This window comes from Pantoea sp. FN0305 (assembly GCF_050113845.1).
In the GTDB taxonomy this organism is placed as follows: Bacteria; Pseudomonadota; Gammaproteobacteria; order Enterobacterales; family Enterobacteriaceae; genus Mixta; species Mixta alhagi.
The window spans coordinates 1-47,135 of sequence record NZ_JBNJSN010000013.1; the positions used below are offsets into that span (position 1 = coordinate 1).

47 protein-coding genes and 1 pseudogene are annotated in these 47,135 nt (G+C 54.2%); 13 read left to right on the top strand and 35 right to left on the bottom strand.

Translation table 11 applies throughout. From position 1 onward, the window contains the following. Positions 1-351: 351 nt before the first annotated feature. Genes hemG through pepQ form a run of 4 tightly spaced genes read right to left on the bottom strand, consistent with a single transcriptional unit; the run spans position 352 to position 4,329 of the window. Positions 352-888, bottom strand: a complete 537-nt coding sequence (gene hemG, locus ACQE3Y_RS19270) for a menaquinone-dependent protoporphyrinogen IX dehydrogenase (RefSeq protein WP_085069533.1) — start codon at positions 886-888, stop codon at positions 352-354. A gap of 16 nt (positions 889-904) precedes the next feature. Continuing rightward, a complete protein-coding gene (trkH, locus tag ACQE3Y_RS19275) occupies positions 905-2,356 on the bottom strand; it encodes a Trk system potassium transporter TrkH (protein WP_085069531.1) in 1,452 nt (483 codons plus the stop codon). A gap of 24 nt (positions 2,357-2,380) precedes the next feature. Next, positions 2,381-2,998, bottom strand: coding sequence for an IMPACT family protein (locus ACQE3Y_RS19280; RefSeq protein WP_085069529.1), 618 nt, complete (start codon positions 2,996-2,998; stop codon positions 2,381-2,383). After that, positions 2,998-4,329, bottom strand: a complete 1,332-nt coding sequence (gene pepQ / locus ACQE3Y_RS19285; RefSeq protein WP_426982312.1) for a Xaa-Pro dipeptidase — start codon at positions 4,327-4,329, stop codon at positions 2,998-3,000. The genes ACQE3Y_RS19280 and pepQ overlap by 1 nt, the downstream gene beginning before the upstream one ends. A 185-nt stretch (positions 4,330-4,514) precedes the next feature. On the opposite strand from pepQ, the gene fadB reads away from it, so the two are divergent. Then, a complete protein-coding gene (gene fadB, locus ACQE3Y_RS19290) occupies positions 4,515-6,701 on the top strand; it encodes a fatty acid oxidation complex subunit alpha FadB (protein WP_426982313.1) in 2,187 nt (728 codons plus the stop codon). An 11-nt stretch (positions 6,702-6,712) separates the two neighbouring features. After that, positions 6,713-7,876: an acetyl-CoA C-acyltransferase FadA gene (gene fadA / locus ACQE3Y_RS19295; RefSeq protein WP_426982314.1), complete on the top strand. Its 1,164-nt coding sequence runs from the start codon at positions 6,713-6,715 to the stop codon at positions 7,874-7,876. 77 nt (positions 7,877-7,953) lie between these two features. On the opposite strand, the gene fre is transcribed toward fadA, so the two are convergent. Together fre and ubiD are read right to left on the bottom strand one after the other, a co-directional pair. Beyond that, the gene (gene fre / locus ACQE3Y_RS19300; protein ID WP_250651110.1) at positions 7,954-8,655 is read right to left on the bottom strand and encodes an NAD(P)H-flavin reductase; all 702 of its coding nucleotides are present in this window, start codon (positions 8,653-8,655) and stop codon (positions 7,954-7,956) included. Positions 8,656-8,695: 40 nt separating this feature from the next. Beyond that, a complete protein-coding gene (gene ubiD / locus ACQE3Y_RS19305; protein ID WP_085072265.1) occupies positions 8,696-10,180 on the bottom strand; it encodes a 4-hydroxy-3-polyprenylbenzoate decarboxylase in 1,485 nt (494 codons plus the stop codon). Positions 10,181-10,535: 355 nt separating this feature from the next. Here ubiD and rfaH point away from each other — a divergent pair, with 355 nt between their 5' ends. After that, a complete protein-coding gene (rfaH, locus tag ACQE3Y_RS19310) occupies positions 10,536-11,024 on the top strand; it encodes a transcription/translation regulatory transformer protein RfaH (protein WP_085072264.1) in 489 nt (162 codons plus the stop codon). A gap of 24 nt (positions 11,025-11,048) precedes the next feature. Here rfaH and tatD read toward each other — a convergent pair whose 3' ends face one another. The 9 genes from tatD to udp form a co-directional block, all read right to left on the bottom strand. Beyond that, positions 11,049-11,828 carry a 3'-5' ssDNA/RNA exonuclease TatD gene (gene tatD, locus ACQE3Y_RS19315; RefSeq protein ID WP_085069519.1) on the bottom strand — a complete coding sequence of 260 codons (780 nt, stop codon included), beginning with the start codon at positions 11,826-11,828 and terminating at the stop codon, positions 11,049-11,051. Positions 11,829-11,909: 81 nt separating this feature from the next. Then, positions 11,910-12,668, bottom strand: coding sequence for a Sec-independent protein translocase subunit TatC (gene tatC / locus ACQE3Y_RS19320; RefSeq protein ID WP_426975119.1), 759 nt, complete (start codon positions 12,666-12,668; stop codon positions 11,910-11,912). Next, positions 12,658-13,281: a Sec-independent protein translocase protein TatB gene (gene tatB / locus ACQE3Y_RS19325; protein WP_426975118.1), complete on the bottom strand. Its 624-nt coding sequence runs from the start codon at positions 13,279-13,281 to the stop codon at positions 12,658-12,660. Before tatB ends, tatC begins: the two co-directional genes overlap by 11 nt. Before the next feature lie 2 nt (positions 13,282-13,283). Beyond that, a complete protein-coding gene (gene tatA / locus ACQE3Y_RS19330; RefSeq protein WP_426975117.1) occupies positions 13,284-13,535 on the bottom strand; it encodes a Sec-independent protein translocase subunit TatA in 252 nt (83 codons plus the stop codon). Positions 13,536-13,662: 127 nt separating this feature from the next. Beyond that, positions 13,663-15,300, bottom strand: a complete 1,638-nt coding sequence (gene ubiB, locus ACQE3Y_RS19335; RefSeq protein WP_426982315.1) for a ubiquinone biosynthesis regulatory protein kinase UbiB — start codon at positions 15,298-15,300, stop codon at positions 13,663-13,665. Beyond that, positions 15,297-15,902 carry a ubiquinone biosynthesis protein UbiJ gene (ubiJ, locus tag ACQE3Y_RS19340; RefSeq protein WP_426975116.1) on the bottom strand — a complete coding sequence of 202 codons (606 nt, stop codon included), beginning with the start codon at positions 15,900-15,902 and terminating at the stop codon, positions 15,297-15,299. The genes ubiB and ubiJ overlap by 4 nt, the downstream gene beginning before the upstream one ends. Positions 15,903-15,914: 12 nt before the next feature. Next, the gene (gene ubiE / locus ACQE3Y_RS19345; RefSeq protein ID WP_085069507.1) at positions 15,915-16,670 is read right to left on the bottom strand and encodes a bifunctional demethylmenaquinone methyltransferase/2-methoxy-6-polyprenyl-1,4-benzoquinol methylase UbiE; all 756 of its coding nucleotides are present in this window, start codon (positions 16,668-16,670) and stop codon (positions 15,915-15,917) included. Between the two features lie 79 nt (positions 16,671-16,749). Further along, on the bottom strand, positions 16,750-18,291 hold the full coding sequence (rmuC, locus tag ACQE3Y_RS19350) for a DNA recombination protein RmuC (RefSeq protein WP_426975115.1): 1,542 nt from the start codon (positions 18,289-18,291) through the stop codon (positions 16,750-16,752). 158 nt (positions 18,292-18,449) lie between these two features. Beyond that, positions 18,450-19,214, bottom strand: a complete 765-nt coding sequence (gene udp, locus ACQE3Y_RS19355) for a uridine phosphorylase (protein ID WP_426975114.1) — start codon at positions 19,212-19,214, stop codon at positions 18,450-18,452. 277 nt (positions 19,215-19,491) lie between these two features. Between udp and ACQE3Y_RS19360 the strand changes: the two genes are divergently transcribed. Further along, positions 19,492-20,331 (top strand): dienelactone hydrolase family protein, encoded by an 840-nt coding sequence (locus ACQE3Y_RS19360; protein ID WP_426975113.1) that lies wholly within the window; start codon positions 19,492-19,494, stop codon positions 20,329-20,331. Between the two features lie 50 nt (positions 20,332-20,381). Here the strand turns inward: ACQE3Y_RS19360 and metE are convergent, their stop codons facing one another. Next, a complete protein-coding gene (gene metE, locus ACQE3Y_RS19365) occupies positions 20,382-22,652 on the bottom strand; it encodes a 5-methyltetrahydropteroyltriglutamate--homocysteine S-methyltransferase (RefSeq protein ID WP_426975112.1) in 2,271 nt (756 codons plus the stop codon). A gap of 233 nt (positions 22,653-22,885) precedes the next feature. On the opposite strand from metE, the gene metR reads away from it, so the two are divergent. Next, the gene (gene metR / locus ACQE3Y_RS19370; protein ID WP_426975111.1) at positions 22,886-23,809 is read left to right on the top strand and encodes an HTH-type transcriptional regulator MetR; all 924 of its coding nucleotides are present in this window, start codon (positions 22,886-22,888) and stop codon (positions 23,807-23,809) included. Between the two features lie 174 nt (positions 23,810-23,983). After that, the gene (locus ACQE3Y_RS19375) at positions 23,984-24,238 is read left to right on the top strand and encodes a hypothetical protein (protein WP_426975110.1); all 255 of its coding nucleotides are present in this window, start codon (positions 23,984-23,986) and stop codon (positions 24,236-24,238) included. A 43-nt stretch (positions 24,239-24,281) separates the two neighbouring features. Here ACQE3Y_RS19375 and ACQE3Y_RS19380 read toward each other — a convergent pair whose 3' ends face one another. After that, positions 24,282-25,127, bottom strand: coding sequence for a carboxylate/amino acid/amine transporter (locus ACQE3Y_RS19380; protein WP_250651121.1), 846 nt, complete (start codon positions 25,125-25,127; stop codon positions 24,282-24,284). Positions 25,128-25,497: 370 nt separating this feature from the next. Here ACQE3Y_RS19380 and glpT point away from each other — a divergent pair, with 370 nt between their 5' ends. Further along, the gene (gene glpT / locus ACQE3Y_RS19385; protein WP_426975109.1) at positions 25,498-26,853 is read left to right on the top strand and encodes a glycerol-3-phosphate transporter; all 1,356 of its coding nucleotides are present in this window, start codon (positions 25,498-25,500) and stop codon (positions 26,851-26,853) included. After that, entirely contained in the window at positions 26,850-27,902 is a 1,053-nt protein-coding gene (gene glpQ, locus ACQE3Y_RS19390; protein ID WP_426975108.1) for a glycerophosphodiester phosphodiesterase, read from the top strand. The genes glpT and glpQ overlap by 4 nt, the downstream gene beginning before the upstream one ends. A gap of 57 nt (positions 27,903-27,959) precedes the next feature. On the opposite strand, the gene yigL is transcribed toward glpQ, so the two are convergent. After that, complete coding sequence (gene yigL, locus ACQE3Y_RS19395; protein ID WP_426975107.1) at positions 27,960-28,760, bottom strand: sugar/pyridoxal phosphate phosphatase YigL; 801 nt, start codon at positions 28,758-28,760, stop codon at positions 27,960-27,962. Positions 28,761-28,808: 48 nt separating this feature from the next. Next, positions 28,809-29,801 carry a lysophospholipase L2 gene (gene pldB / locus ACQE3Y_RS19400; RefSeq protein ID WP_426975106.1) on the bottom strand — a complete coding sequence of 331 codons (993 nt, stop codon included), beginning with the start codon at positions 29,799-29,801 and terminating at the stop codon, positions 28,809-28,811. 99 nt (positions 29,802-29,900) lie between these two features. Between pldB and rhtB the strand changes: the two genes are divergently transcribed. Next, on the top strand, positions 29,901-30,524 hold the full coding sequence (gene rhtB, locus ACQE3Y_RS19405) for a homoserine/homoserine lactone efflux protein (protein ID WP_426982316.1): 624 nt from the start codon (positions 29,901-29,903) through the stop codon (positions 30,522-30,524). Positions 30,525-30,903: 379 nt separating this feature from the next. Here the strand turns inward: rhtB and rhtC are convergent, their stop codons facing one another. The 3 genes from rhtC to pldA form a co-directional block, all read right to left on the bottom strand. Further along, positions 30,904-31,533, bottom strand: a complete 630-nt coding sequence (rhtC, locus tag ACQE3Y_RS19410; protein ID WP_426975104.1) for a threonine export protein RhtC — start codon at positions 31,531-31,533, stop codon at positions 30,904-30,906. Between the two features lie 136 nt (positions 31,534-31,669). Beyond that, positions 31,670-33,496, bottom strand: coding sequence for an ATP-dependent DNA helicase RecQ (gene recQ, locus ACQE3Y_RS19415; RefSeq protein WP_085069483.1), 1,827 nt, complete (start codon positions 33,494-33,496; stop codon positions 31,670-31,672). A 97-nt stretch (positions 33,497-33,593) separates the two neighbouring features. Beyond that, positions 33,594-34,472 carry a phospholipase A gene (pldA, locus tag ACQE3Y_RS19420; RefSeq protein WP_426975102.1) on the bottom strand — a complete coding sequence of 293 codons (879 nt, stop codon included), beginning with the start codon at positions 34,470-34,472 and terminating at the stop codon, positions 33,594-33,596. Positions 34,473-34,663: 191 nt separating this feature from the next. On the opposite strand from pldA, the gene ACQE3Y_RS19425 reads away from it, so the two are divergent. Then, the gene (locus ACQE3Y_RS19425; RefSeq protein ID WP_426982317.1) at positions 34,664-35,134 is read left to right on the top strand and encodes a thioesterase family protein; all 471 of its coding nucleotides are present in this window, start codon (positions 34,664-34,666) and stop codon (positions 35,132-35,134) included. Positions 35,135-35,193: 59 nt separating this feature from the next. Next, positions 35,194-36,093: an EamA family transporter RarD gene (gene rarD, locus ACQE3Y_RS19430; RefSeq protein WP_426975100.1), complete on the top strand. Its 900-nt coding sequence runs from the start codon at positions 35,194-35,196 to the stop codon at positions 36,091-36,093. Here rarD and ACQE3Y_RS19435 read toward each other — a convergent pair. The 9 genes from ACQE3Y_RS19435 to lptM all read right to left on the bottom strand — a co-directional run bounded on the left by ACQE3Y_RS19435 (position 36,073) and on the right by lptM (position 44,175). Next, positions 36,073-37,119 carry an AbrB family transcriptional regulator gene (locus ACQE3Y_RS19435; RefSeq protein WP_426982318.1) on the bottom strand — a complete coding sequence of 349 codons (1,047 nt, stop codon included), beginning with the start codon at positions 37,117-37,119 and terminating at the stop codon, positions 36,073-36,075. The two genes, rarD and ACQE3Y_RS19435, sit on opposite strands and share 21 nt — an antisense overlap. Before the next feature lie 101 nt (positions 37,120-37,220). After that, positions 37,221-38,174 carry a magnesium/cobalt transporter CorA gene (gene corA, locus ACQE3Y_RS19440; RefSeq protein ID WP_085069473.1) on the bottom strand — a complete coding sequence of 318 codons (954 nt, stop codon included), beginning with the start codon at positions 38,172-38,174 and terminating at the stop codon, positions 37,221-37,223. Between the two features lie 144 nt (positions 38,175-38,318). Continuing rightward, positions 38,319-38,375: a YsgD/CorL family protein gene (gene ysgD / locus ACQE3Y_RS19445; RefSeq protein ID WP_418304150.1), complete on the bottom strand. Its 57-nt coding sequence runs from the start codon at positions 38,373-38,375 to the stop codon at positions 38,319-38,321. A 181-nt stretch (positions 38,376-38,556) separates the two neighbouring features. Continuing rightward, a complete protein-coding gene (gene uvrD, locus ACQE3Y_RS19450; RefSeq protein ID WP_426975098.1) occupies positions 38,557-40,719 on the bottom strand; it encodes a DNA helicase II in 2,163 nt (720 codons plus the stop codon). A gap of 58 nt (positions 40,720-40,777) precedes the next feature. Continuing rightward, on the bottom strand, positions 40,778-41,494 hold the full coding sequence (gene yigB / locus ACQE3Y_RS19455) for a 5-amino-6-(5-phospho-D-ribitylamino)uracil phosphatase YigB (protein ID WP_426975097.1): 717 nt from the start codon (positions 41,492-41,494) through the stop codon (positions 40,778-40,780). Then, on the bottom strand, positions 41,494-42,402 hold the full coding sequence (gene xerC, locus ACQE3Y_RS19460) for a tyrosine recombinase XerC (protein ID WP_426982319.1): 909 nt from the start codon (positions 42,400-42,402) through the stop codon (positions 41,494-41,496). Before xerC ends, yigB begins: the two co-directional genes overlap by 1 nt. Further along, complete coding sequence (locus tag ACQE3Y_RS19465; protein WP_426975095.1) at positions 42,399-43,100, bottom strand: DUF484 domain-containing protein; 702 nt, start codon at positions 43,098-43,100, stop codon at positions 42,399-42,401. Before ACQE3Y_RS19465 ends, xerC begins: the two co-directional genes overlap by 4 nt. Beyond that, entirely contained in the window at positions 43,097-43,921 is an 825-nt protein-coding gene (gene dapF, locus ACQE3Y_RS19470) for a diaminopimelate epimerase (RefSeq protein WP_250652782.1), read from the bottom strand. The genes ACQE3Y_RS19465 and dapF overlap by 4 nt, the downstream gene beginning before the upstream one ends. A gap of 29 nt (positions 43,922-43,950) precedes the next feature. After that, the gene (lptM, locus tag ACQE3Y_RS19475) at positions 43,951-44,175 is read right to left on the bottom strand and encodes an LPS translocon maturation chaperone LptM (protein ID WP_250651134.1); all 225 of its coding nucleotides are present in this window, start codon (positions 44,173-44,175) and stop codon (positions 43,951-43,953) included. A 168-nt stretch (positions 44,176-44,343) separates the two neighbouring features. Between lptM and cyaY (ACQE3Y_RS19480) the strand changes: the two genes are divergently transcribed. Beyond that, positions 44,344-44,664, top strand: coding sequence for an iron donor protein CyaY (gene cyaY / locus ACQE3Y_RS19480; protein ID WP_426982320.1), 321 nt, complete (start codon positions 44,344-44,346; stop codon positions 44,662-44,664). 52 nt (positions 44,665-44,716) lie between these two features. On the opposite strand, the gene ACQE3Y_RS19485 is transcribed toward cyaY (ACQE3Y_RS19480), so the two are convergent. Together ACQE3Y_RS19485 and ACQE3Y_RS19490 are read right to left on the bottom strand one after the other, a co-directional pair. After that, complete coding sequence (locus ACQE3Y_RS19485; RefSeq protein WP_426982321.1) at positions 44,717-45,145, bottom strand: hypothetical protein; 429 nt, start codon at positions 45,143-45,145, stop codon at positions 44,717-44,719. Then, a complete protein-coding gene (locus ACQE3Y_RS19490; protein ID WP_426982322.1) occupies positions 45,142-45,834 on the bottom strand; it encodes a hypothetical protein in 693 nt (230 codons plus the stop codon). Before ACQE3Y_RS19490 ends, ACQE3Y_RS19485 begins: the two co-directional genes overlap by 4 nt. 147 nt (positions 45,835-45,981) lie before the next feature. Here ACQE3Y_RS19490 and cyaY (ACQE3Y_RS19495) point away from each other — a divergent pair, with 147 nt between their 5' ends. Beyond that, on the top strand, positions 45,982-46,263 hold the full coding sequence (gene cyaY / locus ACQE3Y_RS19495) for an iron donor protein CyaY (protein WP_426982324.1): 282 nt from the start codon (positions 45,982-45,984) through the stop codon (positions 46,261-46,263). A 60-nt stretch (positions 46,264-46,323) separates the two neighbouring features. On the opposite strand, the gene ACQE3Y_RS19500 is transcribed toward cyaY (ACQE3Y_RS19495), so the two are convergent. Both ACQE3Y_RS19500 and ACQE3Y_RS19505 read right to left on the bottom strand, forming a co-directional pair. Next, the gene (locus ACQE3Y_RS19500; protein WP_426982323.1) at positions 46,324-46,707 is read right to left on the bottom strand and encodes a hypothetical protein; all 384 of its coding nucleotides are present in this window, start codon (positions 46,705-46,707) and stop codon (positions 46,324-46,326) included. A 41-nt stretch (positions 46,708-46,748) separates the two neighbouring features. Continuing rightward, positions 46,749-47,135 (bottom strand): annotated as a pseudogene (locus tag ACQE3Y_RS19505) (hypothetical protein); the annotation flags it as partial.

Here is a 47,135-nt window from a genome sequence, read left to right on the forward strand (position 1 = left end):
CGTCGTAATGAATTACGTGTTCACTCTGAGACTTGATACTGCAATAGTTTTTGCGATATCCCGTCCGTGAGTGCCCACACAGATTGTCTGATAAATTGTTAAAGAGCGTTGCGACCGGCGCTTCGTGCCGTTGTCGCGAGGTGGCGTATATTACGCTTTCCTCTTTCAGAGTCAACCTCTTTTTCAGAAGTTTTTCTCCGGCGATTCATCTTACTGAACCGCTCAACACCGCGTGGCGTAAGCCGTTGTGCCGTGTCGATGGAGGCGCATTATAGGGAGTTCTCGACCCCTGACAAGTGTTTATTTCAAAAAAATGATCGTTAGGTTTATTTTTCAGCAAGCCGTGTTTTTTTAACGCGATTTGCTGCTCATTTGGGCAAATTCTTCAGCAAAACGCTCTACCTGCTGCCAGTCGGTGTATTCGACTTCTTTATGCGGATCGGTTTCGCCGCCTGTCATACGCATAATAAACTGGATCATTACCCGGTCAAACCAACCGTAACGCGGATAACGCAGCGCTCCGGCAAACACTGCACAGCTATCGGGTTGCCATGGCGACTGCAACAAAAACTTACGCGTATAGGCATTGGTTTGCGGTGTACGTTTTTCTGGCTTGCGTGCTGTCAGGTTAACGGAGAAGAAGCCGCTAACGCGCTGTTGCAGTTCGACCAGATGTTTCTTCACGAAACGCGCTACCACCGGCTGGAAATGCCCATAGCGGATCGATGCGCCTATCAACACCCGATCGTACTGCGCCCAGTCAACGTCTTGCGCATGCAGGATATTAATGACGTCGCACTCCTGATGCGCTTTCAAGGTGTTTGCTATATAAGAAGCGATTTCCCGCGTCTGTCCGTCACGGCTGGAAAACAGAATCAGCGCTTTCATTGTTCTCTCCTTGGGTTTATTCACGCCAGAAGGTAGGCGTGAACAGTACCAGCAATGTAAATACTTCCAGACGACCGAAAAGCATGGTCGAAATCAAAATCCATTTTGCGACATCATTCATGGAAGTGAAATTATCTGCCACAACGCCCAATCCAGGGCCAAGGTTATTCAGCGTAGCGGCTACGGCAGCAAATGCAGAAAAATCATCAACGCCGGTGGCGATAATCGCCAGCATACTAAGCAAAAACACCAGCGCGTAAGCAGAGAAGAAGCCCCATACCGCTTCCAGAATGCGTTCCGGCAAAGCGCGATTACCCAGCTTGATGGTATAGACCGCGTTAGGATGGACCAGCCGTTTCAGTTCACGCGACCCTTGCTTACACAGCAGCAAAATACGAATCACTTTCAGGCCTCCCCCGGTTGACCCCGCGCAACCGCCGATAAAGGCGGAACAAAGGAGCAATACCGGCAAGAAGAGCGGCCAACGGGCAATGCTGTCGGTAGTAAAGCCCGCTGTCGTCGCCATTGATACGACCTGGAAAAACGCCTGATTTAGCGTCTGCAGCCCGCTGGCATAGACATTATGGAACCACAGCACCAGCGTACATATCACGACTAACGTCATCTGTACGCCGATAAACATACGGAACTCCGGGTCACGCCAGTAGACACGGAGGTTTAGTCCGCTTAATAGCGAAAAATGCAGGCCATAGTTACAGCCCGATATCAGCAGGAAAACAGCAATGATGGTATTGATGGCAGGACTATTGAAATAGCCGATGCTGGCATCATGGGTAGAAAAGCCGCCGATGGCGATGGTTGAGAAGCTATGGCCAATGGCATCAAACACTGGCATACCTGCCAGCCACAACGCCACTGCACACGCCACCGTCAACAATACATAGATAAGCCATAACGTTTTAGCCGTTTCGGCAATCCGGGGACGCATCTTGTTATCTTTCAGGGGGCCGGGCATTTCTGCGCGATAAAGCTGCATTCCCCCTACACCCAGGATTGGCAAGATCGCCACGGCTAATACAATGATCCCCATCCCGCCAAGCCATTGCAGCATCTGACGATAAAAAAGAATCGCTTTGGGTAAAGAATCCAGCCCCACCAGCGTAGTGGCACCGGTGGTCGTTAGGCCAGAAAAGGATTCAAAAAATGCATCAGTAACAGAGAGGCTGGGATGTTCGGAAAAAATAAAGGGCATTGCCCCTACGCTACCCAGCACGGTCCAGAACAGCACCACAATCAAAAAACCTTCGCGCGGCTTCAGATCATTTTTCTGTTTGCGGTTAGGCCACCACAATATGGCCCCAATCAGCAAGGCCATAATAAATGTCTGACTGAATGCGCGCCCTGCGCCATCGCGATAAATTAACGCCACTAAGCCGGGTACGATCATTGTTCCGGAGAACAGAATGACCAATAGCCCAACGATTCGGGTAATGGCACGAAAATGCATTCTGCCGTTTCCTTAAGATAAAAATTAGGGGGTTACCGGCTCAAGCGCTAAGGCTCCCCGGCTAATGTCCGTTAAATTTTGGGTAAACCCGGCGACCTGCGCATGGGGTAATGCCAAAGTTAGCGAGACAACATCCAGAAATTCCGTCTTAAGCAGTTCTCCTTCAAAACGCTGAACCAGGCGCTCTACATCACCAAGCTGAGCATAATCGCAGCGTAGCTGAAAACGGCGCATTGGTATCTTTTGTTTGCGATCCAGCTGTTTTAGCGCCTGCTGCACACCGCCGCCATACGCTTTCACCAGGCCGCCGGTCCCGAGCATAACCCCGCCGTAGTAGCGCACCACTACGGCGGTAATTTCTCCAACCTGGCTGCCCATCAGTTGCGCCAGCATAGGTTTTCCTGCCGTGCCAGACGGTTCGCCGTCGTCAGAAAAGCCCAACTGCTGTGAATCATCAGGAGGCCCGGCAACATAAGCCCAACAGTGATGGCGGGCAGCGGGATGTTCAGTTTTAATTTGCTGAATAAACGCTTTCGCCGCCTCAACGCCTTCGGTATGCGCCAGCAGCGTAATGAAGCGGCTTTTTTTAATGGTCTCTTCGCTGATACTCAATGGCTCAGCGGGAATATCATAAGCGTCCATTATTCCAGATGCAGATCGCGCGTCATGTTCTCAACGCGGTTAGCATGGATCACCACGTTATCCTCAATGCGAATACCGCCATACGGCTGTAAGGCATCAATCGCCTGCCAGTTGAAGTGCTGACTATGGTTCCCTTCTCGCCATGGATTTAGAAGCGACTCGATAATATAGAAGCCCGGCTCAATGGTAAGTACCATGCGCGGTTCAAGCACGCGCGTGCAACGCAGGAAAGGATATTGCTGTGGTGCTGCCAGATGCGTTCCTTTATCGTCCTGCATAAAGCCAGCCACATCATGCACCTGTAATCCAAGCGGATGACCTAAACCGTGCGGCATAAACGGCCCGGTCAGATTTTCCGCCACCATCGCCTCTTCGCTGATACCGCGCACCAGATCAAACTTCAGCAATAACCCGGCGATGCGCTGATGCATTTGCAGATGATAATCGCTGTAGCGAACGCCCGCTTTTAACGTATCTATCAAGGCCAGTTCGTGCTGATTCATCTCACGCACTATTTGGGCAAACAGAGAATCGCTCTGTGCTGCGTAGGTTCGTGTTAGATCGGCGGCGTAGCCATTGTACTCGGCACCGGCATCAATTAAAAAACTGCGGCGCTGCGGCGGCGTTTGGTGATCAAGCTTAGTGTAGTGCAGCACGGCCGCATGTTCATTCAGGGCGATAATATTGCCATAGGGAACGTCGGTATCGCGGTGGCCCGTGGCTGTCAGATAGGCGAGATTAATATCAAACTCGCTCATGCCGGAAAGAAATGCCTCTTTTGCCGCGCGATGGCCCGCAACGGCCAGCTTTTGCGCTTCACGCATGCAGGCGAGTTCATAATCGGTTTTATATGAGCGGTGGTAATGCAGAAAATCTATCACGCCCTGCGGATTGATATGATTGGCGCTGATATCCAGCTGCATTGCGCGCTGCGGCACCGGACCGATATACGCCACATTCTGACGCGGCTGCGGCAATAGCGCGCCGATATCATCTGCCTTCCTCAGCGCCACGATCTCTATTTCATCGGTCCAGAAGCTGTGCGGCAGCGGTTCTACGCTATGCCAGTAGTCGACCGGCGAATAAAACCACAGCTTCGGCTTATTGACGCCATCAACCCACAACCAGCAGTTCGGCAACTGCGTTACCGGTACCCAGGCTTTGAAATGAGGATTAACCTTAAACGGGTAGTCATGATCGTCAAGGAATACCGTTAACAACTCGCCCGAATGAATCAACATGCCGTCGAGCTCAAAGCGCGCCAGTATCTGCTGCGCACGCTGCTGTAAAGTAGCAATGTGTTCTTTGTACAAGGTAACCAGGGTATCCATTTCTGTACTCCGCATCAGAGAATTGACCGCATCTTACCACAGCAGGACAGAGGATGCCGTGTCGCCACCGCCTGTGATCTTGTTTGCAAATGAGCAATGTTTCGTTTGCAAATAATTAACATCAATCCCACACTCCGATCATCTGGTACGACCAGATCCCTTACATGCGGTTTCAGGAGACGGACATGCTCTACCAAGGCGACACACTTTCCCTGAACTGGCTGGACGACGGCATCGCCGAGCTAATTTTCGATGCCCCCGGTTCAGTCAATAAGCTGGACACACAAACTGTAGCCAGCCTGGGCGAAGCCATTGCCGTGCTGGAAAAACAGACGGCGCTGAAAGGCGTTTTGCTCAGCTCATCGAAGCCGGCGTTTATCGTTGGCGCGGATATTACTGAATTCCTGTCGTTGTTTAATGCCCCAGCGGAAAAGCTGACGCAATGGCTGGCATTTGCCAACAGCATTTTTAACCGTCTGGAGGATCTGCCGGTGCCCACCATTTCCGCCATTCAGGGCTATGCGCTTGGCGGCGGCTGTGAATGTGTTCTGGCTACGGACTTCCGTATCGCTACGCCGGATGCACGCATTGGGTTGCCGGAAACCAAACTGGGCATTATGCCAGGCTTTGGCGGTTCTGTACGTCTGCCAAGGCTGCTTGGTGCCGATAGCGCGCTGGAAATCATCGCCGCCGGGAAAGACGTAGACGGGAAAAGCGCGCTGGCGCTGGGCCTGGTTGATGCGATTGTGCCTGCGGAAAAACTTCGCGACGGCGCTATCGCCATGCTGCGGATGGCGATAGAAGATGCGCATTTTTGGCAGCAGCGCCGCCAGCCGAAGCTGCAGCCCCTTAAGCTCAGCGCCATTGAAGCGGCAATGAGTTTTACCATCGCAAAAAGCATGGTGCAGCAAACCGCCGGAAAACATTATCCAGCGCCGATGATGGCGGTAAAAACCATTGAAGCTGCCGCTGGCCTAGGCCGTGATGATGCATTAAAGCTGGAAACCAAAGCCTTTGTGCCGCTGGCGCAGTCGAAGGTTGCGCGGGCGTTAGTGGGGATCTTTCTGAACGATCAATACATCAAAAGCAAAGCGAAGAAACTGGCGCAGGGTCAGGCAATACCGCAGCAGGCCGCTGTCCTGGGCGCAGGAATTATGGGCGGCGGCATTGCTTACCAGTCCGCCTCAAAAGGTGTGCCGGTGATCATGAAAGATATCAGTGAAAAATCGCTGACGCTGGGCATGAGCGAAGCGGGAAAACTGCTCAATAAACAGCTTGAACGCGGCAAAATCACTGCTCTTCAGCTAACCAGTATCATCTCCACAATTCAGCCTACGCTCAGCTTTAGCGGCTTTGAACGCGCTGACATTGTTGTCGAAGCGGTGGTGGAAAATCCGCAGGTTAAAGCCAAAGTGCTGGCGGAAACCGAAGCGCTGGTGCGGGAAGATACCGTTCTGGCCACCAATACCTCCACTATCCCGGTGAGCCAGCTGGCGCGGGCATTAAAGCGTCCGGAAAATTTCTGCGGCATGCATTTCTTTAATCCGGTGCACCGCATGCCGCTGGTAGAAGTGATTCGTGGCGAACAAACTTCAGAGGCGACGCTGGCGAAAGTTATCGCCTGGGCCAGTAAAATGGGTAAGACACCCATTCTGGTCAATGACTGTCCCGGTTTCTTCGTCAATCGCGTGCTGTTCCCCTACTTCGCGGGTTTTAGCCTGCTGCTGCGCGATGGCGCTGACTTCCGCCAAATCGATAAAGTCATGGAAAAACAGTTCGGTTGGCCGATGGGCCCGGCCACCCTGCTGGATGTAGTGGGCCTTGATACCGCGCATCATGCGCAAAGCGTGATGGCCGATGGCTTTCCGGACAGGATGAAAAAGACCTACCGCGATGCGATCGACGTTCTGTTTGAGGCGCAGCGGTTTGGTCAGAAAAACCAGCGCGGCTTTTATATCTGGGAAATCGATAAAAAAGGTAAAGCGCAGAAAGTGGCCGATGCAGAGACCGATGCGTTATTGCAAAGCGTTAGCGCACCAAAGCGCGTTTTTACCGATGAAGAAATCATTGCGCGCATGATGATTCCGATGATTAACGAGGTCGTGCGTTGCCTGGAAGAAAAAATCATCGCCAGCCCGGCTGAAGCGGATATGGCGCTGGTTTATGGGCTTGGTTTTCCACCGTTCCACGGCGGCGTCTTCCGCTATCTGGATACGCTGGGCAACGCCGCCTTTATCGCCCAGGCGCAGCAGTTTGCTGAACTGGGCCCGCTCTATGCCCTGCCGCAGCTGCTGACTGAAAAAGCGCAGCGTAATGAAGACTGGTATCCACCTGCTGAACCAATTAATGAGGCCGCGCTGGCAACGGCGTGAGGAGCAAGATAATGGAAAATGTAGTTATCGTTGATGCCATCCGCACGCCAATGGGTCGTTCAAAAGGCGGCGCATTTCGTCAGGTGCGGGCTGAAGATCTTTCTGCCCACCTGATGCGCAGCCTGCTTAGCCGCAATCCGGCCTTAGAAGCCACGGCGCTGGATGATATTTACTGGGGCTGCGTTCAGCAGACACTGGAGCAGGGTTTTAATATTGCACGTAATGCGGCGCTGCTGGCGGAAATCCCTCATAACGTACCGGCAACCACCGTTAACCGCCTGTGCGGCTCTTCTATGCAGGCACTACATGATGCTGCGCGCGCGATTATGGTCGGCGATGCGCACGCTTGTCTCATAGGCGGCGTAGAGCATATGGGTCACGTGCCGATGAATCACGGCGTCGATTTTCATCCAGGATTAAGCCGCACCGTGGCTAAAGCGGCGGGCATGATGGGCCTGACGGCAGAAATGCTGGCGCGTATGCATCATATCAGCCGTGAAATGCAGGACAGTTTTGCCGCACGTTCACATCAGCGCGCCTGGGCCGCCACCCAGGCGGGTCATTTCCGCAATGAAATTGTCGCTACCAGCGGTCACGATGTTGATGGCGTACTGAAACGTTACGATTTTGATGAAGTTATTCGCAGCGATACCAGCATCGAAGGGCTGGCGACGTTGAAACCCGCATTCGACCCGGTTAACGGCACGGTCACCGCAGGCAGCTCATCGGCGCTATCGGACGGCGCGGCGGCAATGCTGGTAATGAGCGAATCGCGCGCGCGAGCGCTGGGCCTGCAACCACGCGCGCGTATTAAAGCGATGGCGGTAGTAGGCTGCGATCCATCGATTATGGGCTACGGGCCGGTTCCTGCGTCAAAGCTGGCCTTGAAGCGCGCGGGACTGAGCGTAAGCGATATCGATCTGTTTGAACTGAATGAGGCCTTCTCGGCGCAAACGCTGCCGTGCATCAAAGATCTAGGTCTGCTGGAACAGATGGACGAGAAGGTTAACCTGAACGGCGGCGCGATTGCGTTGGGGCATCCGTTGGGCTGCTCCGGCGCACGCATCAGTACCACGCTTCTTAATTTAATGGAGCGACGCGATGCGCAGTTTGGCCTCGCCACCATGTGTATCGGGCTGGGTCAGGGCATCGCCACCGTTTTTGAGCGGATTTAAGGGTTGTGATTTTCCCGCCTGTCAGGGGCGGGCTTTTTCATAACGAGGGCGACAGCGTTGCCGCCCTGCGGTGACGCTTAGATAAACGCGAAGGCGTCACCATAGATTTGTGCTTCCTGTGCGCCCCGTTCAGCGCAAAAACGCTCACGCGCGATTTTTGCCATCTCAAAGCGGCCAGCGATATAAATATCATGCCCGGCAAGCGTGCCGAAATCCTGCATAACCGCTGTCAGTACGGTGCCGCTACGGCCCTGCCATTCAGCGTCAGTCTGCTCGACAACCGGCACCACCTTCAGATTTGCATGACGTACCGCCAGCGCGTTCAGCTCTTCCAGATCGTACAGATGATGACTTTCACGGCCACCCCAATAGATAGCAATATCACGATCCGGCTGCTGCGCCAGGGCAGTGAGCAGGATAGAGCGGGCATAAGAAAAACCGGTGCCGCCCGCAATCAGGATCATCGGACGCTGACTATCCTCCCGCAGCCAGGCTTCTCCATGCGGGATATCCACTACAACTTCCCGCTGCTGCTGGATGCGTTCCATTACCGCCATCGCATACAGGTTAAGCTCAGAAGCCCCGATATGCAGTTCGATAATATCTTTTTCCATCGGCGTTGAAGCCAGAGAGAACGGACGCTTGTCGCGCTCATCCATCACTACCATCAAATACTGTCCGGCACGGAAGCTAAAATCCGCCTCCGGCACCAGTCGTACCCGAAAAACAGTATCGGTAATCGCCTCTACCGAGGTCACTTTACAGCTTAACGTTGTCATGCGTTCCCTCTGTCGGGTCGTCATTGCGTAATTTGCGCCATTAGCGTGGCGGCAAATCGTTAAAAATCCCCAACCGATCCCAGATGGCATCGACTCGCGCCGTAACCGCCGGGTCCTTCTCAATCGGACGACCCCATTCGCGCTGGGTTTCGCCCGGCCATTTGTTGGTGGCATCCAGGCCCATTTTAGACCCCAGACCCGAAACCGGAGAGGCGAAGTCCAGATAGTCGATCGGCGTGTTTTCGATCAATACCGTATCGCGCGCCGGATCCATACGCGTGGTGATCGCCCAGATCACATCATTCCAGTCACGTGCATTTACATCGTCATCGCAAACGATCACGAACTTGGTATACATAAACTGCCGCAGGAATGACCAGACGCCCATCATCACGCGCTTCGCATGCCCGGCGTACTGTTTCTTCATGGTTACCACGGCCAGACGATAGGAACACCCTTCCGGCGGCAGGTAAAAATCCACAATTTCTGGAAACTGTTTAATCAGAATCGGCACCAGCACTTCATTCAGCGCCACGCCCAGTACCGCAGGCTCATCAGGCGGACGACCGGTATATGTTGAATGATAGATGGCATTACGACGTTGCGTAATATGGGTTACGGTAAATACCGGGAAGTTATCGACTTCATTGTAATATCCGGTGTGATCGCCATAGGGCCCTTCCGGTGCCATGTCGCCGGGTTCGATATAGCCTTCCAGCACAATTTCAGCACTGGCCGGCACTTCCAGATCGTTGGAAAGGCACTTAACCACTTCTGATTTAGTGCCGCGCAGCAGGCCAGCAAAAGCATATTCCGATAAGGTATCCGGCACTGGCGTTACGGCGCCAAGGATAGTCGCAGGATCGGCACCCAGCGCCACCGAAACCGGGAAGCGTTCGCCGGGATGAGCTTTGCACCACTCCTGAAAATCAAGTGCGCCGCCGCGATGAGAAAGCCAGCGCATAATCAGCCGGTTTTTACCGATCACCTGCTGACGATAAATGCCCAGGTTCTGTCGTTCTTTGTGCGGCCCACGCGTTACCGTTAATCCCCAGGTAATCAGCGGCGCGGCATCCTCTGGCCAGCACTGCATTACCGGAATACGCGATAAATCCACCTCGTCGCCCTGCCATACCTGCTCCTGGCAAGGTGCGCTGCGCAGCCGTTTGGTTGGCATATTCAACACCTGCTTAAACTGCGGCATTTTATCGAACAGGTCGCGGAACCCTTTTGGCGGTTCAGGCTCTTTCAGAAACGCCAGCAGTTTGCCTACTTCACGCAGCGCGCTGACCTCCTCCTGCCCCATCCCTAATGCCACGCGCTTCGGCGTGCCAAAGAGGTTGCACAGAACCGGCATGTCATAGCCTTTCGGGTTTTCAAACAGCAGGGCCGGCCCGCCGGCTCGCAACGTGCGGTCAGCGATCTCGGTCATCTCCAGAATGGGATCGACCTCCAGCGTTATACGTTTTAACTCGCCACGCTGTTCAAGCAGCGCAAGGAACTCGCGTAAGTCGTGGTATTTCATCAGATTCATTATTCAGGCCGCAGAATCGGCCATTATAAGGAGGATTCAACGGATATGCTGAGGTTTGTGCGGTTACGCCCGACGCGGAAACAGCACCTGTAGTGCAGAGCCCGCTCAATCAATTACTTTTCTTTAACAGGTTGCGCTGCGAGTCTGAACCACGGACGCCGCCTTCGTCAATTTTCAATTCTACAATTTGTGCCAAATGACCGCCAACAGCAGCTATTTTGCTTTCGGTGCATGCGGTTCGCGCCGATAAACCAGGCCTGAAGGTGGCCCTGAAGCAGCGTGATGTCGCTATCGCTCTGAAAGCAGTTTTGCTATTCTTAGCGTTCAATAATTGGAAAGTGACATTATGGAATCCTGGTACCTCCTTTACTGTAAACGTGGGCAGTTATTACGCGCTAAAGAGCATCTGGAGCGGCAGGCGGTAAACTGCCTTAGCCCGATGATTGCTATGGAAAAAATTGTGCGCGGCAAACGAACCACGGTAGAAGAGCCGCTGTTTCCTAATTATCTTTTTATTGAATTCGATCCAGAAGCTATTCATACCACGACGATCAGTGCCACGCGTGGCGTAAGTCACTTTGTGCGTTTCGGTACGCAACCGGCCAACGTGCCGCCCGATGTCATTGACGCGCTACGCACCAATACTCCGGAAACCATGGTCGATCCCGACACGCCTTGTCCGGGCGATAAGGTGGTGATCGTTAAAGGTGCGCTGGAAGGGTTGGAAGCTATCTTCACCGAACCTGACGGCGAGGCCCGCTCTATGTTGCTGCTTAACCTGCTGAACAAACAGGTTAAGCAAAGCGTGGAAAATAGCGCTTTCCGCAAAGCCTGACGCTTCGCACTACAGCGCCGTGGCTTACAGACGAAACAGACGACGGCTGTTATCGGCGGTTTGCTGCGCCAGCCAGGCGGCCTCTTCTCCGCGCCACAGCGCTACCTGCTGCACAATATGCGGCAGGAAACAGGGCTCATTACGACGCGAGGTCGGCCGTGGACGCATATCGCGCGGCAGCAGATAAGGCGCGTCCGTTTCCAGCAGCAGGCGTTCAACGGGAATTTGCGGCAGCAGTTCACGCAGCTGCATCCCGCGTCGCTCATCGCACACCCAGCCGGTAATGCCTACTGATAATCCTGATGCCAGACATTCCGCCAGCTCTTCCGCCGTACCGGTAAAACAGTGAACCACCGCGCCGGGCAGATGCGGCAGCCACGGCTTCAGCACCGCCATAAAACGTTCATGCGCGTCACGACAGTGCAGAAATACTGGCATCTGCAGCTCAGCGGCCAGCGCCAGCTGCGCATCAAAAGCATATTCCTGCTGATTATGCGCGGAAAAGTTACGGTTAAAATCGAGTCCGCATTCACCGATAGCCACCACCTGCGGGCTTTCTGCCAGCCGACGCAGCGTTGAGGCAGTATCTGCCGACCATTCGCTGGCGTGATGAGGATGAATACCTGCCGTTGACCAGCAGAAATCGGGATGTCGCTGTGCCAGGCTTTGCGCCTGCTGGCTCTCCAGTGCGTTAGTGCCGGTAATCAGCATGCCGGTGAGGCCTGCTTCGCGCGCGCGCCTCACAACCTGTTCGCGATCTTTCGCAAACTGCGTGCTGGTCAGGTTTACACCGATATCAAACATGGTATGTCCTGAAAATATTAACCGCCCGGATGGGCGGTTAGCGATGAATTTTCCCCGCCGTAGCGGGCCCTGCACTGAGCGTCAGGATTCGGTTTCGTGCTCTTCTTCACGCGCCTGACGCCCTTTGCCAACATAGAAGCGCGAACAGAATACGCCAACCTCAAACAGGCAGTACATCGGAATAGCGAGCAAAGTTTGGGAAAATACATCGGGTGGGGTTAACAACATTCCAACAACAAAAGCCCCAACCAGCATATAAGGACGCTTCTGACGTAGCATTTCGGGTGTGGTCACACCGGTCCAGCACAGCAGCACAATCGCCACCGGCACTTCAAAAGCAACGCCAAAGGCCATAAACAGCGTCATTACGAAGTCGAGATAGCTGGCGATATCGGTCGCCATGGTGACCCCCTGCGGCGCGGTTTTAGCAAAAAAGCCAAACGCCATCGGGAATACCACGAAATAGGCAAAGGCCACGCCGATATAAAACAGCATGGTACTGGAGAACAGCAACGGCATCACCAGACGGCGTTCATGACGATAGAGCGCGGGAGCCACAAATGCCCAAATCTGATAAAGAAGGACCGGAACCGCCAGGAAAACAGATACGATAATGGTAAGTTTAATTGGCGTCAAAAACGGCGAGGCGACATCGGTCGCTATCATGCTGGCACCAGCTGGCAGTTGCCTGATAAGCGGCTCTGCCACCAACTGGTAAATATCATTAGAGAAATAAACCAGCGCTACAAAAATCACCAGCACGGCAATGATGCAGTTAAGCAGCCGCTTGCGTAGCTCAATCAGATGGCTGATCAGCGGTTGGGTATCTTCAACGGCCATGTTTATCATTCATTATTGGTTGAGAGGAAGAAGCCGCAGAGGTTTCTGGTGAAACACCTGATGAAGGTGCCGCAGAAGGAGCGGTAGCCTGTCCGGCAGGAGATGAGGGCGCTGACGCCGCAGCGTTGCCAGCGGAAGGCGCATCCACAACCGGTTTCGGTGTCGAAAGCGCGTCTGCGCTACCGGCGATGGGTTTTTGCTCTGGCGCGCTGGCCTGATGATCGGCCGTAGCTGGGGTGACGCCGGTATGTTCATCCTGCGGACGCGTAATCAGCGGATTATGAATGGTGTGCGCTTCATCATCGGCCTGCTCATTTTCACCCAAATAAGAGCGTCGCATAGAATCTGCGGATTTACGCAGTTCTTCCATCGACTCATGCAATTCCGGGGAAAGGGTGTTTTTGCTGGCCTGCTCTACTTTTTTCAGACTGTCCTGCAGCTCCTGCAGTTTTAGCTCCTGCGCCAGCTCATTTTGCACGTTAGCCGCCAGGGAACGCATGGCGCGGATCCAGCCGACCACGGTTTTTACTGCAACCGGCAAACGCTGCGGGCCAAGCACCACCAGCCCAATGACGAACACCAAAACCAGTTCGCTAAAACCTATGTCGAACACGGTTATACCTGCTCTTTATCTTTTTTTGCCTCTTCTTTGTTTGCCGTGGTCGCCTGCTTATCGGTTAGCGGCCGGGCCTCAAATTCAGCATCCTGCTGTTTAGGCGTCTCTTTATCTTCATCGCCCATGGCTTTTTTAAAGCCTTTGATCGATGAGCCTAAATCGGAGCCCAGGTTACGTAATTTATTGGTGCCGAAAAGAAGAACCACGATCACGGCAATGATAACTAACTGCCAAATGCTGATACCGCCCATGAGTATGCCTCTGCTGAAAAGTCTAAAACGAATGGAAAAGCAGTATACCCCAGCTTATGGCCGGGTGACGATGCATAAGCCCGTTGTCCCGACCACAAACGGAAATTTTACTTTTTCTGACAATCAATCAGGCTGACCGTCGCCAGCCAATAATCCAGGAAAGAAATCCGGCAACCATCATAATAGTTGGCAGCACTTCCATACCCGGTCGAGTAATCAATAATGCCGTGCCGCTTAACAGCAGCGTGGCACCGATGCCAAATAAATAACGCGCCTGATGCTGCCGTTCACGCTGTATGCTCAGCTCGTTAGCCAGCCGATCGACACTAAACTGCAAACGCTTGTGCTGACGCAGGCTATCATAAAAGAGATCCGGCAACTCCGGCAGACGCTCGGCCCAGTAGGGCGCTTTTTCTTTCACCGAACGAATAATCGCCGGTATCCCCACCTGGTCTTTAATCCACTCTTCCAGGAACGGCTTGGCGGTTTTCCACAAATCAAGCTGTGGGTAAAGCTGACGCCCCACGCCTTCCACATAGAGCAGAGTTTTCTGCAGCAATACCAGCTGCGGCTGTACTTCCATATTAAAGCGGCGCGCGGTATTAAACAGGTTCAGCAATACGTGTCCAAAAGAGATTTCCGCCAGCGGTTTCTCAAAAATCGGCTCACAAACGGTACGAATCGCAAATTCGAAATCTTCAACGTTGGTATTGGCAGGCACCCAGCCGGAATCAACGTGTAGCTCGGCAACTTTACGGTAGTCGCGGTTAAAGAAGGCGATAAAGTTTTCCGCCAGGTAACGCTTATCCGCTTTGTTCAGGGAGCCGACAATCCCGCAGTCGATGCCGATGTAGAGCGGATCGTGCGGATGTTCATAGCTAACGAAAATATTGCCGGGATGCATATCCGCATGGAAAAAGCTGTCACGGAATACCTGGGTAAAAAAGACCTGAACGCCGCGTTCAGCCAGTAGCCGCATATTGACGCCATGCTGCTCCAGCGTGACCACATCGTTGATGGGAATACCGTAAATGCGCTCCATCACCAGCATCGTTTCGCTGCAGTAGTCGGAATAGACTTCCGGCACGTAGAGCATATTGCTGTTTTCAAAGTTGCGTCGCAGCTGGATAGAGTTTGCCGCTTCACGCAGCAGATTCAGCTCATCAATCAGCGTCTTTTCATAGTCCGCTACCACTTCTACCGGGCGCAGACGACGGCTTTCCGGCATCAGACGCGGCAGCCAGCGGGCCAGGCGGTAGATCAGGCGCATATCAGCCTTGATCACTGGCAAAATATCAGGGCGAATCACCTTAATGACGACCGCTTTGCCGTTTTCCTTCAGCGTCGCCGTATGCACCTGAGCAATAGAGGCGGAGGCCAGCGGCGTAATATCAAAATCATCAAACCACGCCTCAAGCGGCCCGCCCAACGATTTTTCAATCTGCGCTTTAGCCAGCTTACCGTCAAAAGGCGCAACGCGATCCTGTAAAATCGCCAGCTGATCGGCAATCAGCGGTGGAAAGAGATCGCGGCGGGTAGACATCATCTGACCAAACTTAATCCACACCGGACCTAACTCTTCCAGCGCCATACGCAGGCGCACGCCCAGCTCCAGATCCTTATGCTGATTAGGCAGCCAAAAGATGCCGCGACGCCACAGGCGAATCGGTAAGGTAATGCGCAGACGAGGGATCAATTCATCCAGGCCGTAGCTCAGGAAGACTTTGATAATGAAATAGAGGCGTCGTAGTTCTCCGGGCGTCATTTAGCCTCCAGCTGTAGCAGACGTTGTTCCAGCTGGCCGGCCTGACGCTCCAGCGCGTCAACTTCTTCGCCGTACCAGGCCATCTCCAGCGGACCAGGCGCGACGCGCCACTCTTCGGTCAGGGTTTCCGTCAGGTAGCGCTGTTTACGCTGAATATCGCCGCGCAGCAGCTGCCATCCGCGTCGGGCGACATTGCTGATGCCCTGAGCGACAATATCGCCGGTCCAGGGCGCCAGATATTCAGCCGGATCGAGCTCGGCCATATCAATCAGCGCCGAAAACTGCTGTACCACCTGAAGATCGCCCTCAACCTCCAGCTCGCCGCTACGGATCATGCCGGTCAGCTGCTGACGGTCACGCAGTTTGGGCAGCAGCGACAGGCGGGTGGTCACTGTACAGTCGCAGCGGTCTTGCCATTCACCCAGCACGTCCACCTGATGCTCGCTGAACACCAGCGTAACCGGCTGTGACAGCTCCTGTAACCGGAGCTGTAAAACCTTGCCATTCAAACGCTGCCGGGCCGCTTTCAGGCCGCGATCGCGATAAAGAATTCGATTCAGTGCGGTCTCCAGACCGGCGGTTAACAGCGGGGTTAACGTCATTCGCTTTCCTGCTTAAAACTTGAACCCACGGTGCAGAGCGACAATTCCGCCCGTCAGGTTGTGATACGAAGTGTTTTCGAAACCGGCGTCCATCATCATCGACTTAAGAGTCTCCTGATCGGGATGCATACGGATCGATTCAGCCAGATAACGATAGCTTTCAGCATCTTTTGCCACCAGCTCGCCGATACGCGGCAACACATGGAATGAATAAGCGTCGTACACTTTGCTCAGAGGTTCCAGTACCGGTTTAGAAAATTCCAGAACCAGCAGGCGTCCGCCTGGCTTCAGTACGCGGAACATTGAGGCCAGCGCCTTCTCTTTTTCCGTTACGTTACGCAGACCAAAAGAGATGGTGATGCAGTCAAAATAGTTATCCGGGAAAGGCAGCGCTTCGGCATTCGCCTGTACATAATTGACGTTGCCGATGATGCCGTTATTGCGCAGCTTTTCACGGCCCATTTTCAGCATTGAGCTGTTAATGTCCGCCAGCACCACCTGCCCCGTATCGCCCACCAGACGAGAGAATTTCGCCGTTAAATCGCCGGTGCCGCCGGCCAGATCCAACACGCGTTGTCCACGGCGCACGCCGCTGCAATCAATGGTGAATCGCTTCCAGATACGATGGATACCCATCGACATCAAATCGTTCATCAGATCATATTTGGCGGCAACGGAGTGAAATACGCCCGCTACCATGTCCGCTTTTTCGTCTTTTGCTACGGTACGAAAACCGAAATGTGTCGTGTCCCTGGATTCATCTGCCATCTGCTTCACCTGCTCCACAATCAAATATCTTTGCAGTGTAACAGAGTACCCGTAGTCAGGCACGTTAGCCCGGCGTTATTCATCGTCGCCGAATGCTGTCGTGCCACGCCACAGCGCCCTGTTCCGGCGCGCTTTCCGTCCTGTCGTTTTCTGACTCATCGTTGTCAACGACTCCGGCTTCCGGCATCGCCTGTTCCACCAGCCGTGGGTTAATACTGCGCTTTATTTCCACGCCCAAATGACGAAAACTTTCACTTTGAGCAATCAGGTTGCCGCGCCCTTCGGAAAGCTTTTTCATCGCCTGATTATAGCTCTCCTGCGCTCTGTCGAGATGCTGCCCCATGCTGGTCATATCATCCACAAACAGCCGCATTTTGTCGTACAGCCGCGCGGCGCGATCGGCGATGCGCTGCGCATTACGGCTTTGATGCTCATAGCGCCAGAGATTATTGATGGTACGCAACGCCACCAGCAGCGTGGTTGGGCTGACCAGCATAATATTGTGCTTTAGCGCTTCGCTAATCAGCTCTGGCTGACGATCGATCGCCAGCAAAAAGGCCGGCTCGATCGGAATAAACATCAACACATAATCCAGCGACCGTAAACCGGGCAATTGTTGATAATCTTTACGGCTGAGCAAACGGATATGGCCACGAATCGCGGTGATATGCTCGCTTATTGCCTGCTCACGCGTTACCTCGTCATCGGCGTTAAAGTAACGCTCATAGGCAACCAGCGTCATTTTCGCATCAATGACAACATCTTTGCCCTGCGGCAGACGCACAATCACATCTGGCTGCATACGGCTTTGCGCATCAACCTGAATATTCACCTGCGTTTCATATTCGTGCCCGTCCCGCAGGCCAGAGGCTTCCAGCACGCGGCTCAGCACGACTTCGCCCCAGTTGCCCTGGGTTTTATTGTCGCCTTTCAGCGCTTTGGTGAGGTTGATCGCCTCCTGCGCCATCTGTGCATTCAGCTGTTGTAGATTACGAATTTCATGCGCCAGCGTGTGCCGCTCACGCGCTTCCTGGCCAAAGCTTTCCTGTACCTGGCGGCGAAAGCCGTCCAGTTGCTCACGCAGCGGCGCAATTAACCCATTCAGGCTTTGGCGGTTCTGCTCATCAACGCGACGGCCGCTCTGTTCAAAAATACGGTTAGCGAGATTTTCAAATTGTGCGCTAAGGCGCTGTTCGCTGTTGGTAAGCAGTCGCTGTTTTTCTTCAGCGGCAAGGCGGGTTTCTTCAAGACGGATCGTCACTTCACGCAGTTCCGCCTCCTGCGCGCTGTTCACTTCCAGCTGATTACGCAGTTCACGGCTGAGCTGTTCACACTCATTACGCCAGTAGTCGAAGTGCTGTAACTTTTCCTGTGCGGCGGTCAGCGCACCATGCAGCTGAAGCAGCTCTTTTTCACGCAGTTGCTGTTGCTGCTGTTCTGCCTGATGCAGCTGCTGCTGACGCGCTTCCTGCTGCTGCGCCTGGGCTAGCGCCTGTTCCAGCAAACGGCGCTCCGTTTCCTGTGCGGCCAGCTGCCCGGCCAGCCGGAAACAGGCAAACAGCCAGCCCGCCACTGCGCCAGCCAGCGCCAAACCGATTCCAACGATAAGCTGGTTATCCACCGCGTCCTCTCCTTCCCGCTACAAACAGAGCAAAGGTAGAGGCGCACTGTATGAATGTCCACACAAATAAATGGGCTGGCATAAGCCAGCCCTGAAAACCCCGACAGCCTCGCTGCGTCAGAGAGTCATTCCGAAAAATATCGTCTGGCGCGAAGAAATTACGCCAGCAGACGGCGCGCGGCATCAACCACAATCGCCACCGCATTGCTTTCGGTCTGCTTCATGGTCGCCGCATCAGGGATCTCTTTCTGCGTACGGTTAACGATCACCCCTGCTACCATCCCGGCACGCAGACCCTGGCTGGCACACATGGTTAACAGTGTGGCGGATTCCATCTCATAGTTCAGCACGCCCATCTGCTGCCACTCTTTCATTGAACCCTGAAAGCGATTCACTACCCGGCCAGAGAAGGTATCGTAGCGCTCCTGGCCCGGGTAGAACGTATCAGAAGAGGCGGTAACCCCGATATGCGGCGTACTGCCTGCGGCTTTCGCGGCTTCAACCAGCGCGGTGGTGCAGGCGAAATCGGCAACGGCCGGAAACTCCATTGGAGCGAAGTGCAAGCTTGCGCCGTCCAGGCGTACCGCCGCAGTGGTCACCAGCACATCGCCGACATTGATGTCAGGCTGGATAGCCCCGGTGGTGCCCACGCGCAGGAAGGTACGGATACCCAGCTGCGCCAGCTCTTCCACAGCGATCGAAGTGGAAGGACCACCGATACCGGTAGAGCAAACAATTACCGCTTTACCATCCAGCTCTGCACGCCAGCTGGTGAATTCACGATGCGAGGCCAGAGGCTGAGGATTATCCATCAGCGCCGCAATTTTTTTCACGCGTTCAGGATCGCCCGGCACAATCGCCAGCGTCGCGCCCTGCAGATCCGCTTTGGTAAGACCTAAATGAAACACATCTGACTGAGCCATAGCCCCTCCTGAGAAAATTCACTTAATGGTGCTACTCTACGGCAAGTGCCGCCAAAAATATGTGAATTCAATCACTTCAGAAAATGAAAGTTACATTTATCTTCAGAAATAACGTGATTAGTATCACATTAAACCATTCCGCTTTACGGGTTTGCTACAAGTTGCTGTGTGTATTTATTCAACAGGATGTTAAAGAGAAGGCGGACATGCAGGCCGGAGCCTTTGGCTGATTTTGGCTATAGTTACCGGATGCGCTAATAGCAGCACGGAGATAATAATGAACAGCGAAAACAACCTGGGCAAGAAAGAAGGCGATAGCGGATTCGCCCCGGCGGCCTCCCCTACGGCCGCAACAACCATTATCACGCATGACGACGCCATTCTTGGCGCCGAAACCACCATTAATACCCAGGGCGAAAATATGCCTGCCTGGTTTGCGCGCCCCAAAGAGGCTAAAGGCGCGCTGCCGGTGGTGCTGGTGGTACAGGAAATATTTGGCGTTCACGAACATATCCGCGACATCTGTCGGCGTCTGGCGGCAGAAGGTTATCTGGCGGTGGCGCCAGAGCTCTATTTCCGTCAGGGCGATCCCAGCGAATATAGCGATATTAAACAGCTACTGGACAATGTCGTCAGTAAGGTTCCTGATGCTCAGGTGCTGGCGGATCTCGATCACGTTGCTAACTGGGCGGCGAAACATGGCGGCGATATGCGTAATATGGCGATTACCGGCTTTTGCTGGGGCGGTCGCATTGTCTGGCTCTATGCAGCGCATAATCCGCAGCTGAAAGCGGGCGTCGCATGGTATGGCCGTCTGGTTGGCGAAAAAAGCATGAAACAGCCGAAGCATCCGATTGATATAGCCGTTGACCTGAATGCGCCCGTGCTGGGCTTGTACGGTGCGAAAGATGAAGGGATCCCGCTGGAAAGCGTGGACTCAATGCGTCAGGCGCTGCATGCGGCTAACGCGACGGCGGAAATCATCGTCTATCCGGAAGCGGGACATGCGTTTAACGCGGACTACCGGCCGAGCTATCATGCAGAATCAGCCAAAGATGGCTGGCAACGAATGCTGGCCTGGTTTCATCAGTATGGCGTGAAGCCCGCCAGCAAATAAACAAGGGGCGCCTGGCGCCCCTCTTAGTTATCACAACCTTAACGCATAAATCAGCGGTTTTCTGCGCGCAGGTTCTGTGCTGCCTGCACCATATTGGCCAGCGCCAGGCGGGTTTCAGTCCAGCCACGCGTTTTCAGGCCGCAGTCCGGGTTCACCCACAGACGCTCTACCGGAATACGCTTCGCCGCTTTACGCAGCAGCGCCTCCATCCATTCAACGTCAGGCACGTTCGGCGAGTGAATGTCATATACGCCCGGGCCGATTTCATTCGGATACTCAAATTCCTCAAAGGATTCCAGCAATTCCATATCGGAACGCGATGTTTCGATGGTAATCACATCGGCATCCAGCGCGGCGATGGAATCCATGATGTCGTTAAACTCGCAGTAACACATATGGGTATGAATCTGCGTATCATCCCGGGCAACGGCGGCGTTAAGACGGAAGGCATCCACCGCCCAGTTCAGGTAAGCGGCCCAGTCTGATTTGCGTAGCGGCAGACCTTCACGTAATGCCGGTTCGTCAATCTGGATAATACCGATACCCGCTTTTTCCAGGTCCTCTACTTCATCACGCAGCGCCAGCGCAATCTGTTTGGCAATGGTTTCACGCGACACATCTTCACGCGGGAAAGACCAGCAAAGGATAGTTACCGGACCGGTCAGCATGCCTTTTACCGGCTTGCTGGTCAGCGACTGGGCATATTTCGCCCACTCAACGGTAATCGGTTCCGGGCGGCTGACATCACCGATAATCACCGGCGGCTTCACGCAGCGGGAACCATAGCTTTGTACCCAGCCATTTTGCGTAAACACAAAGCCGTCCAGGTGTTCGCCAAAATATTCCACCATGTCGTTACGCTCAGCTTCGCCATGAACCAGCACATCCAGTCCCAGGCGCTCCTGCTCAGCGATAGCCTGTTTGATGTGTTCAGCGATGCCGGTACGGTAACGGTTACCGTCGAGACGTCCCTGCTTGAAATCAAGGCGAAGCCCGCGGATTTCCGTGGTCTGCGGGAAAGAGCCGATAGTGGTGGTTGGCCATGCCGGCAACTGAAAACGCTGACGCTGTGCTTTCGCGCGTTCGGCATAGCTGCTTTGACGTTCGCTGTCCTGTGCGTTAATCGCTGCCAGACGCTGAGCGACCGCCGCGTTATGAACGCGTGCAGAGCTACGGCGCGCACGGATCGGGGCACTCCAGGCTTCCAGCGAAGCTGCATCCTTGTTGTTCAGCGCCTGACTCAGCAGCGCCAGCTCACCGCACTTCTGTAGCGCAAAGGAGAACCAGCTTTTCACTTCGTCATCCAGGCGGGTTTCGCTATTCAGATCGATTGGACTGTGCAGCAGTGAGCAGGAAGAACCGAGCCACAGCTGTTGACGCTGGCTTACCAGCGGCTGCAGACGCTCAAACCAGGCGCTGAGATCGGCGCGCCAGACGTTACGTCCATTGATCACGCCCAGTGACAGTAGCCAGGAGGCGGGGATTTGCTGGTTCAGGCTGGTAATATCATCTTTGCCATGCACCAGATCCACATGCAGTCCCTGCACCGGCAGTTCGCGGATAGTATTAATATTCTGCCCGATGCTATCGAAATAGGTGGTAAGCAGGAGCTTGCTGTGGCCCTGTAGCGCTGCGTAGGCTGGTTTGAACGCTTCCAGCCACGCCTGCGGCAGCTCCAGCACCAGCGCTGGCTCATCGATCTGCACCCATTCAATATCGCGTTTCGCCAGCTCAGCCAGCACCTGCTGATAAACCGGCAGAATATCCTTCAGCAGCGTCAGGCGATCGAACTGTTCACCTTTTACTTTACCTAACCACAGATAAGTTACCGGGCCCAGCAAAACCGGCTTGACTTTATGGCCCAGCGCCAGCGCTTCGTCCACTTCATCCAGCAGCTGCGTCCAGCTCAGGCGGAACTGCTGCCCTTTGCTGAACTCCGGCACCATATAGTGATAGTTGGTATTAAACCATTTGGTCATTTCAGCGGCAGCAGCGGGTTCGCCGGTTGGCGCACGACCACGACCAATACGGAACAGCGTATCCAGATCTACTGAACCGTCACTATTCTGATGACGCGCCGGTACATTGCCCAGCAGCAGGCTGGTGGTCAGTACATGATCGTACCAGGCGAAGTCGCCTACCGGCACCAGATCCACACCCGCTTCTTTTTGCTGCTGCCAGTGGCGAGCACGTAGCTCACGCCCCACTTCCAGCAAATCCTGTTGGCTGCTGTTGCCGGCCCAGTAGCTTTCCTGCGCTTTTTTCAGTTCACGGCGCAGGCCGACACGAGGAAAGCCGAGCGTGTGGTTTAAAATAGTCATACTGTTTCTCCATTAAAGCTTAATGATGTAGCGGTATCGGCACAGTCAGTTTACGTACGACCAGCGCAACAGCCGGGGCGCGGTGCCGTTTCTCGGGTTGCAAAACCCTGCCCGAACGTAAAATGACGGGCCGATCGGGATGTTTAGCCGTCCAGATGTTTACACCGCTATAATCTGCAGGTACTGTATATTCCTCAAGCGCAAATTGTTCATTGTCGATGTGAAGGACTCTCATGATCGAAATCAGGCACCTGCGAACGCTGCAGGCTCTCAGAAATACCGGCTCTCTGGCCGCAGCGGCAGCGCAGCTTCATCAGACTCAGTCGGCGTTATCTCACCAATTCAGCGATCTGGAGCAACGCCTCGGTTTCCGCCTGTTTGTGCGAAAAAGTCAGCCGCTGCGCTTTACGCCGCAGGGGGAAATTCTGTTACAGCTGGCGGAACAGGTGCTTCCGCAGATTCAGCAGGCGCTGCAGGCCTGTCATGAGCCGCACCAGGCCACGTTGCGTATCGCTATTGAATGTCACAGCTGTATTCAGTGGCTGACGCCGGCGCTGGATACATTTCGTCAAAGCTGGCCGCAGGTGATGATGGACTTTAAATCCGGCGTCACCTTCGACCCGCAGCCTGCCCTGCAGCAGGGTGAACTGGATGTCGTACTGACGTCAGATATCCTGCCGCGTAGCGGACTGCACTATTCGCCAATGTTTGATTTCGAGGTGCGTCTGGTGCTGGCGCCGGATCATCCGCTGGCAAAGGCAACTACCATCACGCCGGAAGATTTGGCGCATGAGGTTTTGATGATTTATCCGGTACAGCGTCAGCGGCTGGATATCTGGCGGCATTTTTTACAGCCTGCTGGCGTTAGCCCGGCGCTGAAAAGCGTTGATAACACGCTGCTGCTGGTGCAAATGGTCGCGGCGCATATGGGTATTGCCGCTCTGCCGCACTGGGTAGTGGAAAATTTTGAGCGTCAGGGCCTGATTACCACTAAAACGCTGGGCACAGGTTTATGGAGCCGTCTTTACGCCGCCGTCCGGGATGGTGAGCAGCGGCAACCGGTGATTGATGGCTTTATTCGCTCTGCTCGTCAGCACGCCTGTCAGCATTTGCCTTTTGTCAGGGACGCGTCGCGCAATGCATTGCCCACAGGATAAATTTTCATGTCACGCAGATAAATTCAGCTATCTGGCATAAAAGTAACCTTATTTTAGGTTGATTGATCAACTAAAAGCTGACGCGTAGTTAATTGACGATAGAGCCCTAAAACGCATAATTCTTCTCGGGGAAAGGCATTTTCCCTATACGGAAATAGCAACCAAGAGGGATTCATGATGAAAGTTTTATCAATGACAGAAGTTCAGGCAGTCAGCGGCGCAGGCCGGGTACAGGACACATTATCCAGTGCTTACGGCAATTTCTTTTTGCATACCGTTAACGTGCTGAACAAGCTGTTTGACGTGGGCTATGACGCAGAAGCGGCAAAGCAAACGGGTCAGGATTTTGGCGGCCGCCTGGGTAAAGCTATTGAGGATACCCTTAGCGGTCTCCTTGAAAAAATTAAGATCGGCGTGATCGGCGAATAAAACAGTTAATACCGGCGTTATGTTCACGCCGGTATTTTTTTGCTTAACGTACCCAGCGCCGGTGGATCCATAAAGAGGCGACAATAAGCCCGCCGCCGACAATAAATGGCGGCCAGTCCGGTTGCTCCTGCCAGATAGCCAGGTTAACCAACAGTCCCGCAGGAACATGCATGTTGTTCATAATGCCCAGCGTTCCGGCATCGACCTGCGTTGCGCCATAGTTCCACATAAAATAACCCAGCCCCGACGCTGCGATGCCCAGCCAAATCAGAATGCCCCATTGCAGCTGGGTGGTGGGCAGTTTTTGCGGATTACCCCAAAGAAACCACGCGATAATCGCTATCAGTACTGCGCCCATATAGAACCAGGAAAAAGCGGTATGCTGCGGCATCGGGCGCGTTTCCTGCAGACGCTTGTAGCCCACCATGCCGATGGCAAAGCAGATATTTGCCAGCTGCACCAGAATTAATCCTGTCCAGAAATGATCGCTGAGCTGATCATAACGAATAATCGCCGCGCCCAGCACCGCTAGCAGCGCGCTAAACAGATAGCCCATGCGCACGCCGCGCCCACTGAGCAGATCGTAAATCAACGTGATATAGAGCGGTGTCATCACGGTGAAAAGCAAAAACTCCGGTACGGTCAGATAGAGGTAAGCTTCAAAGCTCAGTAAATACATGACGCCCAGCTGCATCATGCCCACCAGCATATAGAGCAGCAGCGTAGAGGCGCGGTAACCACGCCAGCGCAGGAAAGGCAAAAACACCAGCGCCGCCAGCATCAGACGCACCAGAACGGCAAAGACGCTGTCCACTTGCCCCGCCAGGTAAACGCCAATCAGGCTAAAGGAAAATGCCCACAGAATAGTGGTGATTATGAGTAACGCCACATTACGCATCCATTAGTTAAACAGAACGCTATTGTAACGGAATGCGCATGTGCGTTAGCGGATATCTGGTTTACATCTGTATGTTTTTCCATCACTCATGCCGTTATTACCTGGCGATGCGCGAAAGCGAAAGCCTGTGGTTCGGTTAAAGAAAGCGTTTTTAACCTGAGCCAGACGGCGCATAAAGCGGGTTTTTGTGACGAGCTATACACCACCTTGTCATAAAACTGTAACATTTGCGCTCTGCCTCACAGACCCCTTGCTTTGCAGCCCCTATTCTTTGCGCGAAATGGAACATCTTTCATTCAAAAACCTTTTTTCGCTCATTTAGTGAGTGTTTAAAACCATTTTGCGTCTCTGGAGACCGTTTATGCTTAGCATTTTTAAGCCAGCACCTCATCAATCACGTGTTGCTACGGATCGTACCGATCCGCTTTATCGTCGTTTGCGCTGGCAGATTTTTATCGGCATCTTTTTTGGTTATGCCGCTTACTATCTGGTTCGCAAAAACTTTGCGCTGGCGATGCCTTATCTGGTGGAACAGGGGTTTTCACGCGGCGATCTCGGCTTTGCGCTGTCCGGTATTTCTATCGCCTATGGCTTTTCAAAATTTATTATGGGCTCGGTTTCCGATCGCTCTAATCCACGCTTTTTCCTGCCCGCTGGGCTGATTTTAGCTTCGCTGGTGATGCTGTTCATGGGATTCGTTCCCTGGGCGACCTCCAGCATTCTGGTGATGTTTGGGCTGCTGTTTCTCTGCGGCTGGTTCCAGGGAATGGGCTGGCCGCCGTGCGGACGTACAATGGTGCACTGGTGGTCGCAAAAAGAGCGCGGCGGCATTGTTTCCGTCTGGAACTGTGCGCATAACGTTGGCGGCGGTCTTCCTCCCCTTCTGTTCCTGCTGGGTATGGCATGGTTTAACGACTGGAAAGCAGCGCTCTATATGCCAGCCTTTGCTGCCATTATCGTGGCGCTGATCGCATTTGCTCTGATGCGCGACACGCCGCAGTCATGCGGGCTGCCGCCGATTGAAGAGTACAAAAACGATTATCCGCCTGACTATAACGAACAGCACGAACAGGAATTAACCGCCAAACAGATATTTATGCAGTACATCCTGCCCAATAAACTGCTGTGGTACATCGCGCTGGCGAACGTTTTTGTTTATCTGCTGCGCTACGGCATTCTCGACTGGTCGCCGACCTATCTGAAAGAGGTAAAGCATTTCACCCTGGATAAATCGTCATGGACCTACTTCCTGTATGAATATGCGGGGATTCCCGGCACGCTGCTGTGCGGCTGGATGTCAGATAAGGTATTTAAAGGCAACCGTGGCGCAACCGGCGTATTCTTTATGACGCTGGTGACCATTGCCACGGTGATTTACTGGCTTAATCCGGTCGGTAATCCCGGTATTGATATGGTCTGTATGATCGTTATTGGCTTTCTGATTTATGGTCCGGTGATGTTAATCGGGCTGCACGCGCTGGAGCTGGCACCCAAGAAAGCCGCAGGAACCGCCGCAGGCTTTACTGGCCTGTTTGGTTATCTCGGCGGCTCAGTCGCGGCCAGCGCTATTGTTGGCTATACCGTTGACTACTTTGGCTGGGACGGCGGTTTTCTGATTATGATCGGCGGTTGCGTGCTGGCGGTCATTCTGCTGCTGCTCACCATGTTGAGTGAAAACAAACACAAACAACAACTGCGGCAGGAGGAGAGACAATGAAGATAAATCCGCTACTGGCGGCGCTGTTACTTACGATCGCCTGCGGCACGAGTGCGCAAGTTGATGACAAGCTGGTGATCGCCCATCGTGGTGCCAGCGGCTATCTTCCGGAACATACGCTGCCCGCCAAGGCAATGGCCTATGCGCAGGGCGCGGATTTTCTGGAGCAGGATCTTGTCATGACCAAAGACGATCGTCTGGTGGTGCTGCACGATCACTATCTCGATCGCGTTACCGATGTCGCGGATCGTTTCCCTCAGCGCGCGCGCAAGGATGGCCGCTACTATGCCATTGATTTTACGCTGGCGGAGATCCGCAGCCTGCGCTTTACCGAAGGTTTTACGTTTAAAGATGGCAAAAAGGTGCAAACCTGGCCGGGCCGTTTCCCGGGCGGAAAATCCACTTTCCATATTCATACTTTTGAAGAGGAAATCGAATTTATTCAGGGACTGAACCACTCGACCGGCAAAAATATCGGTATCTACACCGAGATCAAAGCCCCGTGGTTTCATCATCAGGAAGGCAAGGATATCGCCACCCGCGTTTTGCAGGTATTGAAGCAGTATGGCTACCGCACTAAGCAGGATAATGTCTGGCTACAGTGTTTCGATTTTAATGAGTTAAAGCGCATTAAAAATCAGCTGGAACCGAAGCTGGGCATGGATCTCCGGCTGGTTCAGCTGATTACCGAAACGGACTCGCATGAAACAGAAGAGTTAAAACAGGGGAAATGGGTCAATTACAGCTACGACTGGATGTTTAAGCCGGGCGCGATGCAGGAGCTGGCGAAGTATGTTGATGGCATTGGCCCCGATTATCATCAACTGTTCAGCGCCGATTCAAAGCCAGGGGATATTCGTCTGACCTCTTTAGCGCAGGAGGCGCACGCCAGTGATTTGCACATTCATCCTTATACGGTACGTGCCGATCGGCTGCCGCCTTACGCAACGGATGTTAATCAGCTGTTTGATGCGCTGTATAACAAAGCGCAGGTTGACGGGGTGTTTACCGATTTTCCGGATAAGGCCGTACGCTTTTTAGGACGTTAATAAAAAAGCCAGGGCGTTGATGAAGCACCCTGGCTGCACTATTGTTAATTTTTTCAATCAGCCCAGAAACAGCTCGCGCAGTTTACGCGGCACTGCATCTTCCGCATTAGAGCCAATCACTTCCATTTCCGGCAAAAGATCTTTCAGACGCTGATGCGCGTTGCGCATGATGTAGCCTTTTCCGGCCATGATCAGCATCTCTTTATCATTCATGCCGTCGCCGAAGGCGATAGAGGATGCCAGCGAGTAACCCAGTAGTTTTGAGACTTCTTCCAGCGCATGGCCTTTTGAAACGCCGCCCGCCATCACTTCCAGGCAGGTTGGGAAAGAGAAGCTGACGTTAACCCGATCGCCCCAGCGTGCCAAAATCGCCTCTTCCAGCGGTACCAGTTTTTCAGCATCATCGCAGATAAAAAAGACTTTGCTGATGCCGTCAGTGGGCAGCACGCCTGGCTCATAAACCTGGTAGGTAAAGACCGATTCACGGAAGTAGCGCTCTTCTTCCGGGCGATGACGGTTAAGAAACCACTCATCGTTGCGGTAGACGTTGGTCAGGATGTCGGCATCGTCATATTTGATCGCATAGAGTTCGCGAGCGATATCTTCATCGAGATTATGGCTGAAAATCAGCTCGCCAGCGGTGTTGTGCACGCGCGCGCCATTGGAGGTGATCATATACGCTTCGATTTCCAGGTTATCACGCATTTGTGACACATCGACATGATGACGACCGGTGGCGAAAACAAAGTGTACGCCACGCGCAGTGAGCAAGCGGAGCGTTTCTTTGGTATATGGCGTTAAACGATGATCGGGAGAAAGCAGGGTGCCATCCAGATCGGAAGCAACTACGTGGTACATGAAAACCTCTGGTTTCGAAGAGAGTGATAAGGTTCTGAGTAGTGCAATTTATTCATGCCGTGCGAAGAAATCGACGATGGCATGTAAAGCTTCGGCGCGCATATTGTCTTTTTCAAACAGGATCTCATGACGCGCGCCTTCAATAACATAGGGTTTGCCGCCCTCGCAGGGATGGCCAGCGGCCTGCATTGCCGCACAGAAAAGGTCTTGTGAGCGATTATCCACGACTTTATCATCGCCGGCCTGCAGCAGCAGCAGCGGTGTGCTGATGGTCGCCGCCTTGTTCAGGATGTTTTGTCCGGCCTGTATGCCTTCGCGCACCCAATGGTAGGTTGGTCCGCCAACCCGAATCGCGGGGTCATCTGCATAGAAACGCAGGCTGCGCCTGTAACGTTCACGGCTGTGCGTTAACAGATTCAGGCTGAACGGGCGCACCCGCCATTTGCCGGTTCCCAAAGCATACCCATCGCGCATCGCCGGACGTTTTTCCGCCCATTCAAGGATTCGATGCGCCATCCAGGCGGGCATGGGTAAATAGATGCCGAACATCGGTGAAGCCAGTACCGCAGCGTTAAATGCGGCGGGATTCCGCGCCAGCAATAGCGTCAGGATGGCACCACCCATCGAATGCGCCAGCGCATAGCGATGTTGATAGTGTCCGGCGATCAATTCTTTCAGGTAGAGCGTTTCTAAATCATCGACATAGTGATCAAAGTGCACAACATGGCCACGATGCGCATCTTTTAGCAGCCGCCCGGAGCGACCTTGTCCACGATGATCGACGATGATGACATCATAGCCGCAATGCCAGAGATCGTAAGCCAGCTCTGGATATTTGACGTAGCTTTCAATGCGTCCCGGCACGATCAGTATGACTTTATCGTGTTGCGGCGATGTGAAACGCACATAGCGAATCGGTACGTTTTCTACGCCAGTAAATTCGCACTCCTGCCGCTGACGCCAGAAATCAAGCAGCGGCCCGGTGGCAAAAGCAGCAAACGCCTGCTCGCGTGTTGGCCAGTGTTTTTTATGACTGGTCATAGCTCGACTCCCTTACAGCTTTCGGCATGCCGCCGCCGTAGCGCAGCCGCTGGCAATGGCGTATTGTGGCACAATTCTGCGCAATCAGGGAGCGTTACCATGACTATTGAATGGTGGATGACTTATCTGTTAACCACGGTCATTCTTAGCCTGTCGCCCGGTTCGGGGGCGATAAATACCATGAGTACCAGCATTAGTCACGGCTATCGCGGCGCGGCGGCATCTATTGCCGGTTTGCAGGTTGGGCTGGGCATGCATATCGTGTTAGTGGGGATTGGGCTGGGCGCGCTGTTTTCCCGCTCGCTGTTGGCATTTGAGGTTTTGAAATGGGCGGGTGCCGCTTATTTGGTTTGGCTGGGCATTCAGCAGTGGCGGGCCGCAGGAGCGATCGATTTGGATGCGGTTGCTGAGGCGATGCCGCGCCGCCGTCTGTTTCAGCGTGCAGTGTTAGTGAATCTGACGAATCCCAAGAGTATTGTTTTTCTCGCGGCGCTGTTTCCGCCGTTTATTATTCCGCATCAACCGCAGGCGGCGCAGTATTTGGTTTTAGGCGTGACAACTATTGTGGTGGATGTGGTGGTGATGATCGGTTATGCCACGCTGGCGCGGCGTATTGGCGTCTGGATTAAAGGGCCGCATCAGATGAAGCTGTTAAATCGGGTGTTTGGCGGGCTGTTTGTTGCCGTAGGAGCGCTGTTGGCTTCCGCACGACGTATGGCTTAGAAAGAGCTGGAGCGGCAGAGAATCAGATGCTCAGGCTCCGCTCAGCGGCAGAGAATTAGATGCTCAGGTTTCGCTCAGCGGGGGCAGGCAGCTACGTAAAGACGCCGTGAATCCATCCCTGGAGGCTCCGCCGCGTCATCCATGACGCGGAGGCTTTACTCCGCTGCCTGCCCCCGCTTCCCTGGCTTCGGTGCCAGCCGCTTCTCTGACTTTAGTGCCTGCCGCTTCCCTGGCTTTAGCGCATGTCGCTTCTCTGCGATTAGAGGCCGTTGGTATCGCAGCCAGTTGCTGGACGGCCAGCACACAGCGATCCGAGCGTACCCTACGTGAGGAAGCGAGTACTGCCCGGACGGCAAATCGCCAGTAAGCCAGGCCACACCTAGCGTGAGAGGATCAGATGGATGCCGAACCCGGCGAACAATACCCCTGCCATGCCATCGATCCATTTCGCCATACGCTGATACTGGCGACGCATCCAGGGGAGCGCGAAGACCGCCGCCACCAGCGTAAACCAGGCGAACGTTTCGCTGATAATCAGCACGAACAGTCCCCAGCGCTCGCCTGCGGAGACATCATCGCCAACAAACAGTGAAAAAACGCTGCCGAAATAGATAACCGCTTTAGGGTTAGAAAGATTGGTCAGGAAGCCTTTGAGAAAACTGTGCCCTTTTTTTGCCAGCTCCACCTGCACTTCCGCATTTTCTGCAGCAGGTTGACGATGCTGCCGACGCGCCGAACGCATCAGTTGCCAGCCCAGCCAGGTCAGATAGATCCCGCCACATACCATAATCACTTCATGCAGCCACGCCATTTTTTGCAGGATCAGATGTAATCCCATCAGCGCGACGCCAGCCCAGATAACAATACCCAGCGTGATGCCCAGCACGCCCATCATCGCCTCTTTACGGGAGCGACTGGCAGCAGTTTGCGAAACAAAAAAGAAGTCTGGTCCGGGGCTCATCAGTGCAACCAAATGCACTGCAGCGACGGTAAGAAAAAGCGCGAGCATAACAGTTTCCTTGCCGATAAATGAAACGGGACAGCCGTCTGGCTATCCCGGGGTGCCTGTGATTATTACGCCAAAGGCTATTCTGTTCATCTGTTATCTGCAGTAATTGCTGCACGCACGATTTTTAGGGCGGGTTTTACTCTTCACCATCCACATGTTCGCGGATCATTACCAGGAAAGGTTTACCAAAACGCTCCAGCTTACGATGTCCGACGCCGTTGACGCTGAGCATTTCCGAGGCGGTAATTGGCATCTGTTCCGCCATCTCAATCAGCGTCGCATCGTTAAACACCACATAAGGCGGAATATTTTCTTCGTCGGCAATCGCTTTACGCAGCTTGCGCAATTTTGCAAACAGCTTGCGATCGTAGTTGCCGCCGTAGCTTTTCTGGTTGTTATATTTCGGCTTAACGGTGACCAAACGCGGCACCGCCAGCATCAGCGGCGCTTCACCCCGTAAAATCGGCCTCGCCGCCTCGGTAAGCTGTAGCGCTGAATGTAGCGTGATGTTCTGTGCCACCAGCCCCAGATGAATCAGCTGGCGCAATACGCTGACCCAGTGCTCGTGGCTTTGCTCGCGACCGATACCATATACCGGCAGCTTATCGTGCCCCTGATCGCGAATGCGCTGGTTGCTGGCACCGCGCAGTACTTCCACCACGTAGCCCATGCCGAAACGCTGACCAACGCGGTAAATCGTGGAGAGCGCCTTTTGCGCCTCAACCAGGCCATCATAGCGTCGTGGCGGATCGAGACAGATATCGCAGTTGCCGCATGGTTGCTGGCGACCTTCGCCAAAATAGTTCAGCAGCACCAGACGGCGACAGGTTTGCGCTTCGGCGAAAGCGCCCATTGCATTAAGCTTATGGCGTTCGATATCCTGCAGCGGACCGGGCGCCTTCTCTTCCAGACAGCGACGTAGCCAGGCCATATCCGCTGGATCGTAGAGCAGCATCGCCTCGGCCGGCAGGCCATCACGTCCGGCGCGGCCGGTTTCCTGATAGTAAGATTCGATATTACGTGGAATATCAAAATGTACCACAAAGCGGACGTTGGGCTTGTTGATGCCCATACCGAAAGCGACAGTCGCCACCACGATTTGTAAATCGTCGCGCTGAAAAGCCTCCTGCACCTGGGCTCGATGCGCGTTGTCCATTCCGGCATGATAGGCGCCAACGCTCAGACCGCGACTTTGCAGGCGGGCGGCAGTGTCTTCTACTTTGGCCCGGCTGTTGCAGTAAATGATGCCGCTTTTGCCGCGCTGATCCTGTACGTAACGCAACAGCTGCTCGGTAGGCTTGAATTTTTCTACCAGCATATAGCGAATATTGGGCCGGTCGAAACTGCTGATCTGAATCAGCGGATCCTCAAGCTGCAGCAACCGAACAATATCGTTACGGGTGGTTTCGTCGGCGGTGGCCGTTAAGGCCATCACCGGCAGCGCTGGAAAACGCTGACGCAGCTGACCCAGCGCACCATATTCAGGACGGAAATCGTGGCCCCACTGGGAAATACAGTGCGCTTCGTCTACCGCCAGCATCGCCGGGTTCCAGCGCGTCAGGCTGTCAAGGAAGTTATCCATCATGAGGCGTTCCGGCGCGATATACAACAATCGCACCTCGCCGCTACGGCATCCCGCCATCACCGCCTGCTGCTCTTCCCGTGTTTGCGATGAGTTCAGGCATGCTGCCGCTACGCCATTCGCCAGCAACTGATCGACCTGATCTTTCATCAGCGAGATAAGCGGAGAAACGACCAGCGTCAGGCCGTCGCGCAGCAAGGCCGGAATTTGATAACAGAGCGATTTTCCGCCGCCAGTGGGCATCACCACCAGACAATCCCGGCCGCTCAGCGACGCCTGAATGATGGTTTGCTGCCCGGGGCGAAACTGCTGATAGCCGAAGGTATCACGTAATACCTGTTCAGCCAGCGCTTCGTGATTGATTACTGCCGCCGTAGACACGTCTTCCCCGTATTGCACTGCATAATGATGACTTGACGGGCGGCATGCCGCCCGAAGAGAGAATAGCTAAGTGACAGACCCGCCGGGCGCGCCTGGATCAGAACAGATCGTTTAAGGTTACGCCAACGCCGACGCGAGTCTGGCGGTGATTATAATCGATTAACGATTCGCCGTAGCCACTGAATACCTGGGTATAAAAACGCACATGCTCGCTAATCGGATAGCTCCAGCCCAGTTCCGCGCCGCCGTAACCGGTATTCCAGTTATAGGTACCCTGAATGCTGAAAATGCTGTCGCCCATCTGGTAGCCCAGTTTGGCGCGATAGTAACCCATGTATTTAGTGATGTCAGGGTTATCATCGCTGCTGGAGCCTTCTGACAGGCGATACCAGGGCTTAATTTCCGCCAGGAAGTTGCCGTTTTGCGCCATCAGGCGCGCATAAACGCGGTTCCAGCTGCGGGAAGTAGGATCGGAGCGCCCATTGGACTGATGGCTAAAGCCAAACTCCACATCGCGCAGCGTCCAGCCGGCAAACGAGTAATCCGTTGCCCAACCGAGAAAAATTTGTGGTTCGTAATTTGTTTCACGGAAAGGCGATGACTCGCCACGGTTAGAGAGCTGCCACCAGGAACGTTGGGTATAAGAAGCGGCCAGCACCGAATTATCGCCCAGAATACCGCGCCATAAAGGAAACGCCAGGCTGAGCTGGAATTGTACCTCATCCTTTTTCGCGTTGTCAGCCCAATCATAGGACTCAATGGCTTCCCTGTTAAGGTCGCTGGTCCAGGTATAGAGCAGATAGTTGCGTTCATAGGGATACAGCACAAAGGGATTATCATGCTTTTCCAGCAGGTTAGCGATAATGCTGCCGCGTACCGCTGGGGCATCATGTATTTCCTTGACGGTGGCTTCTTTAGCCTGCGCCAATACGGGCAGTAATAAGGCCGCCGCAACTAATCCTCTTAGCATCCGCATAGTATTCTCCGGTGAAGCGCTGTGTGCCATTCAAAGGGCCATTATGTAAAAAAAGCAGGCCATTCTACACACAATTCCCGGATGAATTCAGCGCTGTTTTCTGAAAGTGGAAAGCACTTTCCTGGCAGCATAGAATACACAATTTGTTAACATGATCGCACATTACGCATGGGCTTCAGGAAAATCCTTTTATGTCAGAGACTCAGTTAACTTCGACAGCGGCACGTCAGCTTATTGGCGAGATATTTGTTTATCATATGCCCTTTAATCAGGCGCTCGGCCTGGAGCTAAAACGCCTTGATGCCGATTACGCCGAACTGCGTTTTGCCAGTAAAACGATGCTGGTGGGCAATGTAGCCCAACAGATTTTGCATGGCGGCGTTATTGCCTCAGTGCTGGATGTGGCGGCGGGCCTGGTGTGCGTCACTGCCTCGCTGACGCGACATGAGAAGATTACCGAACAGGAATTACGCCAGCGTCTGGCGCGCATGGGAACCATTGATCTGCGCGTAGATTACTTGCGGCCCGGACGCGGGGAGCATTTTATTGCCGCCAGTAGCTTACTGCGCGCCGGCAATAAAATTTCCGTGGCGCGTGTGGAGTTGCATAACGATGCGGGCGTTCATATCGCCAGCGCTACCGCAACCTATCTGGTCGGCTAATTTTCACCGCTGCGCCCGCTTTTCCTTTACACTTGCGCCTTTACCCCGAGAACAAGGTGATGGATACACAACAAACGCGCCAGGGTATTCTCTGTGCGCTGTGCGCTTATTTTATCTGGGGCATAGCGCCCGCCTATTTCAAACTACTTCAGGACGTTGCTCCCGGCGAGATCATGACGCATCGCGTTATCTGGTCGGCGCTGTTTATGCTGGGGCTTATCTCACTGACCCGCAGCTGGCGGCGCGTAACCTCGGTCATTCAGCAGCCTAAAAAGGTGCTTTTGCTGGCGGTCTCCGCCACGCTGGTCGGCGGCAACTGGCTGCTGTTTATCTGGGCGGTAAATAATCACCATATGCTGGAGGCCAGCCTGGGATATTTTATTAATCCTCTGCTGAACGTGGTCATCGGCATGGTGTTTCTGGGCGAACGTTTTCGGCGCATGCAGTGGGTTGCGGTGGCATTGGCGACCTGCGGCGTACTGGTGCAGCTGTGGAAGTTTGGTTCGCTGCCAATTATCGCGCTGGGGCTGGCATTGAGCTTTTCCCTGTATGGGCTGGTGCGTAAGAAAATTGCGGTAGATGCCCAGAGCGGGATGTTGATTGAAACATTATGGCTGTTTCCGCTGGCGTCGATTTATCTGTTTGGCATTGCCGACAGTGCCACCAGCCATCTCGGTAACAATAGCGCCTCGCTCAACCTGCTGCTGATCGCCGCCGGGGTCGTTACCACCATTCCGCTGATGCTGTTCACCGCCGCCGCCACGCATCTGCGTCTGTCGACGCTGGGCTTTTTTCAATATCTCGGCCCTACGCTGATGTTCCTGCTGGCGGTGCTGTTTTATGGCGAAATCATGACGCCAGATAAAGCGGTCACCTTTGGCTTTATCTGGCTGGCGCTGGCGCTGTTTATTATTGATGCGCTCTATACCCTGCGCCGGTCAGGAACGCGCAAAGCGTGATATAAAACGCGCCAGCGCCGGGCCGGTAAGCAAAATGGTAAACAGCCGAAGGGTTTGTAGCGCCATAACAAAAGCGATGTCAACGCGGCTCCCTGCCGCGATAATCGCCACGGTATCCAGCCCGCCAGGGCTGGTTGCCAGATAAGCAGTCAGCAGATCGATATCCAGCAGCTTCGTCAGCATCCAGGCCATCGCGCCACACAACAGCATTAGCCCGATAATAGAGGCAAGCATCTGCGGTAACGTGCGCAGCGCCAGACGAAATATCGGGCGCGTAAAGCGTAGCCCAACCGACCAACCGATCAATGCGTAGGCGGTCGCCAGCAACCACTCCGGCACCTGTAGCTCTACTGTCCCGCTGCTTTGCAGGGCCGCGCCCGCCAGCGCAGGCAGCAGCAGCGCGCCGGAAGGGATGCGAAAACGCTGCCCCAGAAACGCCCCCAGCAGCACAATGCCCAGCGTAATAACAAAACGCATATCCAGCGGCGGAAACCAGAGCTGCGGCGCGGCATGCTGCGCATCATCACCCAAACCGATACGCGCCACCATCGCTGCGGCGGTGGCGACAAACAGCACGCGCAGATACTGCATAAACGCCACCAGCCGCGCATCAGCGCCATAATCCGCAGCCATCGCCACCATCGCTGATGCCCCGCCTGGCGAAGAACCCCACGCGCCGGTTGGCCCGGGCAAATCACTGTAGCGCACCAGCAAGAAGCCAGACAGCCCGCTGGCTGCCAGCGTCAGCAGCAGAACCGTCAGCACAATCGGCCAGTCGGCAATCAGCGGCTCGATAACCGAGGGCGACAGGCTTTGCGCGATCATGCAGCCCAGCACCGCCTGACAGAGAATAAACAGCCGCTTATCAATACGCAGCGTCGCGCCCAGCAGCCCCATGACTACGCCGACGATCATCGGGCCCAGCAGCAGCGCGGCCGGTACATGAAAATATTGCAGTATAAAACCCAGCAGCAGGGAAACGCCGATAAGCGTTAACCACTGCTGATTGCGCGAGAGCTTTTCCATAGAAAGGAACGATCACAGAGGCTTGAAAAACGTAAGGTTACGTCCAACCCGTCGGGAATACCAGCAACAACAGGCCGGAGAAGATCTCCGGCCCGGCAGCGTTAAAGCCAGTTTTTACGTTTGAAGTAGAGATAGGGCGCCAGTCCGGCGAGGATCATCAGGCCGATAGCGGCAGGATAACCAAAACTCCATTTCAGCTCCGGCATAAACTCAAAGTTCATGCCGTAACTTGAGGCCACCAGCGTCGGCGGCAGGAACACCACCGATACCACCGAGAAGATTTTGATAATGCGGTTCTGCTCGATGTTGATAAAGCCCATTGCCGCCTGCATCAGAAAGTTAACCTTCTGGAACAGGGATTCATTGTGCGGCAGCAGTGATTCGATATCGCGCAGGATTTCCCGTGCCTGCTCCAGCTGGTTATTAGGCAAGCGCGCCTTACGCACCAGGAAATTCAGCGCACGCTGGGTATCCATCAGGCACAGGCGAACTTTCCAGCCAATATCTTCCAGCTCCGCCAGCGTAGAGAGCGCCTGATCAAACTCGTCGCCCTGCTGCCCTTCCATAATCACCCGGCTCAGCTTTTCCAGATCGCTGTAGATGTTTTCAATCTCATCTGCCAGCTGTTCAATTTTGGTTTCAAACAGATCCAGCAACAGTTCATAGGCGTTGCCGTCAATCAGCGTCTGACTGCGGGCGCGCATACGATAGAGACGAAACGCCGGCAGCTCGCGCTCGCGCAGCGTATAGAGACGCCCTTCGCGAATGGTGAAGGCGACGGTGGCGTTGCCTGCGTGATCTTTGGCATCTTCATAGAAAAAGAAGGAGTGAATATGCAGGCCATCTTCGTCTTCAAAGAAGCGCGCGGAGGCTTCGATATCTTCCAGTTCGGGACGGGTCGCCAGGCTTTGACCCAGTTCATTTTGTACGCGCTCGCGTTCTGCTTCTTCGGGCTCGATCAAATCGACCCAAACCGAAGAAACCAGATCTTCCGGCGTATCTTCCAGTTCCAGGCGTGTAAGGCGGCTGTGATCCAGTTTAAAAGCGCTCAGCATAGCAGTACTCCCAATGGGTCATTCAAACGGGACAATACGCCAGAACACAGAAACCTGAGTTTCAGTCGGTGGTAAACGCTAACTCGTGCGACGGGAAATGCGGTCGCTGACAACCACAAAGGCTATCAGCATAAGAGGATGGCCTTAGGGGTTGTACCTGTTAATAAGGTAGGTGAGCCAGCATCGACTGGGAGTGTCCAAGGCGAAAGTCCTCTTAGGGTGATGGTGCGCGCATGTTACGCTGAGACGAAAAAGGCGTCAAGCGAAGCAGGACGCCGCCAGCGGCAGCGCCCGGACTTTTCAGTAACGCGAGAAAATTGTCGTCTGACGCGCATGCGACCAGACAAGAGCAGGCTGCGCCAGCTTAGCGCGGCGGCAAATGCTATACCGCTTCAAGCCGCGCATAGGCGGCCACCAGCCATTTAATGCCCTGCCCCTGAAACGCGACCTGCAGACGGCTGTGATCGCCGCTGCCTTCAAGGTTGATGATGGTGCCTTCGCCAAACTTGGCGTGGCGCACGCGCTGCCCCAGCGTAAAGCCGCTGTCGTTCTGCGCCACCGGCGTGCCCATCCGCTGATGGTTAACCGGACGGCTAATGCTGGCGCGCAGGCGTACCTCATCCACACACTCTTCCGGCAGTTCACCGATAAAGCGCGACGGGCGATGATAAACTTCTTTCCCGTAGAGCCGACGCGTTTCCGCATAGGTTAACGTCAGCTTTTTCATTGCGCGGGTAACGCCAACGTAGGCGAGACGGCGCTCCTCTTCCAGCCTGCCGCCCTCGTCGAGCGCCATCTGGCTGGGGAACATCCCCTCTTCCATGCCGACAATAAAGACCTGGCTGAACTCCAGCCCCTTGGCAGCATGCATGGTCATCAGCTGGGCCGCGTCCTGCCATTTATCAGCCTGGCCTTCACCCGCTTCCAGCGCCGCGTGCGACAGAAACGCCTGCAACGGCATCAAATCTTGATCTTCGTCCTGATAGCTGTACTGACGCGTGGCGTTCACCAGCTCTTCTAAGTTTTCGATACGCGCCTGGCCCTTCTCGCCTTTTTCCTGCTCATACATCAGCCACAGGCCGGAATCTTTGATCACCCGGTCAGTTTGAATATGCAGAGGCAGCTCCGCCGTTTCCTGCGCCAGCGAATCCACCAGTTCGGTAAAGCGCTGTAGCGCCGAAGCGGCACGTCCGGCCAGCGCCTTTTCCTGCAGCAACTCGCGGCTCGCCTGCCATAACGTTAGCTGACGGTCACGCGACGCCTGGCGCACCACGTCCAGCGTGCGATCGCCAATGCCGCGCGTCGGCGTATTTACCACACGTTCAAAGGCGGCATCATCGTTACGGTTGGCGATCAGGCGCAGGTAGGCGAGTGCATCTTTGATCTCCTGACGTTCAAAGAAGCGCATGCCGCCGTAAATACGATACGGCATACTGGCCTGTAGCAGCGCCTCTTCCAGCACACGTGACTGGGCGTTGCTGCGATAAAGAATCGCACAGTCGCTGAGCGCGCCGCCGTTCTCCTGCCACACTTTGATACGGTTCACCACAAAGCGCGCTTCATCCAGCTCGTTGAAAGCGCAATAGAGTGAGATCGGCTCACCGTCGCTGCCGTCGGTCCAGAGCTCTTTTCCCAGTCGGCCATTGTTGTTGGCAATCAGGGCGTTGGCAGCCTTCAGGATATTGTTGGTGGAGCGATAGTTTTGCTCCAGACGAATGGTTTCTGCGCCGCGAAAATCGTTCAGGAAACGCTGAATGTTTTCCACCTGCGCGCCGCGCCAGCCATAAATGGACTGGTCGTCATCACCAACGATCATCACCCGGCTGCTGTCGCCAGCCAGCATTCTAATCCAGGCGTACTGGATATTGTTGGTATCCTGAAACTCATCCACCATGATGTTGGTGAAGCGTTCACGATAGTGGTTAAGAATGTGCGGCTTATTCAGCCACAGCTCATGGGCGCGCAGCAGCAGCTCGGCAAAATCAACCAGCCCGGCACGATCGCACGATTCCTGATAGGCCTGATAAATGCGCAGCCAGGTTTGCTCCACCGGATTGCCGTAGCTTTCAATATTCTGAGGACGCAAACCCTCATCTTTTTTGCCGTTGATGTACCACATCGCCTGACGCGGCGGCCACTGTTTTTCATCCAGATTCATTGCCTTAATCAGCCGCTTCAGCAGGCGCAGCTGATCTTCGCTGTCGAGGATTTGGAAGTCCTGCGGCAGTCGGGCATCAAGGTGATGCGCGCGCAACAAACGATGCGCCAGACCGTGGAACGTCCCGATCCACATGCCGCCCTGACTGGTGCCGATAAGCTGCTCAATACGATGGCGCATCTCTGCGGCGGCTTTGTTGGTAAAGGTAACCGCCATAATTGAGTAGGGCGAGCAGTTCTCTACCGTTAGCAGCCAGGCGATACGATGCACCAGCACGCGTGTCTTGCCGCTGCCCGCGCCTGCCAGCACCAGCAGGTTATTGCGTGGAGCCGCCACGGCTTCGCGCTGTTTATCATTCAGGCTGTTTAGCAGGTCAGAAACGTCCATAAGCACCGTCAGTCAGGAGAATCGCTCCAGCAAAGTCACTGGATATTTGTACAGAAGATTATATCAGCGCCGTCAGCGATGCCAACTGCGTAATTTCTACATGCGGCAATAGTCGCGCATCGTCAATCTGCATCAGGTTGCCCTCACGCAGATTGATCCAGCAGGCCTGCATACCGTAGCGCACCGCGCCAGCCACATCGGTAGTGAGATCGTCACCCACGTGCAGGATATTTTCCGGCGCGAGTTTTAATCGCTGCGCCGCCAGATGATACATATCCTGATACGGTTTCGCGCGCCCGTGCGGGCCGGCACGCAGCACAAACTGAAAATAGCGGTCAAGCCCGAACAGATGGGGTTCGGCGTTGCCGTTGGTTATCGCCACCAGCGGAACCCGCTCCGCCAGCGCCGCCAGCGCCACGTGCGTTTCCGGTGGGACATCAACCTGGCTACGCCAGTGGGCGAACACTTCCATGACCTTATCCGCACCTTCCTGCGCCTCGGCAGGCGTCAGGCCGATATTCAGCATCGCCAGTTCCACGGTGCGCCGCCGCCATTCCGTGACGTCATGACAGATATCAGGTTCCTGCGCCAGCAGTTGATTGCGCAGCTGCTGATAGGCTTCCACCGAAAAATCATGCAGATCGGGATGCCATGACTGCAAAAAGCGGTGCGATTCCCGCGTGGTTTTCAGGATCACCGGATGGTTGTCATACAGCGTGTCATCCAGATCGAAGGTAATCGCTTTGATCGGCTGCAGCCGACGGTAAAAATGCATCAGGATTTTCCTCGTTTGGCGCGTGGATGCGCTTCATCATACACTGACGCCAGGTGCTGAAAGTCGAGATGGGTGTAGATTTGCGTTGTCGAGAGGCTGGCATGACCCAGTAGCTCCTGTACCGCGCGTAAATCACCGCTGGATTCCAGCATATGCGTGGCAAAAGAGTGGCGCAGCTTGTGAGGATGAACGTGGCTGCTGACGCCTTGCTTAACGCCCCATTCGGCGAAGCGTTTCTGCACGTTGCGCACCGAAATACGCTTGCCTTCTTTTGAGATGAACAGCGCATCGCCGTTGGGCGCGAAGCCTGCACGCAGCGTTAGCCACTTTTCAATCCATTCAACCGCTGTGCGCCCAATAGGCAAACGGCGCTCTTTGCTGCCTTTGCCGGTAACCCAGACTTCACCCGCTTCCAGATCGAGATGGCGCAGATCGATGCCAACCAGCTCGGAAAGACGCAGCCCTGCGCCATACATCACTTCCATCATGGCGCGGTCGCGCACCGCCAGCGGATCGTTTTGGTCAATGCTCAATAGCTGATTAACTTCATCGACATCAATATTCTTCGGCAGATGTCGCGGCGCGCGCGGCGTGGCAATACCTTTGGCCGGATTGGCCTTCAGCACGCCCTGGCTGACCAGCCAGTCTAAAAAACTGCGCAGAGCGGAAAGCCGCAGCGCCAGGCTCGCCGGCTGTAAACCGGCACGATGCCCTTTTGCCGCCAGCGACCGCACATGCATCGGTTCCAGTTGCGTCCAGTCAGTGATGTTCATTTCACTGACCTGTTCCGTCAGCACCGTAAGCTGGCGCGCATAGTTTTCATGCGTTAACGGGCTGAGCTGGCGCTCTACCTGAACATAGCGCAAGAAACCGTCCACGGCGGCCTGCAGCGGCACGATCGTATTCATGTGCGCGCTATCCAGCGGTTCAACAGTTCCGGCAGCATCAGCGCCAGATAATGCAGCAGCAGAGTGCCCTGTCCGGGCTGATAATGATGCATATCGCGACTGCTGAAGATCAATACGCCCAGGTCGCCACGCTCGCCAAACAGCGACATCGCCACTGAACCCACCGAGCGCGCCTGCGGCAACAACAGCAACAGCTCCGGCCCGTTCAGGCTGCCCAGATAGTGCTGCTCTTTACCCAGCAGCTGAATACGCACGGGTTCAAACGCCTGACGCGATAGCGCCAGTTGCGTAAAGCTCGACGGCGCGCCCAACTGCCAGCGGTCGCTGAATAGCCGTACATCCGCCCCGGCCAGGCCTAAATCACGCGCCCAGCGTTGCAGGCGGTTTAGCATATCCTGTAACGAAGGCGCGGAGGCCAGGTGGCTTTGCAGGCTAAGCAGGCGATCAAATAACTGGTGATTCGCAGATGCCTGCTCCATCAGCTGAGTAATCTCTTCTTCCAGCTGTTGAATATGGTTACGCTGCCGCGCCATATGCCATTCCACCAGCGATACGGTGCCGCGCACCGGATGCGGCACCGCCATTTGTTCTACCTGGCGCGCATTGCGAATAAAAAAGTCCGGATTTTGCCGCAGGTAGTCACCTACCGCTTCGTCGTTTAGCATCAGCTCTGAGGCTGTCTCTTCGACATTTTTCATAAATGAATAAACCCATCGTAAACATGCGTGGCCGGTCCGGTCATGTAGAGCGGATTCCCCGGCCCTTTCCAGGCGATGTGCAGCGTGCCGCCGGGCAGATCGACACGCACTTTTTCCGCCAGTAATCCCTGCTGTATGCCGCTGGCAACTGCTGCACAGGCTCCGCTGCCGCAGGCCTGCGTCTCTCCCGCGCCGCGCTCGTAAACGCGCAGACGGATATGTTCCGGGCTAACCACTTCCATAAAGCCGACATTTACCCGCTCCGGGAAACGCTCATGGCTTTCCAGTATCGGTCCCAACGTCTCCACCGCCGCCGTTTTGACGCTGGCAACCTGGATAACGCAATGCGGATTGCCCATAGAAACCACGCCAAACATCAGCGTCTGCTCAGCGACGCGCAGCAGGTACAGGTTTTCCGCTTTGTTGGCGCGAAACGGTACCTGCTGCGGCTCAAAATTAGGTTCGCCCATATTTACGCGCACCAGCTCGTCACTGGTGACGCTCAGCACCATACGTCCCGTTTGGGTACTGACCCGGATATCGCTTTTATTCGTCAGCCCTTTCAGACGGACAAAACGGGCAAAACAGCGCGCGCCGTTGCCACACTGCGCCACTTCGCTGCCGTCGGCGTTAAAAATCCGGTAGTGAAAATCAAGATCGGGATCGTACGGCGGCTCAACGATCAGCAACTGATCGAAGCCCACGCCCAGATGACGATCCGCAAGGCGGCGGATCAGCTCCGGCGAGAAATAGACATTTTGCGTGACGGCATCAACGACCATAAAGTCATTACCAAGACCGTGCATTTTCGAGAACTGCATTTTCTGCTCCGCCGGCTGGGCCATCATGATTACTGCGTCGCTTGCATATCCGCATCCGGGCTGGTCAGGTTAGTGTCCTGTTGGCCATCCGGCTGGGTCGCCGTTGAAGAAGAAGTGGACTGTCCGGCCGATGGCTGTGGTGAACTCTGTTTCGGCTTATCCTGCGGCGGAAAATAGAGCGGCCCTTTCAGTCCGCAGCCAGCCAGGCTGGTTAACGCCAGCGCCATTGCCAGCCGACAAATGGTTTTCTTCATGGTATTCCTGCTTATGATTGATGCATATTCATGGTTGCTTATCATCGCAGCTGACTTTGGAAAAGCAACAGGAAAAGGTGACGTGATGTGCTGCATCTCTCTCTTATCAGACGATGTTGCAACGGCTCCCGGCGCGCTATACTCGACCAAAACTTAAAGGAAGCAATGATGCAAGACAGTGAATTTCACCAGTTAGCTGACGATCTGATGTTAACGCTGGAAGAGCAGCTCGACGCCTGGGAGGGCGACAGCGATATCGATTATGAACTCCATGCCGGAATTATGACGCTTACGTTTGAGAACGGCAGCAAAATTATTATCAATCGTCAGGAGCCGCTGCACCAGGTGTGGCTGGCGACCAAAGGTGGCGGTTACCATTTCGATTATCAAAGCGGTAGCTGGATTTGCAACCGCAGCGGCGCTGAATTCTGGCAACTGCTGTCGGAAGCCTGTAGCGCGCAGGCGGGCGAGCCGGTTACTTTGCGCTAACTGCCTGAATTTTTAACGGTTCAAACGACAAAGCCCCAGCGGGGGCTTTGTTCTATAGAGAATATTTGGTCAGAAAGATGATACTGCTCTCTGTATCGCGCCATATATAAATGTTGGGGGCAGTACGGCCATCCTTTTCCCAGCGTTGACCAATCTCATCGTCAGAGACATGCTGATACCCCAAAGCCGTCAGATACTTTTCTAATGCCGCCGTTTCCGTTGTGCCATTAAAGACAATACCGCTAATTTCAGGAGAAGGGCCATCCATCCGGCGAAAGCGAAAGTAATAATCATCAGTTATACGCGGCGCATTTTTGATATCTTCATCGACGAAAAGGTGATAAAGCCTCCGCTCGCTCTGTTTGAAGCCGGGATTCCGCTCTGCCTTATTTATCAGGCTGGTATTGATGTAAAAAAAGTCGACAACGTTAATTACCAGTACCACCAGCAGTAGCATCAGCGCCCACTTAAGCCATTTCATTTTTTCTTAACGTCCCATCCAACGGTGACCTGCGCTCCGGCGTCGATACGACGAACGATATCAGAATCAAACCGGGTAAACGGCCTAATCGACATCATAAAATTCGGCAGCCTGCCTTTATAAGGAATATGAGGAATACGTGTATCAGCGGGATCCGGGAACAGCAGCGGGTTAAATCCTTTGTTTTTAAAACTGCCCAGCGCGCCATAGTAGTCCCAGCGCCTGAGCGCCGCCTCTTTGCTGACTATTTTCAGCCAGGGCCAGTAATTTTGTGGCTGCACAACTTTATAAAAGCCCAACAGAGCTGAAACCAAATCCTCAGCGCTGAAGCCGCTGTCGGTGTACCAGCTAAAAAACGGCATCGACTGCCAGTTCTCGAACGCAATCGCCGTGTCCATCATCATCGCCAGCGTAATGCTGTGCCTTTCAGTAAGCGTTCGCCCTCGTTTGATATTCCAGCGTGAACAGCGGCCGGTGCTAAATGGCTGGTACGTCATTGTTTGCTGATACTCAACCAGATAGTAAGGCTGCCCGCTGGCCTCGCCCCTTTCCATTTGCCCAAGGCAATCCGTTATATCACCCCCACGCGCATGCCCTAAATCTATCCAGCCTAAAATTTCTGAATAAACCAGCCCAGTATCTTTTATCCCTGATGCCTGGGGATCAATAATATCCTTACGTTTGCTCATAGCTATCCCTGCATGGTTAACAACAAGGTTTTGGCGAAAAAACAGCCTGTACTATGAGCAAATTAAGGGAGAAGCGCAGCCGCGCACTTAAGACCTGTCTCGAAAATGGGGAAGATAGAGCGGATTTCCCGGCCCTTTCCAGACGATATGCAGCGTGACACCGGGCAGCTTGACGCTTACGAGGGCGACAGCGATATCGATTATGAAACCCATGCCGGAATTATGACGCTCACTTTTGAGAACGGCAGCAAAATTATTATCAATCGTCAGGAGCCGCTGCACCAGGTGTGGCTGGCGACCAAAGGTGGCGGTTACCATTTCGATTATCAAAGCGGCAGCTGGATTTGCAACCGCAGCGGCGCTGAATTCTGGCAACTGCTGTCGGAAGCCTGTAGCGCGCAGGCGGGCGAAAAGATCACGTTGAGTTAAGCGCTTGCCGGGTTTGAGCCTGGGACGGTTTAAGAGGCAAAGCCCCAGCGGGGCTTTGGTTTATAAACTATATTTCGTCAACCGGATGATCTGCTGCTCTTTATTTTGCCATATATAAAATTCAGTTTTCCGCCGGCCCTCTCTTTCCCAGTGTCCGCCCCACTCATCGTCAGGGACATACCGATATCCTAAAGCCGTCAGGTAGTTTTCTAACTCAGCGGTATCCGTTGCGCCATTAAAGATAATAGCGCTCATTTCTGGCGAAGGACCGTCCATCATCCCATAGCGAAAGTAATAATCATCTGAAATACGCGGCGCATTTTTGAGCTCGTTATCAACGTAAGAGTAATAAAGCCACCAGTCGCTCTGTTTAAAACCAGGGCTCTTTTCTGCCACGCCCATCATTTTACAGTCGGCTAAAACCAGGGCGATAACCATTACCACCGTTAACCCCAGCGTGCGCGTTAGCCATTTCATATTTTTTATTAACGTTCCCATCCCACAGTAACCTGCGCCCCGGCATCAATACGACGAACGATATCAGAATCAAACCGGGTAAACGGCCTAATCGACATCATAAAATTCGGCAGCCTGCCTTTATAAGGAATATGAGGAATACGTGTATCAGCGGGATCCGGGAACAGCAGCGGGTTAAATCCTTTGTTTTTAAAACTGCCCAGCGCGCCATAGTAGTCCCAGCGCCTGAGCGCCGCCTCTTTGCTGACTATTTTCAGCCAGGGCCAGTAATTTTGTGGCTGCACAACTTTATAAAAGCCCAACAGAGCTGAAACCAAATCCTCAGCGCTGAAGCCGCTGTCGGTGTACCAGCTAAAAAACGGCATCGACTGCCAGTTCTCGAACGCAATCGCCGT

Bases quoted from the DNA above. Each gene is read 5' to 3' on its own strand.
- hemG (WP_085069533.1), bottom strand. From the start codon at position 888: ATGAAAGCGCTGATTCTGTTTTCCAGCCGTGACGGACAGACGCGGGAA.
- trkH (WP_085069531.1), bottom strand. From the start codon at position 2,356: ATGCATTTTCGTGCCATTACCCGAATCGTTGGGCTATTGGTCATTCTG.
- ACQE3Y_RS19280 (WP_085069529.1), bottom strand. From the start codon at position 2,998: ATGGACGCTTATGATATTCCCGCTGAGCCATTGAGTATCAGCGAAGAG.
- pepQ (WP_426982312.1), bottom strand. From the start codon at position 4,329: ATGGATACCCTGGTTACCTTGTACAAAGAACACATTGCTACTTTACAG.
- fadB (WP_426982313.1), top strand. From the start codon at position 4,515: ATGCTCTACCAAGGCGACACACTTTCCCTGAACTGGCTGGACGACGGC.
- fadA (WP_426982314.1), top strand. From the start codon at position 6,713: ATGGAAAATGTAGTTATCGTTGATGCCATCCGCACGCCAATGGGTCGT.
- fre (WP_250651110.1), bottom strand. From the start codon at position 8,655: ATGACAACGTTAAGCTGTAAAGTGACCTCGGTAGAGGCGATTACCGAT.
- ubiD (WP_085072265.1), bottom strand. From the start codon at position 10,180: ATGAAATACCACGACTTACGCGAGTTCCTTGCGCTGCTTGAACAGCGT.
- rfaH (WP_085072264.1), top strand. From the start codon at position 10,536: ATGGAATCCTGGTACCTCCTTTACTGTAAACGTGGGCAGTTATTACGC.
- tatD (WP_085069519.1), bottom strand. From the start codon at position 11,828: ATGTTTGATATCGGTGTAAACCTGACCAGCACGCAGTTTGCGAAAGAT.
- tatC (WP_426975119.1), bottom strand. From the start codon at position 12,668: ATGGCCGTTGAAGATACCCAACCGCTGATCAGCCATCTGATTGAGCTA.
- tatA (WP_426975117.1), bottom strand. From the start codon at position 13,535: ATGGGCGGTATCAGCATTTGGCAGTTAGTTATCATTGCCGTGATCGTG.
- ubiB (WP_426982315.1), bottom strand. From the start codon at position 15,300: ATGACGCCCGGAGAACTACGACGCCTCTATTTCATTATCAAAGTCTTC.
- ubiJ (WP_426975116.1), bottom strand. From the start codon at position 15,902: ATGACGTTAACCCCGCTGTTAACCGCCGGTCTGGAGACCGCACTGAAT.
- ubiE (WP_085069507.1), bottom strand. From the start codon at position 16,670: ATGGCAGATGAATCCAGGGACACGACACATTTCGGTTTTCGTACCGTA.
- udp (WP_426975114.1), bottom strand. From the start codon at position 19,214: ATGGCTCAGTCAGATGTGTTTCATTTAGGTCTTACCAAAGCGGATCTG.
- ACQE3Y_RS19360 (WP_426975113.1), top strand. From the start codon at position 19,492: ATGAACAGCGAAAACAACCTGGGCAAGAAAGAAGGCGATAGCGGATTC.
- metE (WP_426975112.1), bottom strand. From the start codon at position 22,652: ATGACTATTTTAAACCACACGCTCGGCTTTCCTCGTGTCGGCCTGCGC.
- metR (WP_426975111.1), top strand. From the start codon at position 22,886: ATGATCGAAATCAGGCACCTGCGAACGCTGCAGGCTCTCAGAAATACC.
- ACQE3Y_RS19375 (WP_426975110.1), top strand. From the start codon at position 23,984: ATGATGAAAGTTTTATCAATGACAGAAGTTCAGGCAGTCAGCGGCGCA.
- glpT (WP_426975109.1), top strand. From the start codon at position 25,498: ATGCTTAGCATTTTTAAGCCAGCACCTCATCAATCACGTGTTGCTACG.
- glpQ (WP_426975108.1), top strand. From the start codon at position 26,850: ATGAAGATAAATCCGCTACTGGCGGCGCTGTTACTTACGATCGCCTGC.
- yigL (WP_426975107.1), bottom strand. From the start codon at position 28,760: ATGTACCACGTAGTTGCTTCCGATCTGGATGGCACCCTGCTTTCTCCC.
- pldB (WP_426975106.1), bottom strand. From the start codon at position 29,801: ATGACCAGTCATAAAAAACACTGGCCAACACGCGAGCAGGCGTTTGCT.
- rhtB (WP_426982316.1), top strand. From the start codon at position 29,901: ATGACTATTGAATGGTGGATGACTTATCTGTTAACCACGGTCATTCTT.
- rhtC (WP_426975104.1), bottom strand. From the start codon at position 31,533: ATGCTCGCGCTTTTTCTTACCGTCGCTGCAGTGCATTTGGTTGCACTG.
- pldA (WP_426975102.1), bottom strand. From the start codon at position 34,472: ATGCGGATGCTAAGAGGATTAGTTGCGGCGGCCTTATTACTGCCCGTA.
- ACQE3Y_RS19425 (WP_426982317.1), top strand. From the start codon at position 34,664: ATGTCAGAGACTCAGTTAACTTCGACAGCGGCACGTCAGCTTATTGGC.
- rarD (WP_426975100.1), top strand. From the start codon at position 35,194: ATGGATACACAACAAACGCGCCAGGGTATTCTCTGTGCGCTGTGCGCT.
- ACQE3Y_RS19435 (WP_426982318.1), bottom strand. From the start codon at position 37,119: ATGGAAAAGCTCTCGCGCAATCAGCAGTGGTTAACGCTTATCGGCGTT.
- corA (WP_085069473.1), bottom strand. From the start codon at position 38,174: ATGCTGAGCGCTTTTAAACTGGATCACAGCCGCCTTACACGCCTGGAA.
- uvrD (WP_426975098.1), bottom strand. From the start codon at position 40,719: ATGGACGTTTCTGACCTGCTAAACAGCCTGAATGATAAACAGCGCGAA.
- yigB (WP_426975097.1), bottom strand. From the start codon at position 41,494: ATGCATTTTTACCGTCGGCTGCAGCCGATCAAAGCGATTACCTTCGAT.
- xerC (WP_426982319.1), bottom strand. From the start codon at position 42,402: ATGAATACGATCGTGCCGCTGCAGGCCGCCGTGGACGGTTTCTTGCGC.
- ACQE3Y_RS19465 (WP_426975095.1), bottom strand. From the start codon at position 43,100: ATGAAAAATGTCGAAGAGACAGCCTCAGAGCTGATGCTAAACGACGAA.
- dapF (WP_250652782.1), bottom strand. From the start codon at position 43,921: ATGCAGTTCTCGAAAATGCACGGTCTTGGTAATGACTTTATGGTCGTT.
- lptM (WP_250651134.1), bottom strand. From the start codon at position 44,175: ATGAAGAAAACCATTTGTCGGCTGGCAATGGCGCTGGCGTTAACCAGC.
- cyaY (WP_426982320.1), top strand. From the start codon at position 44,344: ATGCAAGACAGTGAATTTCACCAGTTAGCTGACGATCTGATGTTAACG.
- ACQE3Y_RS19485 (WP_426982321.1), bottom strand. From the start codon at position 45,145: ATGAAATGGCTTAAGTGGGCGCTGATGCTACTGCTGGTGGTACTGGTA.
- ACQE3Y_RS19490 (WP_426982322.1), bottom strand. From the start codon at position 45,834: ATGAGCAAACGTAAGGATATTATTGATCCCCAGGCATCAGGGATAAAA.
- cyaY (WP_426982324.1), top strand. From the start codon at position 45,982: ATGCAGCGTGACACCGGGCAGCTTGACGCTTACGAGGGCGACAGCGAT.